Source organism: Colwellia sp. BRX8-4 (assembly GCF_014077345.1).
Lineage (GTDB): Bacteria > Pseudomonadota > Gammaproteobacteria > Enterobacterales > Alteromonadaceae > Colwellia_A.
The window spans coordinates 1-57,671 of the sequence record NZ_JACGVS010000008.1 but is presented as its reverse complement, the minus strand read 5'-3'; the positions used below and the strand labels follow the sequence as shown (position 1 = coordinate 57,671).

At 37.4% G+C, this 57,671-nt stretch carries 44 protein-coding genes (1 of these 44 running past the window's edge); 11 read left to right on the top strand and 33 right to left on the bottom strand.

Going from position 1 to position 57,671, the window contains the following annotated elements:
• The 3 genes in view from dptH to dptF are tightly spaced (at most 1 nt apart) and all read right to left on the bottom strand, a layout consistent with a single transcriptional unit that may run on beyond the window.
• A protein-coding gene (gene dptH, locus H4J56_RS19660) for a DNA phosphorothioation-dependent restriction protein DptH (RefSeq protein WP_259368175.1) crosses the window boundary here: on the bottom strand, nucleotides 1-6,790 show its 5' portion. It extends 95 nt beyond the left edge of the window; only the first 6,790 of its 6,885 coding nucleotides appear in the window; it begins with the start codon at nucleotides 6,788-6,790; the stop codon falls past the left edge of the window.
• Nucleotides 6,771-8,099, bottom strand: a complete 1,329-nt coding sequence (dptG, locus tag H4J56_RS08690) for a DNA phosphorothioation-dependent restriction protein DptG (protein ID WP_182259187.1) — start codon at nucleotides 8,097-8,099, stop codon at nucleotides 6,771-6,773. Before dptG ends, dptH begins: the two co-directional genes overlap by 20 nt.
• A gap of 1 nt (nucleotide 8,100) precedes the next feature.
• The gene (gene dptF / locus H4J56_RS08685) at nucleotides 8,101-9,696 is read right to left on the bottom strand and encodes a DNA phosphorothioation-dependent restriction protein DptF (protein WP_182259186.1); all 1,596 of its coding nucleotides are present in this window, start codon (nucleotides 9,694-9,696) and stop codon (nucleotides 8,101-8,103) included.
• Between the two features lie 696 nt (nucleotides 9,697-10,392).
• Here dptF and H4J56_RS08680 point away from each other — a divergent pair.
• Nucleotides 10,393-11,313 carry a YeeE/YedE thiosulfate transporter family protein gene (locus H4J56_RS08680; RefSeq protein WP_182259185.1) on the top strand — a complete coding sequence of 307 codons (921 nt, stop codon included), beginning with the start codon at nucleotides 10,393-10,395 and terminating at the stop codon, nucleotides 11,311-11,313.
• Nucleotides 11,314-11,423: 110 nt separating this feature from the next.
• Here the strand turns inward: H4J56_RS08680 and H4J56_RS08675 are convergent, their stop codons facing one another.
• Genes H4J56_RS08675 through H4J56_RS08665 form a run of 3 tightly spaced genes read right to left on the bottom strand, consistent with a single transcriptional unit; the run spans nucleotide 11,424 to nucleotide 13,541 of the window.
• Nucleotides 11,424-12,227, bottom strand: coding sequence for a TraI domain-containing protein (locus tag H4J56_RS08675; protein WP_182259184.1), 804 nt, complete (start codon nucleotides 12,225-12,227; stop codon nucleotides 11,424-11,426).
• Between the two features lie 41 nt (nucleotides 12,228-12,268).
• Nucleotides 12,269-12,604, bottom strand: a complete 336-nt coding sequence (locus H4J56_RS08670) for a hypothetical protein (protein ID WP_182259183.1) — start codon at nucleotides 12,602-12,604, stop codon at nucleotides 12,269-12,271.
• Nucleotides 12,605-12,608: 4 nt separating this feature from the next.
• A complete protein-coding gene (locus H4J56_RS08665) occupies nucleotides 12,609-13,541 on the bottom strand; it encodes an integrase domain-containing protein (protein ID WP_182259182.1) in 933 nt (310 codons plus the stop codon).
• A gap of 1,241 nt (nucleotides 13,542-14,782) precedes the next feature.
• Between H4J56_RS08665 and H4J56_RS08660 the strand changes: the two genes are divergently transcribed.
• Together H4J56_RS08660 and H4J56_RS08655 are read left to right on the top strand one after the other, a co-directional pair.
• A complete protein-coding gene (locus tag H4J56_RS08660) occupies nucleotides 14,783-15,745 on the top strand; it encodes a hypothetical protein (protein ID WP_182259181.1) in 963 nt (320 codons plus the stop codon).
• Between the two features lie 269 nt (nucleotides 15,746-16,014).
• Nucleotides 16,015-16,191, top strand: a complete 177-nt coding sequence (locus H4J56_RS08655) for an AlpA family transcriptional regulator (protein WP_182216833.1) — start codon at nucleotides 16,015-16,017, stop codon at nucleotides 16,189-16,191.
• Between the two features lie 84 nt (nucleotides 16,192-16,275).
• Here the strand turns inward: H4J56_RS08655 and H4J56_RS08650 are convergent, their stop codons facing one another.
• Nucleotides 16,276-17,451: a site-specific integrase gene (locus tag H4J56_RS08650; protein WP_182259180.1), complete on the bottom strand. Its 1,176-nt coding sequence runs from the start codon at nucleotides 17,449-17,451 to the stop codon at nucleotides 16,276-16,278.
• Nucleotides 17,452-17,611: 160 nt separating this feature from the next.
• Between H4J56_RS08650 and sbcB the strand changes: the two genes are divergently transcribed.
• A complete protein-coding gene (gene sbcB / locus H4J56_RS08645; protein ID WP_182216837.1) occupies nucleotides 17,612-19,081 on the top strand; it encodes an exodeoxyribonuclease I in 1,470 nt (489 codons plus the stop codon).
• Between the two features lie 56 nt (nucleotides 19,082-19,137).
• Here sbcB and H4J56_RS08640 read toward each other — a convergent pair whose 3' ends face one another.
• A complete protein-coding gene (locus tag H4J56_RS08640; protein ID WP_182216839.1) occupies nucleotides 19,138-19,611 on the bottom strand; it encodes an ArgR family transcriptional regulator in 474 nt (157 codons plus the stop codon).
• A 49-nt stretch (nucleotides 19,612-19,660) separates the two neighbouring features.
• Entirely contained in the window at nucleotides 19,661-21,724 is a 2,064-nt protein-coding gene (locus tag H4J56_RS08635) for a CapA family protein (protein WP_182216841.1), read from the bottom strand.
• 234 nt (nucleotides 21,725-21,958) lie between these two features.
• Between H4J56_RS08635 and H4J56_RS08630 the strand changes: the two genes are divergently transcribed.
• Nucleotides 21,959-22,123, top strand: a complete 165-nt coding sequence (locus H4J56_RS08630; RefSeq protein ID WP_182216843.1) for a hypothetical protein — start codon at nucleotides 21,959-21,961, stop codon at nucleotides 22,121-22,123.
• Nucleotides 22,124-22,355: 232 nt separating this feature from the next.
• On the opposite strand, the gene H4J56_RS08625 is transcribed toward H4J56_RS08630, so the two are convergent.
• From H4J56_RS08625 to H4J56_RS08615, 3 genes are all read right to left on the bottom strand, one after another.
• Nucleotides 22,356-23,915 (bottom strand): amidohydrolase family protein, encoded by a 1,560-nt coding sequence (locus H4J56_RS08625; RefSeq protein ID WP_182216845.1) that lies wholly within the window; start codon nucleotides 23,913-23,915, stop codon nucleotides 22,356-22,358.
• 10 nt (nucleotides 23,916-23,925) lie between these two features.
• Nucleotides 23,926-25,098 carry a M14 family metallopeptidase gene (locus tag H4J56_RS08620; RefSeq protein ID WP_182216847.1) on the bottom strand — a complete coding sequence of 391 codons (1,173 nt, stop codon included), beginning with the start codon at nucleotides 25,096-25,098 and terminating at the stop codon, nucleotides 23,926-23,928.
• Between the two features lie 98 nt (nucleotides 25,099-25,196).
• On the bottom strand, nucleotides 25,197-28,067 hold the full coding sequence (locus H4J56_RS08615; protein WP_182216849.1) for a TonB-dependent receptor domain-containing protein: 2,871 nt from the start codon (nucleotides 28,065-28,067) through the stop codon (nucleotides 25,197-25,199).
• Between the two features lie 335 nt (nucleotides 28,068-28,402).
• On the opposite strand from H4J56_RS08615, the gene gltS reads away from it, so the two are divergent.
• The 4 genes from gltS (at nucleotide 28,403) to dgcA (ending at nucleotide 32,734) form a co-directional block, all read left to right on the top strand.
• Nucleotides 28,403-29,617 carry a sodium/glutamate symporter gene (gene gltS / locus H4J56_RS08610; protein ID WP_182216851.1) on the top strand — a complete coding sequence of 405 codons (1,215 nt, stop codon included), beginning with the start codon at nucleotides 28,403-28,405 and terminating at the stop codon, nucleotides 29,615-29,617.
• A gap of 50 nt (nucleotides 29,618-29,667) precedes the next feature.
• On the top strand, nucleotides 29,668-30,543 hold the full coding sequence (locus tag H4J56_RS08605; RefSeq protein WP_182216853.1) for a LysR family transcriptional regulator: 876 nt from the start codon (nucleotides 29,668-29,670) through the stop codon (nucleotides 30,541-30,543).
• Nucleotides 30,544-30,671: 128 nt separating this feature from the next.
• Nucleotides 30,672-31,667, top strand: coding sequence for an N-acetyltransferase DgcN (dgcN, locus tag H4J56_RS08600; protein WP_182216855.1), 996 nt, complete (start codon nucleotides 30,672-30,674; stop codon nucleotides 31,665-31,667).
• Nucleotides 31,667-32,734 carry an N-acetyl-D-Glu racemase DgcA gene (gene dgcA / locus H4J56_RS08595; RefSeq protein WP_182216857.1) on the top strand — a complete coding sequence of 356 codons (1,068 nt, stop codon included), beginning with the start codon at nucleotides 31,667-31,669 and terminating at the stop codon, nucleotides 32,732-32,734. Before dgcN ends, dgcA begins: the two co-directional genes overlap by 1 nt.
• 93 nt (nucleotides 32,735-32,827) lie before the next feature.
• On the opposite strand, the gene prpF is transcribed toward dgcA, so the two are convergent.
• From prpF to yceD, 19 genes are all read right to left on the bottom strand, one after another.
• Nucleotides 32,828-34,030, bottom strand: coding sequence for a 2-methylaconitate cis-trans isomerase PrpF (prpF, locus tag H4J56_RS08590; RefSeq protein ID WP_182216859.1), 1,203 nt, complete (start codon nucleotides 34,028-34,030; stop codon nucleotides 32,828-32,830).
• A gap of 275 nt (nucleotides 34,031-34,305) precedes the next feature.
• Nucleotides 34,306-36,930 (bottom strand): Fe/S-dependent 2-methylisocitrate dehydratase AcnD, encoded by a 2,625-nt coding sequence (gene acnD, locus H4J56_RS08585; protein WP_070376511.1) that lies wholly within the window; start codon nucleotides 36,928-36,930, stop codon nucleotides 34,306-34,308.
• 5 nt (nucleotides 36,931-36,935) lie between these two features.
• Nucleotides 36,936-38,075, bottom strand: coding sequence for a 2-methylcitrate synthase (prpC, locus tag H4J56_RS08580; protein ID WP_182169913.1), 1,140 nt, complete (start codon nucleotides 38,073-38,075; stop codon nucleotides 36,936-36,938).
• A gap of 78 nt (nucleotides 38,076-38,153) precedes the next feature.
• Entirely contained in the window at nucleotides 38,154-39,044 is an 891-nt protein-coding gene (gene prpB, locus H4J56_RS08575; protein ID WP_070376509.1) for a methylisocitrate lyase, read from the bottom strand.
• A gap of 73 nt (nucleotides 39,045-39,117) precedes the next feature.
• Nucleotides 39,118-39,810, bottom strand: a complete 693-nt coding sequence (locus H4J56_RS08570; RefSeq protein WP_182169907.1) for a GntR family transcriptional regulator — start codon at nucleotides 39,808-39,810, stop codon at nucleotides 39,118-39,120.
• Between the two features lie 153 nt (nucleotides 39,811-39,963).
• On the bottom strand, nucleotides 39,964-41,193 hold the full coding sequence (locus tag H4J56_RS08565) for a nucleoside recognition domain-containing protein (RefSeq protein ID WP_182216861.1): 1,230 nt from the start codon (nucleotides 41,191-41,193) through the stop codon (nucleotides 39,964-39,966).
• Between the two features lie 377 nt (nucleotides 41,194-41,570).
• Nucleotides 41,571-42,341 (bottom strand): TatD family hydrolase, encoded by a 771-nt coding sequence (locus H4J56_RS08560; RefSeq protein ID WP_070376507.1) that lies wholly within the window; start codon nucleotides 42,339-42,341, stop codon nucleotides 41,571-41,573.
• A 38-nt stretch (nucleotides 42,342-42,379) separates the two neighbouring features.
• Entirely contained in the window at nucleotides 42,380-42,706 is a 327-nt protein-coding gene (locus H4J56_RS08555) for a PilZ domain-containing protein (RefSeq protein ID WP_182216863.1), read from the bottom strand.
• Between the two features lie 137 nt (nucleotides 42,707-42,843).
• Entirely contained in the window at nucleotides 42,844-43,755 is a 912-nt protein-coding gene (locus H4J56_RS08550) for a DNA polymerase III subunit delta' (protein WP_182216865.1), read from the bottom strand.
• A 28-nt stretch (nucleotides 43,756-43,783) separates the two neighbouring features.
• Nucleotides 43,784-44,413 carry a dTMP kinase gene (gene tmk / locus H4J56_RS08545; RefSeq protein ID WP_070376504.1) on the bottom strand — a complete coding sequence of 210 codons (630 nt, stop codon included), beginning with the start codon at nucleotides 44,411-44,413 and terminating at the stop codon, nucleotides 43,784-43,786.
• 21 nt (nucleotides 44,414-44,434) lie between these two features.
• Nucleotides 44,435-45,433 carry an endolytic transglycosylase MltG gene (gene mltG / locus H4J56_RS08540; protein WP_182216867.1) on the bottom strand — a complete coding sequence of 333 codons (999 nt, stop codon included), beginning with the start codon at nucleotides 45,431-45,433 and terminating at the stop codon, nucleotides 44,435-44,437.
• A 2-nt stretch (nucleotides 45,434-45,435) separates the two neighbouring features.
• Nucleotides 45,436-46,245: an aminodeoxychorismate lyase gene (gene pabC / locus H4J56_RS08535; protein ID WP_182231325.1), complete on the bottom strand. Its 810-nt coding sequence runs from the start codon at nucleotides 46,243-46,245 to the stop codon at nucleotides 45,436-45,438.
• 105 nt (nucleotides 46,246-46,350) lie between these two features.
• A complete protein-coding gene (fabF, locus tag H4J56_RS08530; RefSeq protein ID WP_182216877.1) occupies nucleotides 46,351-47,589 on the bottom strand; it encodes a beta-ketoacyl-ACP synthase II in 1,239 nt (412 codons plus the stop codon).
• 460 nt (nucleotides 47,590-48,049) lie between these two features.
• The gene (acpP, locus tag H4J56_RS08525; protein ID WP_070376501.1) at nucleotides 48,050-48,283 is read right to left on the bottom strand and encodes an acyl carrier protein; all 234 of its coding nucleotides are present in this window, start codon (nucleotides 48,281-48,283) and stop codon (nucleotides 48,050-48,052) included.
• Nucleotides 48,284-48,443: 160 nt separating this feature from the next.
• The gene (gene fabG / locus H4J56_RS08520; protein WP_070376500.1) at nucleotides 48,444-49,178 is read right to left on the bottom strand and encodes a 3-oxoacyl-ACP reductase FabG; all 735 of its coding nucleotides are present in this window, start codon (nucleotides 49,176-49,178) and stop codon (nucleotides 48,444-48,446) included.
• 8 nt (nucleotides 49,179-49,186) lie between these two features.
• The gene (gene fabD, locus H4J56_RS08515) at nucleotides 49,187-50,122 is read right to left on the bottom strand and encodes an ACP S-malonyltransferase (RefSeq protein ID WP_182216871.1); all 936 of its coding nucleotides are present in this window, start codon (nucleotides 50,120-50,122) and stop codon (nucleotides 49,187-49,189) included.
• 121 nt (nucleotides 50,123-50,243) lie between these two features.
• A complete protein-coding gene (gene plsX, locus H4J56_RS08510; RefSeq protein WP_070377233.1) occupies nucleotides 50,244-51,245 on the bottom strand; it encodes a phosphate acyltransferase PlsX in 1,002 nt (333 codons plus the stop codon).
• 40 nt (nucleotides 51,246-51,285) lie between these two features.
• Entirely contained in the window at nucleotides 51,286-51,456 is a 171-nt protein-coding gene (gene rpmF / locus H4J56_RS08505; RefSeq protein ID WP_070376498.1) for a 50S ribosomal protein L32, read from the bottom strand.
• Between the two features lie 47 nt (nucleotides 51,457-51,503).
• On the bottom strand, nucleotides 51,504-52,016 hold the full coding sequence (yceD, locus tag H4J56_RS08500; RefSeq protein WP_070376497.1) for a 23S rRNA accumulation protein YceD: 513 nt from the start codon (nucleotides 52,014-52,016) through the stop codon (nucleotides 51,504-51,506).
• Nucleotides 52,017-52,135: 119 nt separating this feature from the next.
• Here yceD and H4J56_RS08495 point away from each other — a divergent pair, with 119 nt between their 5' ends.
• Complete coding sequence (locus H4J56_RS08495) at nucleotides 52,136-52,735, top strand: nucleoside triphosphate pyrophosphatase (protein WP_070376496.1); 600 nt, start codon at nucleotides 52,136-52,138, stop codon at nucleotides 52,733-52,735.
• Between the two features lie 121 nt (nucleotides 52,736-52,856).
• Here H4J56_RS08495 and H4J56_RS08490 read toward each other — a convergent pair whose 3' ends face one another.
• A complete protein-coding gene (locus H4J56_RS08490) occupies nucleotides 52,857-53,522 on the bottom strand; it encodes an HAD-IA family hydrolase (RefSeq protein ID WP_182216873.1) in 666 nt (221 codons plus the stop codon).
• Between the two features lie 112 nt (nucleotides 53,523-53,634).
• On the bottom strand, nucleotides 53,635-54,582 hold the full coding sequence (rluC, locus tag H4J56_RS08485) for a 23S rRNA pseudouridine(955/2504/2580) synthase RluC (RefSeq protein WP_070376494.1): 948 nt from the start codon (nucleotides 54,580-54,582) through the stop codon (nucleotides 53,635-53,637).
• Between the two features lie 614 nt (nucleotides 54,583-55,196).
• Here rluC and rne point away from each other — a divergent pair.
• A partial coding sequence (rne, locus tag H4J56_RS08480) for a ribonuclease E (protein WP_182251860.1) occupies nucleotides 55,197-57,671 on the top strand: 2,475 nt, incomplete at its 3' end.

The window sequence follows — 57,671 nt, the reverse complement described above, 5'->3', positions numbered from 1 at the left end:
CACGAATGGTTTTCATTAATTGCTCTTGATCGGCTTTATCATCTTTGTTGAAAATGGACTTAATATCTTGATTTTTTATTTGACCAACACGATGAACGATCCAACTTAATATATAGGCTGAATAGTCATTCTCGCTGGTTTTAAAATGGGTTATATCTTGCGTTGACAGAATAACGCCAACACCATATTCACGGCCTTCTTTCAGCACTTTACGAAGGCTTGGGAAGTTTTGTGACATGAAATTATCGGCTTCATCCACCAGTAGTAGTTTAGTCACTTGTCTGAAGTCACCTTGTACTTCTGGCTTGCCTTGTTTTTGCATTTGTGAATAAAACAAATCGAGTGTTAGTGCTACTACTAGGTTTTGTATTTCACCTGGGTAACCCGCCAGCTCTATCACGGTAATACCTTCAACTAGCTCATAAAGCGAAGTACATTTAGTAATATCAGTTTCAAATATTTCTAACTCATGCAGGCTTTCTAGTGCTGCGTATAGCGAGTCTTCTGTTGGTTCGCTTTCTTCAAATAACGCCCACACATCAGCAATGGTTGGCGCTGGTTTAAGCCATGTACTCGGGTCACCTTTTATAATTCCGGCTAAGTCATACGCTTCACCAATTAACTTACGTAATTTAAGCGTTTGCTTTTGACCTAAACCAAAGGCTCTGCCCATAGTTTCTGAAAAGCCGCGAGCTGTATGCACTGGCAACATTGGTGTGTCACCAAATAAGCTTAATGGGTTGTAAGGCAACTTATGTAAGTTAAATTTCTTACCTTGGGTGGCCTCAATAAATTTATCGTCAACATAATCAGATTTATAATCAAAAATAAGAATACCAATAGGTTTACCATCAACATTATTATGCTGGTTACGATAAAGCTGAGTTACCACTGACTTAGTACATTGTGTTTTACCTGTACCCATAGTGCCAATAATACCTGAGTTGGTATTCATGAACTTGGCAGTATTAGTAGGCTCCCACAATATAGCTTGCTCATTTTGTACGCTATGACCAATTAATACTTTTAAGGTATCTGTAGGTTTAATTACAGGTGTGGTTTGATCTTTAATCTGTTCTAGTTTGAATTTTTCCAATTGTTCATTAATGTAATCAAATTGGCTTTCATAATCTCCAGGGGAGAGTTTATCAGCATTATCTTTGACCTCTTGTAATAGCTCAGGGTGTTCATCAAAAACTATTTCATGAACTTTTAAGTGATAAGCAGCCTGATCATGAACAGCGAGTTTTTGACCAATAAAATCATCTGGACATGTATCTTCAGAGAAACGTTTAATGGCTTTTAAATCACTCCTATTTATTCCATCAATATTTAAATCAAGTAATTCGGCCTTGGCTTGAAGCTGCCCTTTCATTTCTTCGTGAATAGCTTCAAGCTTTTTCCATTCGTTTAGAATAACTTTTAATTGATTGCAATAATCCCCAGGATGCAATTCTCTCGCTTCTTGTTTAGTGTCGTGAAGTTTTTGCCTAGCACCTGGTAAATTCATATTTTCAATATTAATATACGCGCTGATGTGTTTTTTAATTTCGTTTAACTGACCAGAGTAATCATCTATATATATTTGTTCTGTGTGCGATACTAAAGTGTCCCAGGACCAATCAGGCATATCTGCCGGTTTTAAAGTAGCTATTGCTAAAAAGGCTTCTGTTTGCTCTTTAATGAAAATATCAAACATTTCTTTATCATCAAAATAAGCTTCTTTTGCCGCTTTAACTATATTTTCAGCGATATCTTTGGGTATATCAGTAGGGATGGATAACACAGGACTTTCCGTTAACCTGTTATCAAGCTGTACTTTAATAAAGCGATATTGTTTCTCATAATCACTAGGGTAAGTAATTTCTGCTTCTGCAATTATTGATTCAAATTGATTTAATTGTTCGTGTGGCTCTTTCAGCCGAAGTTCTTTAATTTCATTGTAAAAACTAACTTGTTTTTTTACTGTCTCGACTATAGCGATCTGCTTACGTTGTTTTAGCTCTTTAGCAAATAATAATATTTCTTCCCAGTCAGAATCATCTATCTCAGCTGGCTTATGCGTCTCTATTGTTGAAATTTTAGTACTAACCGTTTTTAAGTCCGTTGCGACGGGAATAGCATTAGGACTTTTGATTTTACTAATTTCATCATGAACAAACTGAAGCTGACTTTCATAATCTCCAGGGTACAACCAATCAGCATTCTCTTTGATTTTTACGACTTCTTTATGATAACCATCTAATTTAGTGTCAAGGACAGCATAAAATTTATTCATTTGAAATTTAATTGCTGCTAATTGCGTTACGGCGTCTTTAGGATTGTTTTTATTAGTAAATTCGAGGATATCATCCCAATCACCTTCACAAATATCTGTAGGTTGAAGTTTACTTATTTCCGCTTCTGCAAAATCATTATCACTATCTATGTTAGTTTTATTTACTTGTGGTTGGTTTAACTTATTATGGATTACGTCAGTAGACTCAGAAATAATTTGAGCAGGCGAGTCATTAATACTCTCATTAAAAAAGGTTGTAGATGGACCAAAGCCTGAAACTGCATCATTAAGCATTGCTTTGAATATTTTAAAGCTTGTTACCATTTTAGGCGTAATGTCCAATTGCCATTCAAGTTTATATTCTTCTACACTCATTAATTTTTGAACATTAAAAGGTGATCCCGAATATTTTCTTACGCGTTCAATAATAAGTTTAATGTCATCTGGTATTATTAATTCATCAACCAACGTACGGCGACTCACCTGTTTTTCAGGTAATTCAACTATCCCTTCGTGCGTGTTTTGGATAACAGAAGACGACTTTAAAGATTCATCACTTTTGACTAATATTTCTTTTTTGCAATCCTCTTCATTCAAAACATCTTTGGTATAAGTTTCTTGATTAATACTATTTTGAATTTGGGTATTATTTTTTTTATCACATTGTATTTCTTGATATGAAACGCCAGGATTCAAAATATATTTTTTAGGAATATAACAAAGCTTTTCGGGGCAAACGTCATGCATTAGTTCTTGCAGTGGCGTGCTAACAAAGCCTCGTAAATAACTAATGGGCAACTGAATTTTTAAAATATTTTCTACTTCAGTAAACTCAGCCTCAAAGAACGTATCGTTTTCTACGTGAGATACTAAGAAACCCTCTGGGTAGTTATTAATTTCAGCAAGGCTGTAATCACCTTGTAACCACCATTCTCGTTGGTTAATGAAGTCCGTAAAATAATCTTTTTGATACAAGTTATACAGTTTATATTTATCAACTTGCATGAGAACTTGACGAATAAATAAGCCTCGATATAAGCTGCCAGCAAAGTCTTGTCGGCCAAGTATATCTTCAGTTAAGTAACGTTTAAGCTCTTTCGCTTGTTGTACACCTTTATTGTGGGTTTGTTTAACACCAGTTTTAACTTCAAGTGGGAGCAAATATATTTGCTGATTTTTAAAGCCTACAAACAAGACGTCATCAGAGATAACTCCTGACTTATAACCTTGAACATTACGAGAGAAGTCACTATCGCTCATTTTTAAACCGATATTACCTGCTACTCTGATCATTTCAGCCACTGATAATGGCACCCAGGTAATATCTGATTTAGACAATAAGCAATTTACAAATTTGTAAGCGCCAATAATGCCTTTTTTCTCTTTACGGTCGTTTTCATTTTTACGAGCATCGCCATCAGCTTTGATCATTTTTAATAACCATTCACCGTTAAATGCATTAAATTCTTCGGTGATACCGCCTTCGTCTTGCTCTAGTACTTTTTTATACAATTCAGTTTGCTTACTCACCGTAATGGCATCGTAATTAACTGAGTTGGTATAATTGTCTGAATAATGAATAAGCACTAGGTCGGTAGCATTTTCAAAAAAGTCTAATGTCACCTTAGGATCAATGATTGTTGTCCATATTGAACTTTGATATGAGCGATCTAATAATGTTTTAAAACTGTCACTAACCGCCAACGCCATAGATTTAGACAAACTATGTTGTTCGTTCGATTTTCTCGACGGTTTAATTAAGCTCGCAAGACTTTTAGCTACGCGTAAATGAGGTAATGCTTTTGTATCAACTCCTTTTAAGCCAAAACCAGTAAAGTAGCTATCTTCTTTACTTGCAGCAGCTTCACCAGCCAGTAGACCATGACAAACTACGCCACTTAACTCTTCAGCTACATTAACGTCGGTTGGCTCAACTTTGTTATTGTTTCTAAAGAAACTTAAATGCGCATAAGCTTGTTCGGTAGTTTTTCGGTTTTCAAACTTACTGTAAGTTAATCGCGTTCTTAACAAGTCAATGATGGTGTCAGCTTGTTCACGGATAGCGCCTTTGTCTAACTCATATAACGCCTTAATTTCGTCATAACTAGCCGTCTCTGCAAATTTATCAAATTCGGTGAATGATAGTTTGTCGTCGTATAAGTTCACGTGTATTTGACAAACTTTGTCTTTTTGGTTTTTAACGTAATCGACTAAACCTAAAAACAGTTCGTGGTTTTGTTGATTATTTACCGAGTTAATGATTAAGGTTGAGCGGGCTCCTGCATTAAATAATGCTGAAAAAGCATCTTTAAATTCACCTACTTTTTCTTTAACTAGTTTGCGAACGTAAGCATAACTAGTGTCTTGTTGAGGTACTAACTTAAGCCAAAAACAATTATCTTTTTCAAGCTGATTATATGAAAAACCATGAGCTGGGTCATAAACAAAGGGTAATAACCCTTGTGCATTTAGCCTACTAATAGTGACTTTAGGTAGCCCTTTAAAACTGCCTTCTTCGTCTGCGACTATGTTATTAGCTAAGTTAAGATAGTAAGCTAAATTTAATGGATGAAATGGTGTAAGTAGCTCTTCATCATTGTAGTTTGCAAAACCGATATTAACCAAACGCTTTTGCGCTTTGCTTAACATGATATCAATGCCAATTTCTTCAATCGCTTGTAAGTATGAAGTAACTACGTCACTAACTAACGCTCTAAAGTTACTGCCCCAACCTAAAATGCTTGGTAAGGTTTTATGCTCAACACAAAAGTCAAAAATATTTCTGTAAGCAAGGTAAAGCTCAGGGTAGTCACCTTCAATATTTTGAAGATAAACACACGCCGTTTCATCATCTTTACGGGTAAGTAATTGATTATCTACTAACTCAGCTTCCCATTGTAATAATGTTAATCTTCGTCCTTTGGGCGCAACTTCTTTATTATCTAAAATAATTTTTGATAATTTACCCTCAGTGCGTTTAAATGTCCCAAAATAGTCATTTTGATATAAGCGTACAAAGCGGTCTTGATCTAACAATAGCGGCAGTGTTAATGAGTCAGTTGCAATAGCCCCTTCCACATTAAAGGTTAAGCTTGAGTTGTTACTTTTGACAATGAAATGTAAACGATCAGATTCGTTAGCAACTTGTTCAAAATCTATTTCGCTGATAGTTTCCGTTTCAAATACGTCACCAACCTCTTCAAGTTTTGCCTGATTTCCCTGTTCGGCAATACAAAAACTATTATCTTCGGTTTGTAGCGTAATGCGGCTTTTATTGGGTTCAATTAAGTAACAGTGTCTAAATGAGTCAATGTAAAACTCATTAGCGGGTAACACTAAAACTCGAAATTTAAAACGCTCTGCTGTTTTTTCACGCTTTAATATTAATGAAAAGTAAAGTGGCTGCTGGTTGAATTGTCCTAATACTTTAACTTTACTTCTTTTATCACCATCTCGAGTAGTAACACTGATATCATCTAATTTATTGTGTTGAATAACGCATTGTTTTTTATCGACGCTTCCGCCTAAAAAGCTTAATTCTAGGTTAAATTCTGTTTGCTCTGGCTCTAATACTAAAATTAACTGTCTGTCGCGCATGCCTGTTTTGCTTTCAGACTTATTGCGGGAAATTAATTCACCTTGTTTTAAGGTTTCTGTTTCAAGCTCTAAAGAATTATTAAGGTTTTTAGCTTGCTCTTGAAAACAATCCCCTAACTCTAGCTCGGTTCTCCAACGCTCTGGTTTATCACCACCAAAATTTTTGCTGATAAATTTTTCACTAAAATTTATTTCAGCTAACTTTTCATCAAGTTCGTTTGGAAAATGATGGGTGATGAAGTCTAGCTTCTCATAGAGCTTTTTATTTTTGTCTAAACGCTCGTTAATTTGTTCTTGTTTTCCACTCCAATTCAGAATAGCGGGATCTTCAAGTAGCCCTAATTCACCAAACTTCAGGTCACCATCGAGTAATGCTTTGTATAACTCAACAAAGCCGAACATAGTTGCGCCATCGTCTAATATTTGTTTGAAGCGGTGTTCAAGCAAGCATTCTGAAACTTGATGGGAGTCATCATGATCATTGATCAGTGACTTCATCGATTCTTTAATAATTTCTACATGCCAAACACAGCCCGGTTGTGCGACATCTTCAGCTGAATTAATTAAGGTATCGAGCATACTGTTATGTATAACAAGCAACGCCGTACCTTTTAATTCCCCCTGCTGCCCTGCAACTTCATCGCGTAAATGGGATATAAAATTTTCTGAGAAACCTTCACCGTTTTCATTATGCAATACCGGAATTAAGTTTACTTGACCACAAGTCAGCACATTAATTGCAATGCCTTTAACGTTAATAGTAGATTGCGATAGCGCAATAAAAGCTTGATGAAGCTTTTTACTATTTTTATTGTCTGGTGACTGGAACTGATAACGGTACCCTGCTTGTATTCTATCAGCACTTTCTTTAAGGAAATGTTCAGTTAGAAAGGTCTCAAATTGTTTTGTTGACATAAACTGCATCTCCACTATCACTCATACGTTCAACATTACCAATACGTTCATAAAACTCGATTAGCGCTTGTTGGCTTTGTTTATCAAAATATACACCTCTGGATTCAAAGGCTTTGATCAATTCATTAAATCTTAAGCGGTCTAATTCACCAATAGCTAAATTAGTCAGTAGTACTAAATAATCTTGATTAAATACTAGTACTCTACCGGCTCTGCCACGGCTCTGAATAAAGTGACCACACAATTCGGTTTCAATGGTGCGAACATATTTCACATTAATATCGTGACGTGATTCACCACGAGAGAATTGATTAACTGACAAGTTAAGTAATGATTGCAGGCCAGATAAAGGATCATCTGAGCTTTCTAATGCAAGCTTTAATCCACGCTCTTCTTTAAACACTTGGGCATAGCTATTTAACCATTCAGCCGTTTCAGGAAATTCAGTTACTGACTCAGCTACTGCCCAAAGAGGCTGCATCTTAGTTTTAGGTATTTGCAGTCCTTCATTCATGGAAAGATATGGGAATATATTGCATAAGGCTGATTGCATTGGTTTATAGCCAAACTCATGCACCATAGTACGTTCATCACTGGCTTTTTCATTATCTAGAATAAAGTACGTTGGTTTGGCTTTAGGCTCACCAGATCGCCAGTCTTTAATATTCATTGCTAACTGCGAGGTATAAAGGAAAGTATAAAGGCGCAAAAAATCTTTAAATACACTAAGTAAGTATTTTGGTCTTTTGCCTAAAAACGATAGGTCTTGTTGAAAGTGTTTTGCTAAAAAAGGCAAATAAGGCGCTTCATTAGCTGTTTTAACTATTGTGTCTTTTGATTTGCCTACAGTAAGATAGTTATTAAATTCTTTATAAAGCTCTTCTTCTATAAAATTTAATTTTATAGAAGGTTTGTCGCTAAAGAAGAAGTTTTGCAGCAAGCTAGAAAACATACTACCAAGTCTTGCATTTGGTGTACTACCTGAGGTTTTTTGTGCTTTAAATAGTAAAAACTCAGGGGCGATTTTAAAGAGATCATCTGCTTCAAAATACATTTTTTCAACAATAGGCCAAAACTCATCATCATCAAGTTTTGCAAAAAAGGCATTTTGACAACGCTGTTTGAACTCATCAATACCTCCCATAGCTAAATCTTTACGGTAAGAAGTTTTAACAACATGACCTAATACGCTGTCCCAGTTGAATGCACCAGTTCCGTCTTTTGTACGTACGGGAAAGAAGCTATTTAAGGCATTTCTATTGCTAACATCTGCCACAGTTTTAGGTAAATCTGGTCTTAGTAGCGTCATTTTATAATCCACTCACTTCAAAGTCTTCGCCATCATTTGATATCTTAATTCGCTGGTCATTACGCAGGATATACAAGGTATTAGCGCTGTTAGCTACTTCTGCAATGCTATCTACTATTTCATCAAGGATCACTACAGTGTTTTTGTCATGTTTGTTAGGACGATAACCATCAACTATGCGTTGCATTAAGTGCAATAAGTTTATATTGGCGTCAATAAAAATAGTCTCATCAGCTATTTTAAAGTACATGCGAAATTGCGAAACCTGCTCTTCCATATAACCAATAATAAAATTCAAATCTGCTTTTAAATCTATATGTGCTGCTAGCTGGTAACCATTTCGCTCACATATAAAAAACTCACCCTTATTTAAATTTGGGGCATTTCGATTGTTATATTTGTGAATTGCAGTAATAGCGATATCTTTATAAAAAGCTTTTATAGCTGAACGCTGTTCAGGAAAACCTTCATAGGCGGTATGCAAATGCCAAATAGACGAATATTTATCAATAAGCTGCTCATGGAAATCTGCTTTAAATTCACTGTGATAATTATTGGAAAACTCAGCATTTCTTAATATATAAAATAGTCGTAAATAGCTTTCTGATTTCTGGCCTTTACGAACGCCTTTTGCAGTTAAGTCTGTTAGGAATTGATCGAATCTTTCATCTGGTAACTTTAAGCTATGTGACAAGATAAATTTATCAACTACTCTAGATCGTGTATTTGCTGGATCAAACTCTGCAATTTTACTTACCAGTTCATTATCACAATCAACAAATAAGTTATCAGCTAAGTAACCTGGTCCAGCAAGTAAATGAAAGATGAAATCTAGAAGTGATCTTGCTGTTAAAAATTGATCTTTGATTAACCTAGCTTTAAATAACAAATCAACAATGACGTCTTGTACTTCGTTAACGCAGAGCAACTCATAGTTAGCACAAAGCCTTCTATCTATTTTCGATGACGCTAATTCTTTATCAAAATACTGACGAATAATATTGTTTTCTACAGCACAGATTCTCTGCAACAATTGTTTGGCAAACTTTGATGAATGGCCACTTTGCTGTAATTCAAATTTGGGGTATTTTTCGAAATTTAGATAAACATAATCATCTTGTGAAATGTCGCCATCTAAAAAGCCTTTTATAGATTGCTTAATTTTATCGTGATTACCTTCTTCTGCATAATTGCCTAACATACCGATGTTAATACCGACAACTAACGGTTTATTCCCTTCACTAAAATCTTGGAATACTTTATCTAGGGTTTCTATTGCCGAATCATTTGGTTTAAAACTATGCGTTGCATCAAGGTGAAAATCAGCCCTGTTACTAAATTTGTGGCAATATTTAGTTAATATTTCTGATTTTCCATCGCCACTACTGCCACATAAGAAAATAATTTTCTGTTTATTAGAAGAGAGGCTCGATAGTTCTTTGAGAAAGTCTTGTTCGATATCAGTTTGGATATAGAGGTATTTTTTAACATCATCTAAGGAAGCTGATACAGTTTCAGCCCTATCTGTTGAAACCGCATATGGCGAAGATTTTGAAAGTACTGAGAGTACTTTTCTTAAATTTAATGACTCTTGCATTAATTTTTCATCCTAAAAAATGAGCTACAAAAACTTGAAATGTTTATGTGTAATGAAAGATGAAAGAATTAAGAGATCAAAATGGTAAATTAAATAGTAATATTTTGTTTTCCATAACACTTCTAAAACTAACACAATACATTAAGATACATTATGCGAAATCAAGAATGCTTTACTTGCAACAAATTGTCAATTGCAACTTGCATAACTTAATGAAATTATTAATTAAAAAATGACTTAGAGTATATTTTAGTGAAAAAAGAGATTGATTATTATAAATGTGGATTGTTCAAGCGTATCGAAATCTATCAAGCTAGTGCTATTATTTTTGGTTTAACATGTCTTTCAAACGAAAGCATATAACCACAACACTAAAAAATTAACATTAAATCTATTTGTGTTTCAGTACTAATGAGCTAGATAAATAAAGGGATAATTGATGCTAAAAAAATTAACTGTCTTTACCTAGTACGAAAGTAAAAACATTATAAACGGTTAGAATTTTTTATCTTAGTTCCACTGATAACATGATTTCATTGTCACCCTATTCCTTAGCTAATCTATTTGTATTTTTATATTGCGACTCGTTTAAGTAGTGAAAACATATTAACGCCTTAAAATATATGATGTATTTTATGAATTAGAAGTAACTGTGGTCCATACTCTATTTAAATAATAAATTACTGGAAATATGTAATGTTACTACCGATTGCGTTAATACTAGTTTGCACTATTGGCTATCTCGCTCAATCTATTGGTTTGTGTATGGTTAGAGGTGTTAACGAATGCAAAAATGGCAAGCCAGAGTTTCTGTTAGCCATATTATTCAGTGGTGTTTTGGCTTGGGTTGCTATGCTTTATGCTAATTATTTCGGTATCCATACTAACTTTAAAACCTATGAAGTAAATAGTTGGTTTGTAATTGGTGGAATTATTTTTGGCTTAGGTACTGCATTCAATCAGGGCTGTGGTGTTTCGACATTAAGTAAATTATCTCGAGGTGATTCTAAAATGATTTTCACTATTACCGGTTGGATAATAGGTTGGTCTATTTTAGCTCAATGGAGTCCAACTACAACTCACATAAAATTATTATTATCTAAAAATATCACGTTAGGAATACTTGTTTCAATATCAATTGCATTATTAATTTGGGCTTTTAACGGTGATAAAAAGCGAACAAAACTTTGGCTAACAATGATGACAATAGGCCTCATTGGTGGTTTTGTGTTTCTCTTTGACGATAAGTGGACTCCATCTGGACTTTTACAAAAAATTAGCCATGCTTTAACAAGCGCTGATAAAACTTTATGGCCTCCAATGGAGAGTTACTTTGTATTTTTATCTTTGATAGCTGGTATGTTAACCGCCGCTTGGCGTTCGAAAAGGTTTAAAATAGTAAAGTCTGACTGGAAGCAATGGCTTCTACATTTAATGGCTGGTGCCTGCATGGGGATAGGTGCATCACTAGCGTTAGGTGGGAATGACTCTCAATTATTACTAGCTTTACCCACGCTATCTCCTGGGGGTATAACTGCTATTTTGGGGATGCTAATAGGTATCTGGAGTGGGTTATACATTCGTGAAATATATGCAATTAAGAGTTTAAAACAGTGATTAAAAGAGGCTATGACAAAATCTCTGTTGGTTCTGATTTCGTTACAGCCTCAGTTTAACTATATCTTATTCTATCATTGCCATAAATTTTACTCCTGTATGGTTAAAAATTAATGTGAGTCCATGTAAAACTTTATAGATAGCATCCTCCCTACCTCAACAAATTTCAACATTTCTTGAGTTAACCCATCACCAAAATTCTTATGCATCATGTAAAGCTGATCTTTTAATAACTTTGGATGACTAAAGGTGTCTAAAATATGATCTAATTTAGATAATGAAGTTAGGGTATGTATTTTATATTTATTAGCTATACATTTTGGGCTATTCTGCACCCTATAATATTGGACTTTATTTATTTTTAGCCAATCATGGATCGTTTCTTTAGTAGGGTCCCAAGACTTTATATTTTGGTCAATAGTTCCCTTTTTGTCACATACATAAACTTCATGGTCAGTGATGTATTTGCCCGTATCATGTAATAAAGCAAATATAAACACAGCTAAAGGACTAGTACTTTCGTACATACGACGATATTCTCCATCTATATCTCTGTAAATCTCTGAGCTACGTTCAATTAAAGATGCAGTATATAAAGCAGAATGAATTGAATGCAAAAATGCACCACCAGCATGTCTATGATGATCATTGCATGAAGGTAAATAAAGATAATATTTTGCAATATATTCAATAATAGGTAAAACGAACCGATTAAATTCATTATTATTGAAAGGTAAATATTGTCTCGCCTTAGTTATGTAAATTTTATTTTCTAAAATAATATCCTTTATATCGTTTTTAGCTCCTAAACTTAGTGATATAGACCAGGGTAAAGATTTATTACGTATGTCTCGTTTAATATCTCTTCTTTTATTTAATAAACTAGCAATTGTATTACAAACATTTTTCATCATACGTTCCTTTTGTGTTAATAAAGTGTATTTAGAACTCAAAATTAATGTTGAGTTAGATATTTATTTTCTGAAATTTTAAAATTTTTGACCAATACAGTCTCCCAGCAAGCTGTTCTTTTATTTAAACGAATAATTTTCACCAGCGTTAATAGATAGTTATAACGAGTACCTTTTGTGAACTTACTAATATGCTCTATTAGAAACCACAGCAAATGCTTTTGTTGATATTGGTAGACATGGCATGAAAAACGCCCAGATATAGCTGCTGCAATTAGAAATGATCTTTCATGATGCTTTGCTTTAGAAATTGCCGCGCCAGTAAAATTATCACCAATAAATATTTTCATTTTTATCTGAGCAAAGGTTAATTTTTTCAAAGTGTTATCTCCCACAATAACTGTCTATTATGTATTCACGGTTGTGACCTAACTTATTACTTATTTTTTTTAGTTTTTCTTTTATTTCAGGTGTCTTCGTTACCGATTTTCCACTTATAACCGGAGCTTCAATACCAAGTTCATTTTTATAGTCATCACAAGCAAAGGCTGCCCGTAAATCATGAATTTTTTCGATTCCAAACTCTTTCAAAATAGGTAAAGCAATGTTATGAATTCGGCGGTAGAACGTGATTAGCTTTTCACTTTTAGGAATAAAAGAAACTCTATTACTTTGAGCTACTACAGCCATCTCAAGAGCAAAAACCACCCTTTTATTTGACTTAACTAAACGTTCGACTTTTTTACCCCGTCCTCCTTTTGTGCCTTTTCGTATATCAACATGTCCTTTGCTTTTAGTTTCTTTGAGACTTTTTTTTGCATCAAGCAATATTGCTTCTCGTAATCTCAAACCCAAAACCCGTGCAAGCCATATCAACAATGCAATGTCAAAACCAGCTTTAATGCTGATTTTTCTACAAGCCTGTTTGAGCACAAATAAAGACATATTGGGTGCGATTTTTCTTACATGGCAACGTGGACCAAATAATATTTTAGGACTCAACCAAATACATTTATCACGACGAAATGCATGCATTACAACATTGATGCTACTTATTAGGTTATGAGCGTAATGCGTACTTATATCGCCAACCAATACACGATCTAATATCCGTAATGCATATAGTTCAAATAGATCTTGAGTGATATAAACTGCATTATTGGTGTTATTTTTTTTACAAAAATCAGCAAACAAATTAAATCGATGACAATGGGTACTTATGGTTGCAAATCGGTTACCTTTAATTTCTCTTAAAGCTTCTTTAGCCGAAAATTTTAGACCTTTTCCTTTGCCAAAATTACGTTTTGGATTTTTCATAAGAAAACCCTCCTATAAAATTATTGAAGTAGATAAATTAATAAATATGTTTTGGTTCATTCATGTGCCAAAAAATGTTTAGTGTTAAGTAGGATTAAGGCCTACCGCCCATTGAATGAAATTTTTTGATGGTTTTTTATCGTTGAATATATGGCTGCTCTATTGGGTTGGCTAGCAGCTGATTTTCTAAAAAATCATATTCTTTTATTCAGTTTGATTTATCAATAATTAACAAAAACCCTTTAAGAGTGATGTTTTCCAAGGCAAATAGGTTCCCGTCTCTATTTGAAAAATCAAAATAAACAAATGTAAAAAACTTTTAGTTAATAGAAAAATAATGAGAAGGTTTTTCTAAAGCCGAAACAATTCTATGGATTTTTCAGCGTGTGTAAGCAAGAACAAATCATTTTTTAACTTGTTATTACAGTCGATAAATCGCTTTTGGTAGCGAACTGAATAACTTAAACTATATGGCTTCTCTTAATAGTTTAAGTACATTTTTCTACACTGATTGACAATATAATTCAGTAATTTGATAATTATCATTTCCTGATACCAGTGACTGTTATTTAGGCAGCGTGTAGTTCATAGGTAGCTACACGATGTTGTATCCTTTATCGATTATTTTAAGACTCATTAGTCTTAGTAAATACCATTTTATAATGGTGTTTTTTTGTACAAACCATTGAAACTTTATATAAAGTGGTTTGAGAAGTTTATTAAATTTCTTTAATACTTCTATATTGAAAGGCTCAAAAGAGCAAAATCGCTTTCGCGAAAACATCTTCTAATATACTCTTAAATATTTGTAAAGCCATAGCCGCACCGTAAATTGTAGTAGTGCAACAAAACCAAAGTAAAATACAATAAATTCAACAATATAGAACAAATAAACCAAGAAAAACTCAATTTATTGTGTGTTTTTTTGTTAAATCCCCTCTTCAATTTTTCTTTGTTACACATATAGAAAATATTGAAAACAACTGAATGTAGATAATTAATCATTTGAGTTTTGATCATTTATCTCCCACTTAATGGGTCAAAAAACAAATAAATTTATTACGAACACAGGTCAGTAATTAACTAGTTTTGACGAAAATTTAATTGCAATAAAAATGGATTTATCAGAAGGTATATAAAACAAGGATGTATAACAAAAAATGGAGATGAAAAACCTTCATTTGTCGCTATATATTCACACGGTAGAATGTAACCATTAATGACAATGACGAGTAATAGACATGAACATACTTAAACCCTTATTTTTATCTTCGCTGTTAACACTGACCGCTTGTTCATTAACGGCTTATCAAGAAGCTGAGAATCAACCTGACAACAATTATAAAGAAGCCGAGTCGTCGTTGCAGTTCAGATTTGCTCTTCGTCATTTGATGCCTCAAAAAGAAGTCCTATATCTAGAGCGTACATTGGCGAATGCTGAATATGACCCTGAACGTTGGAGCCAAAGTATGGCTGATGAGGGTTTTATCACTTCAGGTCTTTTGTCTGGTGGCTTGGATAACTCAAGTGCTGGTGCCGTAGGGTTAATTGCTAAGTATGCCATGAAGAGTTATGAAAACCGCCCAACTTTGCCACATACTTCATTCTTAGTTGTTCCAAAAAGTGAACTTCCTAATGCCGCTATGAGTGTTGAAGAAGCAACCGATTTTTATAGACAAAAAACCATAGATAACATTAAAGAAACAGCGACTGAATTTGGTTACTCTGTTAAATGTATTGATAACTGCACTGAAATGCGACCCGTGTTTGAATTGAATTTGCTGAATAACGTAACTAACCACATTTATTCACCCTCTGTTATTGTTGTTAGTACCAGTTTAAATGAATTACGTAAACCTGATGATTCACTATTGAGTGTTTTTGGTGATGACACCGCATTCACCAGTGATTATAGTGGATGGGTTGTTAGTTTTTATTCATTGACTTTGGTTGATGGAGATAAAGTATCTTATACAACACTTAATTTACCAGATGGGTTAACGGCTAAGTTCCCGAAAAATGCTGACCCAATAATCAGCACACCCATCGGCAGAGATATTTACCGCAACTTCAGCGCTAAAATGAAATCTTGGTACAAAGGTACATCAACAAAAGACGGTTATGCTGTATATAACGGCACCGTTTACCGCCTAGCTAACATATCTAGTTTTTCAAAATTCACAGGTTACCCAACCAGCAATTAATCGTTTTTAGTTATTATTGGATGGAATCGATGAGGTCAGAGTGTTTTAAAATACATTTTGACTTTAATTTCAAAAAATCATGACTTGTCGCCCATTTCCTTTAGTTTATTATTTATAACAATACAAGTTTTAATTAGCGCAAAACATCACTTTGTTCCATTAAAACAATCGTAAGTAAAACATTATATTTTTTTATTGAAACAGTTTTTCCATGCTAGATTTAAAAAGTATTATTATTTTAATCCAGGAACTGTAGAGAGGGTACGCTTATGAAATTTTTAAAATTACAAGATTTACTAAACCGTTATAATATTCAGCGAGCAGCGTTTTGGCGTTGGCGGAAAGATTTAGGTTTTCCGGCATCTATCACACCGGAAAATACACGACCTATATGGCGGTTAACTGACGTAGAAAGCTGGGAGGAGAATAACTTTATAAAAAAATAATATACATTAATCAAGTGAAGCACATAGTAGAGAACTCTTTTAAGGAGTTTACCTCGTTTTCTGCTGCTTCTCTAAATGAATTATTTAGTTCATAGCTTGAAAAAATATCGTTTCCCATAGTTCATAGGCCTCACGCTGTTCTTCTAGCCATTCATGTTTATTATACACGGCTAATATGCCTCCTAATGAGTGTCCTAGCATTTTTTCAGTCACGTGCAGCTCAACCTTTTTTGATGATAATATTGTCGAAAGTGATCTTCTGAAGTCATGGCAACTCCATCGTTCCATTTCCATATTTTTAACAATTGAACGACTTAGCTTGTTAATGGTTTGTGGACTAATATGCCTATTGTAACTTCCTGAAGGAAAGACAAAGTGAGTTAAATCACCAAATGTCTCTATTTGCCATTTAATAATTTTTAATGCTTCGGGAGCTAGTGGTCGAACAAATTTTTTATTCGTTTTACTTTTAGCTTTTGGAATCGTCCATAGCTTCGTATTTAAATCTATGTCACAAGCTTCCATGTGCCTAATTTCACCGAGCCTTGCGCCAGTGAGAATAGCTAATTTTATGGCATTTTTGGTTGTTGGGTAGCATTTTGATTGATTAAGTGCTTTCCAAATAACTAAAACCTCTTTGGGTGAAACAACCCTATCCCCTATTTCAGATGCTTTACCTACATCTTTTGGCGCAATCATTAAAATAGTAGAAGAAGAAATGATGTTACGTTTTATACAAAAACGCATACAGGTTTTTAGCCTAACAAGAATATCTTGTGCGGTTATTTCGGTATATTCATCTTCAATTTTATCAAAATAATTATACCATTCTCGAATTGTCACATCCTCGACAGGAAAATCAAACGCACCAATAGCATGACGTTTTAACGTGTAACAGTATAAGTTCTGAGTATTCTTACGAAGTTTTGAAACATGCCTATCTATAAATGCATAGATGCAATCATCAATACTAGCTCCACTTGGTGTTGTTAGCCTTTTTAATTCGACGATTGGGTCTTTACCATTATTCAACAACTGACGTAATTCAGGGATTTTGTCTCGGGCTTGTGCTAAAGTCAGATCAGGAAAGCGACCAAGGGTTAAACGTTTTGCAATAGTTTGAAACCGATACCTGTACTGAAAAGAAATTGAGCCTGTTTGAGTGACACGAACACTTAATCCATCACGGTCAGCTAACTCAAACCTTTTTGCATGTGGTTTATTTAACAAAGATTTTAATTTTGAATAACTTATCGTCATATTGTGTACACAAAAAACCGCTCTAATGGCGTACACAATAAAATAGCTTTTGTGTACACACAAGGGTACACAAACAAGAAAAAACATCGATATTTAATAAAATACAGCAAGATACATTAACAATAATAAAAACTTCAACAGATTGTTTTACCTGGATAAAATGAAACAAGAATCTTCTCTAAACAACACAACTAACCAGCCAACGATTCTCTGGCACGATTATGAAACTTTCGGTATATCGCCGAAGTTTGATAAACCGTCTCAGTTCGCCGGTATACGAACCGATCATGATTTAAACATTATTGGCAAACCAGAAATGTTTTATTGTCGGCCGCCACAAGATTATCTTCCGCAGCCGGAAGCTTGTTTAGTTACGGGTATTACTCCGCAGAAAGCTCAGCAAGAGGGTTTATCTGAGGTTGAGTTCGCTGAACGTATTCATACGTTATTTACCCAACCTGATACCTGCGTTGCTGGCTATAACAGTATTCGTTTTGATGATGAATTTACCCGTTACCTTCTTTATCGTAATTTTTACGACCCTTATGCACGGGAATGGCAAAATGGTAATTCTCGTTGGGATATTATTGATATGGTACGAGCTTGTTATGCCCTTCGCCCTGAAGGTATAAACTGGCCAACCGTTGAGCGAGATGGCGAACAAGTGGTTAGTTTTCGTCTTGAGTTATTAACTAAAGCCAATGATATTGCTCATGAAGCCGCGCATGATGCGATGAGTGATGTTTATGCCACTATTGCGATGGCAAAGTTGATTAAAGAAAAACAGCCTAAGCTTTATGACTTTATTTTTAATCTGAGAAATAAAAAGCAGGTTGCTGAATTAATTGACGTTTATAATATGACGCCGATTGTTCATACCTCAAGTAAAATTTCATCGGAGCACGGTTGTACCAGTTGGTTCGCCCCTTTTGCTTATCATCCGGTTAATAAAAATGCCATTATCGCTGTAGACTTAGCGTTAGATCCACAGCCATTATTTGATTTAAGTAGCGATGAAATCAAAGCGCGATTGTATACTCGACACGATGAATTAGCCGATGACGAATTACCCATTCCCATAAAACTTATTCATCTCAACAAGTGCCCTATTGTTGCGCCAGCAAAAACATTATTGCCTGAAAATGCCGAACGTTTGAAGATCCCTCGCGAGCTTTGTTTAGCAAATTTGGCTAAGTTAAAACAGCATTTAGAAGTAAGAGATAAATTAGCAGAAGTATTTGCTGCCGAAGACTATAGCGACCAAGCAAAGCCAGACGCTGAGCACTCTCTGTATGGAGGTAATTTCTTTTCGCACGGTGATAAAGCACAAATGGATATTCTACGTGAGCTTTCACCTGAACAATTAGCGACTCACCCGTTTATTTTTCAAGATGAACGATTAATGCCTTTATTATTTTTATATCGAGCCAGAAATTATCCATTAACTTTAAGCAGTGCTGAACAACAAAAGTGGCAGCAGCGTTGCCAAGACAAAATTCAGTTTGGTGGCAAAGGCTTATTAAGTGCTGATGAGTTTATGATCACGTTAGAGAATTTAGCGCATGAACATGAGAGCGATGCAGGAAAAATGAAGGTGCTTAAAGCGCTTTATCAATACTTACAGTCTTAAGGCTAATAATATGAATGCCTTAGATAGTTAAACGTTAACTATCTAAGGCATGAAACTTAACTATCGCAATTCATATCTAGATAATTTATAAGGTTATTTGTTGTTTCTTCAATATTACTCACGTCACATGGAATGACTAATATTGTATTATCACTCGCCATACAGGCTAGAACTCCTAAGCGCTCGCCCATATCCTCAACAATCTTTGAAATCAATGTCGCTGCACCAATAACCGTTTTGATAATTATTTGTATATGATTGTGTTTGATTTCTAGAATCACAGAGTCAATAGACTGTTTAGCTCGAGGAATGTGTTGTTTTAATGGCAACCGATAAACAGCGTCATTATTGTTATTACGAAACTTTATTGCGCCCACCTTTTTCAATAAGCGTGAAATTCGTGTTTGTGTAATATTATCAAAACCACGTAATGACAACGCACGCGTTAATTGTAACTGAGAGCCGAAACGCTGGTCATTTAACAACGATTTTACCGCATCAAGTAGCTCAGGTTCTGAAATATTAATCATAAATATTGTCTACTATTTCCGTTATATAAAACAAAGGTTTCTTCCTAATCTAATGCTTTAGCGTTATAGGTTGTTCAATAAAACGGTCAATCCCTAAATACGATGCTTGAGCGCTTTGACTGTTATAATTACTCGGTTCAACCTGTTTGCTATAAGCTGTTTGCCATTCTATCAATGCAAAATCATCAATATTAAGCGTTAACTCCTCTCCATTTTCAAGAATAGCTTGAGCAATGACTCGATAACTTTTATAGCCAATTCGTGGTGAATCAAACTCTATTTCAACATTTTTCCATTCTGTATTTTCACTTAAATCTATTGAGCCAATTAAATGTTTTTCACCATTTTCAAAGGCATCAAACAGTTTTTGACGGGTTTTTCGCCCTTGCCAATAGAAATTGATTTTCACCGAAGCTTGTACATTGAATTTTGCTTTTAATGTCATCGGACTACTTGGTTTATATACTCTTTTAAAACTCTGCATACCAAAAGTATTGCTCTGTAATGGTTTTAATTGTATCGATAAGCTATGTTGTCCACTTGCACCAAAATCATTAATCGACGTACTTTCTCGGTCAAATAACCAACCGCGTTCAGGGCTATCAAAAAGCATAAAGGTTTCAAAGTCACTGCCATTAATAAGGTTTGTCCCTAAACGATAACTCACCTTGTTATTAGGTAAAACGATTTGTGTGATAGGTGCTTGCCATGGCAATTGATATAAACTGGTAACACGTTCATTAGCGCTAAACGTTAGTTGTGTTTTTGATGTGTCTTGAGGTTGAACTGTATCTAAAACTTTATTAGCGGTAATAACACCGTGACCTCCTGATTGGGTTATTTCCGTATTACGAATTTTAGACAATGTTTTAAGGCGTTTCATTACCGTATAGCGATTAGTACCTGTTGCAGGTGTTGGTTTATAACCTTTAACATAAATAGGCACTATTTCTGCGCGATGAAATTTTTCACCATCAAGCCATACATACAAAATAAAGCTATGTTGAGTCGCACTAAAGTTTTGATCGAATATAAAATTCCCCATTGAATAGGCAATTAACTTATTATCATAAAGCTCTAAACCTTGAGTAACATGAGGATGATGGGCTATCGCTAGCGCTGCACCTGCATCTAAAGAAGATTTCAATCGTTGTTCAGTAACCCCTGTAGGGCTATTGGCGTACTCTTGGCTACCATGGTATTGAACAATGGTGATATTACCTTTTTCGACTTGCTTGGTCACAGAACTCAACATATTTTCCATTGAGCCATATGCTGCACCACCATGATCGTTATTTGCCGTTTGTGTGGGATTTGCGCTACCTTCCCAACCTACGTAACCAAGCATAGAAAAGTTATTGTTCTTTATTTTTTGTTCATGGGCTTTCAAGGCAGACTTTTCATTAATACCTGCACCAGAATAAGCCAACTGACTTTGAGATAAAAACTTTAACGTAGAATGTAATCCTGAATCCATATAATCATAAGTATGGTTATTACCGAGGGATACATAATCAATACCTGCCCAACTTAACGCATCTAATATTTCAGGTTGAGAATAAAAAGTGACTGACTTTGGTGCTCGTTCAGTCGGTTTTTCATCGGCAATTTGTGTTTCTAAATTAACGGCAGCGTAATCTGCGATACTCATGTAAGGTTTAATATGCGAGACAATAGCGCGACTATCTGCTGCTTTATTATCTGGATGTATCAATATTTCATCACCAAAATAAGGTTTATAAAACCGTCGTCCCATCATAACGTCGCCACCAAAGGCCAACATAACCCGATTTTTCGCTTTTTTAACTAAAGTTATATCACTAATGTTTTTCTCTTTATCTAGAGATTGCGATAATTCAAAATGGCTGAATGTTTGAACATTAGAGAAATAATTAGGATGGGATAAAACAATTTGGTAACTATCAGAAATATTAGCATGAATAACAAATGTGCCTTTCTGGTTTGTGGTAACTTTTTTATCTCCCACCTGCACATCAACACCAGCAAGTGATTTTCCTTGTTCGGTATTTACCTTGCCATTAATAACAAAAGTATCGTTAGCGAAACTGTTTACCGTTACCATGAATAATAAAACTGACCAGAACTTGTTCATTAAAACTCCTAATTTAAAACAATCAACATGTACTACTATATAGATTTTTCATTGAAACTTTTATTCATAAAACAAACATCCCTATAACCTAAGGGTATGGACTTAAACCTGATTAAACTCATTAGCATTACCTATAGCCTTCATTTATGAATCACCAAAATTTTATAAATATTAATGTTGAGAGAATTGAGTGAGGATAAGTCATACCCTATTAATGATGAAACAGAGGCAATAATGAAAAATTCAACAACTAATAATGATGGAGAAACAACTGAAGATAAGAAAATAGCCAATTCATTTTTTACGCGTAGTACATTAAGTGATGCACATGTTAAACCCTCACTGTCTACTTATGAAAGCGACGATATAACGCCCTTTTATATATTAGGGTATAATTAAGAAATTGAATGATTGCTTTTGGGTGGATTTGGTTGTAAATGTCAAAACAACTTTTTTAAAGATTTTTAAACTTTAGTGTTAATACGATTTAACAGCTTTATTATTGTCTAGATCCCGTCCTGTGATAACAGGAGATGTAATTAATTCATCATGAGAAAAAACGTTATTGAACTAAGGTTTAATAACGTTATGGTTTCCACTTACGTATTACTGTTATTAACTAATGAGCAAGTTAATTAACAAATTTACCGGCAAGCTTTTTCAAATACTTTCCTTGATGAATGACTAATTCACCATTTAGCATCACATGCTCTATCCCTGTTGAATATTGGTTCCAAGTAGAAAAGTCAGCCTTCGCACTAAAGGTTTTTGGATTGAATACAATAATATCAGCTTTATAGCCTTTAACTAATTTCCCTCTATTGTCTAAACCAAGAATTTCAGCCGTTTTACTTGAACTTTTTTTAATAAAGTCAGCTAAAGTAAGTAGTTTCTTTTCAACAACATACTTTTGATATTTTTTAGGGAAGCTCGCATACTTCCTTGGATGACCATTAGTTCCATCTGACGATGTAACCACCCAAGGTTGTATCATGAATTTTTCAACATCTTGTGGCGACATATTAAAAGAGGCAACACGAACATCACCTTCTTGTACTAATTGAATCGCTGTAGTAATGGCGTCTGATGATCTTTTGTTTGCCACTTCAGCTAGAGTTAATCCAACAAGCTCTTGGTTTTTAAAAGCAGTGATCAATAATGATTTTGGTCCACCGCGCCGGCGAATGTTTTCAGTAATTTCGCTACGTAGTTTTTCGGCTAACTTAGGATCATTTAATCGTTTATAAAAGGCTTCTTTTGAATCAGCCATGACCCATTTGGGCATTACTGCACTGTGTAATTTAGTGCCTGAAGCTAACCAAGGGTATTGATCAGCTGAAATACTTAAACCGCTCGCTTGAGCTTGCTCTACTTTTTCAATGACATTTTTACTTTGCCCCCAAACATCAACACCCAACGCCTTAATATGAGCAAGGTGAAGATGTATATCCGCTGCACTTGCAATATGAATAGCTTCGTCGATTGCTGCACTTAAACCGATATTAAAAGTACTTTCGTCGCGTAAATGCGTATCATAAACCCCGCCATATTTACTCGCAATTTTAGCCAGCGTTACGACTTCTTCGGTATTGGCAAAACTTCCCGGTACATAATAAAGCCCGCTTGATAAACCTAGCCCGCCAGCCTCCATTGCTTTCGTCAATAATAGCGACATTTCGTCAAGATCTTCTTTTGTTGCAAAACGTTGAGCTCGGCCCATTACTTCTTCACGCAGACTGCCGTGACCAACGAGTAAACCAACATTAGTACCAATACCATTAGCTTCGAGGTCTTCAGCTGCTTTTGCAATATCGACGGGACCTTCACCATCATTTCCATTAATAACCGTCGTTACGCCTTGGGTCAGGTAATTTAAATTATGATTTTTATCCTGACTATAAAGCTCTGCTAAGCTATGTGTATGTGGATCAATAAAACCTGGGCTAACTACTTTGCCTTTAGCATCAATGACTATTTTAGCAATTACGTTATGATCACCTTGTGGATAAACACCACAAATAATATCACCGCATAGTACGATATCTAATGCTTGTGCTTCACCATGGATACCTGTGTAAACTTGGCCATTTTTAATTAAGGTATCAACCTGCTCTTTCGGTTCAAAAGAACAAGAAAATAAACTAAGCAAACAGCCCGTTATTAATACTTGTTTAATCATTTTCTGACTCATTAACCCTGACCTATTCTTTATTATGATTAGTGTTCGACAGCATTGTTCTCATTAATAGTGTTGATGCATTTTTCGCAATAATTTTAATGTTTTCACGATTTGATTCATCACCCATCTCATAAGTAATAGCATGAACATTATAATGATCCGCAAAATATTGTTTCGACACGCCATTATTCGGTGTATTTCCTGGCTGCAGTAATACTCTAAAGTTAGGCATGGCTTTGTCTAATTGACCTAACCAATGCTTAACAAAATAAGGTTCTTCTACGCCGTAATTTACTGGCATGGTGTAAAAAACATCTTTCTGTGTTGAATGAAAATCTACGGCAAATTTGATTTTTTCACCTTTTGCTACGAGTGACCTCAGATAGTTATTTATATGCTGGGTTTCGGGTTGGCTGAAGTTAATCCAATCTCTATTCAGATCTAAACCATTGGCATTATGTCGCCAATTCCCCATAGACACACCGTCTGGATTAATATTGGGAATAACTAATACGTTATATTTATCACGAAACTGCTTAGCTAAATCGTTATCTGCAAGTAATGTTTCAACAAAAGGAAATAACGCTAAAGCGCCGGTAACTTCTGGGGGATGCTGACGCCCCAAGATCACTAGCCATTCATTACCAGAGCCTATTGATTCAATTTTGTAAATAGGACGTTTTTGTACCGATTGTCCCAATACATCAAGACCGATGTTATCGTTGCTAATCAGTTTATTCGCCCAATCTATATAGTATTGGTTATCGATAATTTCTTGACCCGCAATATAAATCGCATTTGGTGATGCTTCAATATTCATGATCAGTCGTTTACCATTAATTTTATGGGGTTGTAGCTTCCAATTTTGTCCGTCTTGGCTAACTTTAGGAAGGTATCTGTGTTTGTCCCCCTTCACTATCATCGTTATTTTAATCATTGCTGATTGCTTGGCTTGTATTTTAAATGCATACCATGGGCTTGAGTTAATAGGAGTATTTTCAGGTTTTAGTTGGATTAAATACTCGTTATTTCCAAGCGACTTACACTCATCCATACGTCCTGCAGAAAAATCAGCGGTTAAAATAACATTGCCCGAATTACATGTTTGCGTATTAATACTTTCATCATTTGAAGCACAAGCGGCAAGTAATAAGACTGAAAATGACAATGCGCAAATAAATAATAATTTTTTCATAATTAATCTTTAAAGTTGAATGGTTAATATAAAGATGGCTCGGCTAAAGTGATTTGCCAAGCCATCTTTGTTATTTTACAGTAAGAAAATATTAATATTTAAAATGATTTACTTAGATTTAAATAAACGTAACGACCACGGTTTGAGTGGTAATCTCCTGAGTAACCGTGCCAGAAGTTATCTGCTAATGGCGGCTCTTCGTCAGCAATATTTCGAACACCTAAACGTGCGTATGTACCTTCAAGAGGGCTACCTTTACCAAATTTATATGACGCATATACATTTACAGTTGTCATACTAGCAATCGGTAAAAACACTTTTACTTCATCATCATTGGTATAATCTGCACTGGTATCAATAAATTCACTGACGTAATTAACACTTATACCAGCTCCCCATTGATTAAGTTTCCAGTTTAACGACGATTTAGCACGCCATTCAGGATTACCATCTTTTAAGATTAAATCGCCGACACCTGCAACTTCTACCTCTGCAAGGTTAGGATATTTATCTAAATTTTTCTGTGCTTCAAGTACGATTGCAGAAAGACTATCAACAGATGTTTCATATTTAGTTAAATGTGCTGCATTAATGTTAAATTCAAAATCACCAAATGATGTTTCAAAATCATATACTATGCCAAAATCAATACCTGTCAATTCTTGGCTTGCTGCATTTATATATCGGTTATTTACTTGGCTAGCAACTAGTTCACCATCACGAATAACATTAGAATTACCAGTGCCTCCGTCTTGACGTATCACATAATCGTGCGCTAGCACCGTTTCATAAGGAGCAAGAAAAACGAGATTCTCTTGGTCAATATTCCAATAATCGATAGTGAACGTTAAGTTATCAGTCGGTTCAAGAACGAATCCAAAAGAGGTATTCACACTGTCTTCTGGCTCAAGGTCTGAATTACCTTGACGGTTATCAATAACCGCATAGGTTTCATCAGTTACAGGGTCATACTTAGAAGAACGACGTGGCATGCTTGCTTCTTCAGAGCTTTGTTGTAAGCCAGGTACTTTAAAGCCACCAGCATACGATGCTCTCACACTTAACCAATCTGTCGGTTTGTAAAATAAAGCAACTTTAGGTTTGAGTGCATCACCGCCATCAGAAAAATTTTCATAGCGTGCTGCTAATTGAACTTCAGCATACTGATCACCGCTATCAATTAATGGCACGATAAGCTCTGCATAAGCTGAACCTACATTACGGCTAGCACTAGAATCAGTTGTTGCGCTACTTCCATACAATGAGCTTTCATTCACAACACCTGAAGCATCAATAAAAGGCAAGCTTCCGTCTACATATTTTGAACGGTCACTGTCGTAAGTTTCACGACGAAACTCAATACCTACAGCAAGCCCAGCGTCACCGGCTGGCATAGAGAAAATTTCTGGGTTACTTGCTTTGAAATCAATCGACGCAAGGCTAGTTTGCGATAAAGTATGCGCTTCAATTAAAAACTGGTCGCTGATTGATGGAGACACTAAAGTTCTATTACCAATAGTATTTGGATTGTTAACATCACCACCACCAAAAACGTTATATGCGGTGGCTGAATCTGTACTGTTCACTGCTTTTTCAAAGGCATTTACATCAATACGTGTGCTTCGGTCATTCGTTTCGGCTTCACTATAAAATGCAGCACTTTCCCAATCCCATGCACCCATATAACCTTTAAAGCCGGCAAGTACACGAAAACTACTGTCATCAACCGTAACTGTTCTTGGCCCTATATCAGTAGGACGATATCTGCGTAAAGTTACTTCTTCGCCAAATGGATTGTAAAAGGCATCTGCAGATATATTAAAGCGATGCTTACTGCCGTTATGATTTTGCTCTGATTGATTCGTCAATTCCGCTTGGTAATAAATACCTTCCGCAAAAAACTCAACATCATCATTAACTTCATGCGTAAAGTGAGTATAAAAGTTAACTCTTTTTGCATCTGAAGATAAAGGACGAGTGGTTCCTCGATCAAAACGGATATCTCTACCGGAACTGCCCTGGTCAACACAAACATTTTCAACTGTCAGTGCTGAATCTACACAACCGGATAAAGTGTCAGGTTGTAAATGAAATCTTCCTAAGCTATCACTGTCAAACTCGCCCCAAGGCGTATCTGAACTTCGATTATCTAATTGTGTATCACCAATAAATTCTTCAGGTAACCCTGCGTATTCGCGTCTATCGTGACTTGCCGAATATGGACGCTCTGTTGCCATCATGCCGTTACGGTTATAGATACTTAAAGATCCAACAAGGTTAGAAAGACCGTTATTAAGCTCGACACCACCTAAATAAGTAAAAGTTGTTTCATTTAATGGTGTACCTTGAGAACCACCATGTCTAAGGCTCACTTTGTTACCAACATATTCACTATCAAGCGCATAGTTAACTACGCCAGCAATAGCATCCGAGCCGTAAACAGCAGCAGCACCATCACGCAACACTTCTAATGAACGTAAGCCTGAAACAGGTAAAGTGTTTGAGTTAACGGTATTTACAGGTACTTTGTTAGCGCCTGATTTAGATTGTGTACCAGGATGATTTACCATTCGGCGACCATTAAGTAATACTAAGGTATTACCAGCACCTAAACCACGCAGGTTGAATGAGCCAACATCACCACGGGCATCATTGACGTTTGAAGAACCGGTAGTTTCACCAAAATTAACAGAGCCCATTTGTGGAATGGAGCGAAGTAGTTCATCTCCTGACATGGCAGCTGAGTTTTCAATATCCGCAGCCGTCATTGTTGTTACGGGCAATGGACTAATATCAGTAGCACGTTTAACGTTAGAGCCAATAACACTAATTCGCTCTACTTTCTTTTCTTCTGCTTCAGTTGATGTTTCTTCGGCATGAACTTGAAAAGTAACTTGGGCTGTTAATGCCGTGATAACGCATAAGGTTAAGTGCTTTAATTTATGTGATTTTTTCGCTTGTTGTTTCATTTCTTCCACCTTGTATAATTTAATTGTGGTCATTTTTGTCGAATATTTATATCCGATCATTTTTTTATTAAACTCACCTTGCCCAAAGTCATTCAACAATACCATTACTAGAATATCCGAACCCTATAACCTAAAGTTATGTACAATCAAGATTATCATAAAGTAAGCGTTTATATATGCGATAGTTGATTGATTAGAACCTTTGGTTATGCTTTTGTTAACTTTTTGAACTGCTTATTGGTTGATTACCCTTTACAATCAGATTTCTGTTTTTGAACATACAGTTCATTCATTATAAAAATAAAAGTGTCATAAAAATAAAGGCAACGAATAACATGCAACTAGAAATATCAATAATAGAAACATTTATAATCGCTTTATTAATTCTTTTCACGGGATACTTTTTAAATAGTAAAGTGATGTTTTTAAGAAATAATAATATTCCTGAACCTGTGGTAGGAGGCATTGTGTTCTCAATACTTTCAGCCATTTTATATATATATTTTGAGGTAAACTTTCTATTCGACATGTCTTTTAAAACACCATTAATGACCATTTTTTTTACAACGGTCGGATTAGGTGCAAGTTTTGCGTTACTTATTAAAGGTGGTCCTAAAGTTTTGTTGTTCCTGGGTGTCGCCACCTTATATTTAATTGTGCAAAATGCGGTGGGTGTTTCGATAGCAATGGCTACAGGACTAGATCCTTTAATGGGACTCATTGGTGGTTCAGTTACCCTTTCTGGCGGCCATGGTAATGGTGCAACATACTCTGATTTATTCATTAATGAATATGGTTTACCTAGTAGTGTCTTTGAATTAGCGATGGCGGCCGCAACTTTAGGTCTAATTTTAGGTGGGCTTGTTGGTGGCCCCGTCAGCAAAAGATTGATCACAAAATACAATTTGAAACCCGATAACTCGTACCACGAAGAACTTGACGATACCATCACCTTTGATCCTGATGATCATGATCTTGTTACGCCAAGAAAGATGATGGAAACTTTATTTGTTATTTTAAGCTGTATGTATTTAGGTAATATCGGTTATTTAGCCCTAAAATCTGTGGATGTTGTGTTACCTGCTTTTTTAATTCCATTATTAGTAGGCGTTGTTATTACCAATTTTACCGAGTTCACTAAAACCTATAAAATTAGCCGAGCGTGTATTGATTTATGGGGTACGATGGCACTTTCAATGTTTTTAGCAATGGCATTAATGTCACTTAAAATTTGGGAGTTAGTTAGCCTAGCTGGCCCAATGATATTTATGATTCTCGTACAAGCTGTCATGCTCATGTTATTTGCTTATTTTATCACTTTTAGAATAATGGGAAAAAATTATCACGCTGCAATTATGGCTGGTGGACACTGTGGGTTCGGCTTAGGCGCTACACCAACGGCGGTTGCTAATATGGAATCTTTGGTTTCTCGTCATGGCCCTTCCCCTCAAGCATTTTTGGTTGTGCCACTAGTTGGTGCATTTTTTATTGATATTACCAATGCGTTGGTTATACAGTTATATTTAAGTTTTCCATTTATGAATGGTTAAAGTCGGACAGTATAAAACACTCATTAATATTTTGATTTTTAGGAAACACAATGCGCTTAAGACATATTGAAATTTTTCATGCTATTTATACCACTGGTTCAATCACCAATGCCGCTAAAATATTGCATGTGTCGCAACCGTCTGTCAGTAAAGTGTTATCTCATGCTGAGCTTCAATTAGGTTTTAACTTATTTGACAGGGTTAAGGGCCGACTTATCCCAACGGATGAAGCTGAAATGCTCTTTGATGAAGTTGACAAAATTTATCAACAAATGCGTTCAATCAAAAATACCGCGCAAAATATTAAAAAGTCAGAATTTGGAAGCATAAGTTTAGGGGTTTCTCCTGCACTTGGTTTTGATGTTATCCCAAATGTCATTGCCAACTTCCATAAAGACTTTCCTAATGTCACTTTCGATATTCAAACTATTCATAACGACGAAATGATGCAAACGCTATTAGAGCATAAATGTGACTTAGCGGTTTTGTTTTCTCCTAAAACACTGCCGGGGTTGACCTCTGTTTCATTAGCACAATCTGAGCTGGTTATTGTCTATCCTAAAGACAAATTCCCGCATTGTCCGACAAAGTTAACCCTTAATGAAGTCTGTGATCTTGAATTTATTGACATAAGCGACAGCGGCCCCTTAGCTGAAATGCTATGGGCAAGAATTATGGAGGAAGACATTAATTTCAAATCAACAATCAAAGTTCAAACCTACTTTATTGCCGCTAGATTAGTCGCTAGAGGCGTAGGTGTATGTGTTGTCGACCGTTTTACTGCAGAAGGTAACTTAAGCGATAATGTCGCTATAGCATCTTTCGAACCCACTTTAGCTTTTAATATAAATGCTGTTCATCTTGAAAACCGTAAGTATTCAAAGGTTATTGATGAGTTTATGCCATACCTAACCCTAGGATTTTAAAGGAATAAAACAAAAACATAACCCTAGGTTATGATCAATTAAAACCTTGTCACTTTTAATGCATGCTCACTAAGTTAAGCTCTGGATACAAATAAAAATTATCCACGTTTAACTTTAGGAATACAGCTATGCATATTGCTTCTCCATACTTATTATTTATCGGCGACGCCACCGACCAACTGTCAATAAAAATGGCGCGTGGTGTTTCAGATTGGCGCCCAGAACTATGCATTGGTGAATATGCGGTTACTGGTTGTAAAGTTTCAACGGGAATTAAAAAATTAAATATCAAGCAAGCCGCGGAGAAAGGCGCAAAATCTTTCATTCTTGGCTTTGCCAACAGTGGCGGTGTACTAGATAAAAAATGGCTACCCTATATTATTGAAGCTTTAGACAACGGCATGGACATAGTTAGTGGCTTGCACAATAAACTTACCGATTTCCCAGCAATTGTCGCTAAAGCTAAAGAAACAAACCGAAAATTACTTGATATTCGTCATCCTAAAGCCGAATTTATTACGGGAACTGGCGTTAAGCGCACCGGTAAAAGGCTCCTTACGGTAGGAACTGACTGCTCGGTTGGAAAAATGTATACCTCTCTAAGCTTAGAGAAATCAATGAAAAAACATAAAATGAATGTTGATTTTCGTGCAACAGGACAATGCGGAATTTTAATAGCAGGTACTGGTGTAGCTATTGACTGTGTTATTTCAGACTTTTTATCAGGGGCCGCTGAGTCTTTATCTCCGAATAATGATAGCGAACATTGGGATATTATTGAAGGTCAAGGGTCGCTCTCTCACCCAGCTTTTGCAGGGGTTAGTTTAGGTTTACTGCATGGTTCTCAACCTGATGCTTTGGTTATTTGTCATGACTTAAATCGTAGTTATATGCGCGGCTTACCTCATAGTAAATTTCCGAGCATTGAGGCAACCATCAACTTAAATTTACAAGCCGCAAAATTAACCAATCCAAACACTAAAGTTGTCGGTATTACGGTGAATACTTCAAGTGTTAGCGTCGAAGAAGGGCAACGTATTTGTGCTAAACTAAGTGAGGAATTTTCGCTTCCTTGTGTTGACCCATTAAGAGATGGTACAGATAGCATTGTGGCTACTTTGTAATGGTGACAGAAAATAAAGCAAGTGAAAAACAGCATTCAGTTAACAAACTGACAATCAACGTTTTCAATGAACAACTGCGATTAAAAAGTGTTTTTCGTATTGCTCGAGGCGCAAAAACTCAAGCAAATGTGGTTGTAGTAACAATAGATGATGGAACACATTGTGGTTGGGCGGAAGCAGTACCATACGCTCGTTATAATGAATCTGTGGATATTGTTATGGAACAAATTAGCGCGCTAGCTTTAACCGAGATAACCAATAAAAACATTGGTGAAACGCTTGCTTCCTTACCTGCAGGAGCAACACGAAATGCTTTAGATTGTGCTTGGTGGGATCTACAAGCTAAAAAACTAAACACAACGGTCGAAGAATTATTACACCTTGATCCTGCTAAAGCTTGTATTACAGCTCAAACACTCAGTATAGATACGCCTGAAGCTATGGCTGAAGCCGTTACTAAACTTAATAACCCGCCATTAGTTAAAGTTAAGCTTGATAATCAAGATATTATCAAAAAAATGACAGCTATCGCGCAGGCAGCGCCTAACAGCGAATTCATTGTTGATGCTAACGAAGGCTGGTCAATTGATGATTTGGCGAACAACTGTGCACAGCTTAAAGCGTTAAACGTTATTTTAATTGAACAACCCCTTCAAGCTGGACATGATCAAGCCTTAATTAATTTTGACTCACCCATTCCTCTTTGCGCTGACGAATCCTGTCATACTCGTGCAGAGCTTGATTATTTAAAAGGTCGTTATCAAGTTATTAATATAAAACTCGATAAAACAGGCGGCTTAACCGAAGCAGTTTTGCTGGCTCAGCAAGCAAAACGTCAAGGCTTCGAAATTATGCTCGGGTGTATGGTTGGAAGTTCTTTAGCCATGGCCCCAGCTGCATTACTTGTTAACAAAGCACGTTATGTTGACTTAGACGGCCCATTACTTATACGCGATGACCGAGAGTTTGGTTTCAGTTTTGACAAAGGGGTGATGCAACCTCTTCCACCGATTTTATGGGGCGGTCCGCATACATTGCAAGCAGCGAGTAATTTACTTATTGATTAATTTTTATGTTTCTCTTTATTCCCTTAAAGACTTCAATTTTTTGAAATGTCTAAGCCCTGCTTGCAGGGCTTTTTTTTAAGTTTTAATTAGAAATTAAAATGAATCGCCAGGAATACGTACCCAACCTTCCATTAATACCCGAGCACTTCGGCTCATTACGGCTTTATCAACAATCCAAGCGCCATTAACTTCACTGGCTTGTGCTCCTACTTTAAGCGTGCCTGATGGATGACCAAAAGTCACAGATTCTGATCCTTCACCTGCAGCATTACCAGTAGCAAGAGCAACTAAGGTACCAGGAATAGCGGCTGCTGCGCCAATAGCCACTGCAGCTGTGCCCATCATCGCATGGTGTAATTTACCCATAGACAATGCGCGAACGTGTAAGTCAATATCGCTTGCTAAAACAGCTTTACCACTTGAGGTAACATAATCTTTTGCTGGTGCAACAAAAGCAACTTTGGGCGTATGTTGGCGAGCCTCGGCTTCTGAAAGTTCAGTAATTAAGCCCATTTTAATCGCGCCATAAGCACGAATCGTTTCAAAGCGTTCTAGTGCTGCAGGGTCGCCATTAATGGCTTCTTGTAACTCGGTGCCGGTATAACCAATTTCATCTGCATTTAAAAAGATGGTTGGGATACCTGCGGTGATCATGGTTGCTTTAAAAACGCCAACACCGGGTACCTCTAGGTCATCAACAATATTCCCCGTTGGAAACATCGCCTCTGATGGATCAACGGGCGCGATAAATTCAACCGGTACTTCTGCCGCAGGGAAAGTAACCCCGTCGAGCTCGAAATCTCCTGTTTCTTGTACTTCACCGTTGGTGATAGGTACTTGAGCAATAATCGTTTTCGAGATGTTTTTTTGCCAAATACGTACGGTACAAATACCGTTTTCAGGAATACGCGTTGCATCAACAAGGCCAGAATTAATCGCAAATGAGCCAACTGCAGCGGTTAAGTTACCGCAGTTACCACTCCAATCAACAAACGCTTTATCGATAGCCACTTGGCCAAATAAATAATCTACATCGTGATCGGCTTGGTTTGATTTTGCTAAGATAACGGTTTTGCTGGTGCTTGAGGTTGCGCCGCCCATACCATCGGTTTGTTTGCCGTAAGGATCTGGACTACCAATAACGCGTAGCAGCATATTATCGCGTGCTTCGCCGGCAACCTGACAACGTTCAGGTAAATCAGTTAAATTAAAAAACACACCTTTTGAAGTGCCGCCACGCATATAAGTAGCAGGAATCTTTACTTGAGGTATGTGTACTTGGGGAGTATGAATCATCAGTTTTCCTTCAATATTTTTCGCTTCTCAAAAGACGCTTTAGCTAGGTTGAATGATGTCACATAGCGGTCTATGCTGCTGCCATTATCTTTACTAAAAAGCTTTTTGCTTTACGATTTTGTCACTAATAAAAAGCAGCAAATTAGTTACCTAAATTGCTGCTTTAATTAAAATTACACCGAGTTGATTTTTATAAGAAGTGTTTTATCAATGCCAATGCGCAGTTGACTAAGGTCAATGAGCACTTTAAACCTAGATAAAACATTAAAAATCAATTATCTATTAGACTCCAAGAAGTCATTCGCAAACTTTTGCAATACGCCACCCGCATTGTAAACTGACACTTCTTCGGCGGTATCTAAACGACACTTAACTGGTATCGTTAATAATTCGCCGTTGGTACGGGTCATTAACACGTTCATTTCAGCGCCCGGTGACATTTCACCGTTACCTGCAACATCAAATGTTTCGGTACCATCAATATTGTAGGTATGGCGTGTTTCGTTATTAACAAACTGCAAAGGTAAAACACCCATGCCCACTAAGTTAGTACGATGAATACGCTCAAAACCTTCGGCAACGATCACTTCAACGCCGGCTAAACGAACACCTTTAGCCGCCCAATCACGTGATGAACCTTGACCATAGTCAGCGCCAGCAACGATAATTAACGGTTGCTTACGCTCCATGTAGGTTTCAATCGCTTCCCACATACGTGACTCTGTGCCCTCTGGCTCTATACGCGCCAGTGAACCTTGTTTAATGTCACCCTTGTCATCACGACACATTTCATTTAACAATTTAGGGTTAGCAAAAGTTGCTCGTTGCGCGGTTAAATGATCGCCGCGATGCGTTGCATAAGAGTTAAAGTCTACTTCAGGTAAGCCCATTTTATCTAAATAAGCCCCTGCAGCACTATCGAGTTGAATAGCATTTGAGGGTGATAAATGATCTGTGGTGATGTTGTCACCTAAAACTGCTAACGGACGCATACCTTTCATGGTACGTTCACCCGCTAAGGCGCCTTCCCAATAAGGTGGACGACGAATGTAGGTGCTCATTTCTCGCCAATCGTAAAGCGGAGATTCAGCCGGTTCAAAAGCGCCTAAATCAAACATCGGCGTATAAATTTTCTTGAACTGCTCTGGCTTAACACAGCTTGCAACTATCGCATCTATGGCTTCGTCAGTTGGCCAAATATCTTTTAAGGTAATATCATTACCTTGTTGATCTTGTCCGAGTACATCTTTTTCAATATCGAAACGCATCGTACCGGCAATAGCATAAGCAACTACTAACGGTGGTGAGGCTAAAAAGGCTTGTTTAGCATACGGATGAATACGTCCGTCAAAGTTACGATTACCCGATAAAACCGCCGTTGAATAAAGATCACGGTCGATAATTTCTTGTTGAATTTTTGGATCTAACGCGCCCGACATGCCGTTACAAGTTGTACAAGCGTAACCGACAATACCAAAACCCATTTTTTCCATTTCAGATAATAAACCGGCTTCTTCTAAATAAAGTTTCGCGACTTTTGAACCTGGTGCAAAAGATGATTTAACCCAAGGCTTGCGCAATAAGCCAAGCTCGTTAGCGCGTTTAGCCACTAAGCCTGCCGCCACAACGTTGCGAGGGTTCGAGGTATTAGTACAACTGGTTATAGCGGCAATAATAACCGCGCCGTCTGGCATTTCTCCGGCTTTTTCTTGTGCTTTACAGGCATCAAGGTCCTTCGCTATGCCTTTTGACGACAATTCGCTGGTCGGTAAACGACTGTGCGGATTAGACGGGCCAGCCATATTACGACCAACTGATGATAAATCAAACTCGATAACGCGGTCATATTCAACGTCAGCTAAGTCATCAGCCCATAAACCGGTATGTTTAGCATAGGTTTCTACCAGTTCAACTTGCTCTGGCTCACGGCCGGTCAGTTTTAAATAATCAATGGTTTGTTGATCAATATAAAACATTCCTGCTGAAGCGCCATATTCTGGTGTCATGTTCGAAATAGTAGCGCGGTCACCTATAGTTAAACCTTTGGTACCTTCACCAAAGAATTCTAAGTAACTTGATACCACTTTTTGATTACGCAAAAATTCAGTAATAGCTAAAACCAAATCAGTAGCTGTAATACCCGGTTGGCGTTTACCTACCAGTTTTACGCCAATAATATCAGGTAAGCGCATCATCGACGGGCGACCTAACATGACAGTTTCAGCTTCTAAACCACCGACACCAATAGCTATAACACCTAAGCAATCGATATGTGGGGTATGGCTGTCGGTGCCAACACAAGTATCAGGAAAAGCAACACCGTCACGGAGTTGAATAACCGGTGACATTTTTTCCAAATTGATTTGATGCATAATGCCATTACCCGCAGGAATAACATCAACATTTTTAAACGCTGTTTTGGTCCATTCAATAAAATGGAAACGGTCTTCGTTGCGGCGGTCTTCAATGGCACGGTTTTTTTCAAACGCATCACTTTCAAAACCAGCATGTTCAACAGCAACAGAATGATCAACAATTAATTGCGTCGGTACAACCGGGTTTACTTTTGAAGGATCACCACCTTGCTCGGCAATGGCATCACGCAGACCCGCTAAATCAACCAAAGCCGTTTGACCTAAAATATCATGACAAACAACACGTGCCGGATACCATGGAAAATCAAGATCTTGCTTACGCTCAATTAATTGCTTAAGTGAATCTGTTAAGGTTTCAGGTGAACAACGGCGTACCAATTGTTCAGCTAATACGCGTGAGGTATAAGGTAGTTTTGCGTAACTACCGGCGCTTATTGCTTCAACCGCCCCTCGAGTATCAAAATAATCTATATTGATGCCGCCAATTTTATAACCGGGCAGCGGTTTGCGATGTTCATAATTCATAGTCATTACCTTTCGCTGATAGGTGGAACCGTTCTCGGCTTAGCGCCTTTGTAGTCAGCACTTGGACGAATAATACGGTTATTTGAACGTTGCTCCATAATGTGAGCAGACCAACCTGTTACGCGTGAACAGACAAAAATAGGGGTAAACAATTTAGTGGGAATACCCATGTAGCTGTACGTTGAAGCATGGAAAAAATCAGCGTTACAGAATAACTTTTTGGTATCCCACATGAATTCTTCACAGGCTACTGAAATATCGTAAAGTGACGTATCCCCATTTTCAGCCGCTAACTTTTCAGACCATGCTTTAATAATGACATTACGTGGGTCTGAAGTACGGTAAATTGCGTGACCAAAGCCCATAATTTTTTCTTTACGTTCAAGCATACCCGCCATTTTTTCTTTAGCGTCGCTTGGCGATGAGAATGATTCAATCATATCCATTGCGGCTTCGTTAGCACCACCATGAAGTGGACCACGTAATGTGCCAATAGCACCGGTGACACATGAAAACATATCAGACAAGGTTGAAGCACATACACGCGCCGTGAAGGTTGAAGCATTAAACTCATGTTCTGCATATAAAATTAATGATACGTCCATAACACGTTGATGCTGTGCTGATGGGCTTTCACCATTGAGTAAGCGCAAGAAATGTCCGCCTAAAGAGTCTTCGGTTGAAGTACAGTCAATTTCTACACCGTCATGGGAGAATTTATACCAGTAACACATAATGGCAGGAAATGCGGCTAATAAGCGATTGGCGGCTTGATTTTGCTCGCTAAAATCATTTTCTGGCTCTAAATTACCTAAGAATGAACAACCGGTGCGCATAACATCCATTGGATGAGTTTCTTTTGGGATCAGTTTTAATACCGCTTTTAATGCTTGCGGTAAGTCGCGCATGGCAAACAACTCAGCTTTATAAGTGGCGAGTTCTTTTTCATTAGGGAGTTCACCATGAAAGAGTAAATAAGCAACTTCTTCAAAGGTACTGTTTTCAGCTAAATCAGCAATATCATAACCACAATAGGTTAAACCTGAGCCTGACTCACCAACGGTACAAAGCGAAGTTTCACCCGCACTTTGACCACGTAAGCCTGCGCCACCAATTTTTTTATCTGCTACTTTTACATCTGACATACTATTTTCCTCATATTCTTTTGTTGGGTTAGTCGCTTGTATCGCTGCTAACTTAGTTTTATTTTATTATAATATCTGTTACTTATTTTTGCCTTCGGTGAACAAAGCATCAAGCTTTTGCTCGTAGTCGTGGTAACCCAAGTAATCGTATAAATCCATCCGCGTTTGCATATTGTCGATTTCAGCTTTTTGGTCACCATCATCAAGTAAGGTTTTGTAAACCGACTCAGCCGCTTTATTCATCGCACGAAATGCTGATAATGGGTAAAGTACCATCGCACAACCCCACTCACCTAGTTGCGCTTTGTTCCACAATTCGGTTTGACCAAATTCGGTAATATTAGCGAGCACTGGTACATCTAACGCTTCGGTAAAAGCGCGATAATGTTCTTCTGTTTTAACTGCTTCGGCGAAAATACCATCGGCTCCCGCTGCCACATAAGCTTTAGCTCTTTCAAGTGCCGCTTCTAAGCCTTCTTGAGCAAAAGCATCAGTACGAGCCATGATAAAGAAGTCTTTATCAATACGTGCATCTACAGCGGCTTTAATACGGTCAACCATTTCTTGGGTTGAAACAATTTCTTTATTTGGACGATGTCCACAACGTTTCTGTGCCACCTGGTCTTCAAGGTGAACCGCGGCTGCCCCTGCTTTTTCCATATCGCGAATAGTTTTAGCGATATTAAACGCGCCACCCCAACCGGTATCTATATCAACCAGCAAAGGCAAACTTGAAGCAGCAGTAATACGTTGTACGTCAGCAATAACATCATTTAATGACGTCATACCTAAATCTGGTAAACCATATGAAGCATTGGCAACACCACCACCTGAAAGGTAAATAGCTTGGTGACCTAATTGCTCAGCCATCATCGCGCAATAAGCGTTGATAGTACCCACTACTTGTAAAGGTTTATTGTTTACTAGTGCTTGACGGAATTTAGCGCCAGGTGAAAGTTGCGTAGACATAGGGTTTCCTCTTAGTTTTTGTTAAATAATTGTTGTGCTATTTGTTAAAGCCACTGGTCAGCTTTACTTTTATTTATTGTGTCGCGCTATTTTGTAGCGCTATTTTCTTTTCGATATTTTTTCTTGATGCGGCAATATGACGTCTCATCAAAATTTCAGCAAGTTCGCCATCTCGGTCACAAATCGCTTGGATAATATGTGAATGTTCTTCAAAGGCACGGGTTGCGCGTGGGCTATGCATGCCAAATTGAATACGGTACATACGCACTAAGTGGTAGAGCTGCCCGCAAAGAATATTGATTAATTGTTGATTATGGCTACCTAATATCACTTTATAGTGAAAGTCTAAGTCGCCCTCTTCTTGATAATAAGCAACACCATCAATAAGGTCTTGTGAGTTGGCGTGTTGAGCGAGCATATCTTGCATTTCGGCTATTTCATCATCGCTCATGTTAATTGCCGCTTCTCGACAAGCCATGCCTTCAAGCGCTTCACGAACCACGTATATTTCTAATAAGCCTTCGATGGTGCAATCAACAACTCTTGAGCCAACATTGGCTTTACGCTCAATTAAATGACATTTTTCTAAACGATTGAGGGCTTCTCGCAAAGTAGAACGACTGATTTCATATTGCTTAGCTAACCCGGGCTCACTAATTTTACTGCCTGCGGCTATTTTTCCATCAACAATCGCATGAAGTATGGCATAGAAAACTTTGTCTGCAGTAGTCACTGGTTCTTGTAAGGTTGGATTGTCTAATGCCATAAGTATGCTAGCGCCATAATTGTCTTAATGAGGTAATTGTCGACATTTACCGATTTTAAAAATCATACTAAAGCACACAGCTTAAAAGTCAAGTAGACCAAAGTATAATTGTCGACAATTCACTCGTTAAATTAGGTGTAGGCGCTGAGGGGGTTAACCAAAAAACCAATAGCAAACCGCTATTGCAGCAGTAATCCCAGCTAAATCAGCAAGTAAGCCACAGGCAATGGCATGTCGACTATATCGAATACCCACAGAGCCAAAATAAACGGCTAGTACATAAAAAGTTGTTTCTGTTGATCCTTGAAAAATTGATGCTAATCGACCGGCAAAAGAATCGGCACCATGGGTTTTCATCGTTTCAATCATCATAGCTCTGGCACCAGAGCCACTTAACGGTTGCATTAACGCCGTAGGCATCGCATCAACAAAGCGGGTGTCAAATCCTAAAAACATCACTAACTCTCTAAAACTGTCGACAATTAGTGTTAATGCGCCACTTGCACGAAAGACGCCAATAGCGACCAACATCGCCAGTAAATAAGGAATAAGTTTAATACTGGTGTCGAAACCTTCTTTAGCCCCTTCTATAAAGCTGTCGTATACATCGACCTTTTTTCTAACCGCTGCCAAAATAAAAATAATTAAGGTCGAAAAAATTAAAAAATTGCCTAAAAATGACGACTGTTCGGCAAGTGCTTGTGAGGTCAGCATCGAGAAATACACCACTAAACCTCCTACTAAAGCAATCGCTGCAGATAAATAGAGTAAAATAATGGAGTTATACAGCTTAATTTTTTGCACTGTGGCTACCGCTAATAAGCCAGCGAAAGTTGAAGCAAATGTTGCCAATATAATAGGGACAAAAACATCGGTAGGGCTAGCAGCTCCCTGCTGAGCACGATAAACAAACACAGCAACGGGAAAAAGTGTAACGCTTGAGGTATTTAAAACCAGGAATAATATTTGCGCATTGGTTGCGGTATCTTTTTGCGGATTTAATTGCTGAAGATCTTGCATGGCTTTTAAGCCAAGCGGCGTTGCTGCATTATCTAAACCTAAAAAGTTAGCCGATAAATTCATCGTCATGGAAGCAATAGCCGGATGACCTTTAGGGACACCTGGCATTAAACGGGTGAATAACGGCGAAATAGCGCGCGCAAGCTTATCCATTAAACCGGCGTTTTCAGCAATTTTCATCATGCCTAACCAAAAACTTAAAATACCAATTAAGCCAATCGCAATATCAACGGTCACTTTTGACATTGAAAAAAGCGCTTGCACGAGTTCTTCAAAGATTAAAAGATTATCAAGAAAAAACCATTGATAAAGCGCCGAGCCAAAAGCAATAAAAAAGAAACTGATCCACAAACGATTTAACACAAAGATAATCTTATTAGTCATAGATAATGAAATTATCATGACATATTAGCCGCAGTAATTACAGTCAAATACGCTTGTAGACAAGTGGAGAGAAATAACGGCACACTAGCGGTGTGGGTGTTAGCCGTAAAATACAAGATAACAAAACAAATACTATTTATCAGTAACTTATAATAAATAAAATTTAAATTAGCTTTTAAAAAAGTTTACACTACAATTAATCACACAGTGTAAATATTAATCAATTGCTCGCGATTTTTCATTTTTATTTTACTGATTTTTATCGATGTAAATAGTGTTTATTAGCGCACGGCTCATGCTTTACGAGCCATTCCCTTGGGCCCGAGCTAGCAATAGTTTCGGGCACTTTTTTGCCTTTATTTTAGCTTAAAAAGTCGTTTGAAATTTGCCGTTGAAAGCTCGGCTATCGTTTCAACTGACTGTCCACGAACGCTTGCTAAAAATTTAGCGACATCGACTACATAAGCGGGTTGATTTTGCTTTCCTCGATGAGGAACTGGCGCTAAGTAAGGTGCATCTGTTTCAATTAAAAATCGATCATCGGGGACAAGTTTAGCAACTTCACGTAATTCACTGGCATTTTTAAAGGTAACGATACCAGAAAATGAAATATAAAAACCAAGGTCAATCGCTTGCTCTGCCATATCCCAAGTTTCGGTAAAGCAATGTAAAATACCACCAACATTTGCGGCATTTTCTTCACGAAGAATATCTAAGGTATCTTGCTGAGCATCACGAGTATGAATAATTAGCGGTTTATTTAATTGATTCGCAACACGGACATGCTTGCGAAAAGAATCGAGTTGCACCGCTTTAGTTTCAGGGGCATAAAAATAGTCTAAGCCAGTTTCACCAATCGCAATCACTTTGTCGGTTTGTGATAAACGGGCAAGCTCTTCTTGGTCAATTAAATCATCTTGATTTAGTGGGTGAGCGCCACACGACAGCCAGACATTATCATATTTAGCCGTTTTTTCTACCATGCTAGGAAATTCCGCTAAGGTTACGCTAACACACAAAATCTCGTCTACTTGAGCGGCGGCGGCGGCTTTTAAAACATTGTCTAACTCGCCATCAAACTCGGTTAAATCCAGTCTATCTAAGTGGCAATGTGAATCTATAAACAAACAACTTTCTCCAATAATTTTTTAATTAAAACAAAACCCTACATTGATAATGTTGGCTCTGAAGAGCTCAGTAAGCGCCCTATCAACTTTTCAATTTGATTACGTACATTGTCATTATCTTCTTCAAAACTAACACCAATACCCGCTGGTGTACCATTTTGAGCACCTGTTGGCGTTAACCAGCATACTTTGCCTACAACACTTGATGGCTCTAGGGCGTCAGGCAAGGTGACTTCAAGTGTTACCTCATCGCCCAAATTAAATTGCTCTGTACTGCGAACAAATAGCCCACCATTTTTAACAAAGGGCATATAGTATTGATATAATTCTCTGTCAGATAAAAATTCTAAGCTAAATTGTTTCATCATTATTCCTCAAAATTTATCTTATGAGCTAGTTATTATAATCTTATTTTTCTTCGATAACTGCTGTTATGTCAACCAGTAGCTTTTCAAAGATGAATTGAGCTAATATTGCTTGCTATTCGCGCGTACTTATTTTTCTATTTTTCTTCTATAACTGCTGTTATGTCAACCAGTAGCTTTTCAAAGATGAATTGTTTGTTTGCTTGCATTAACAATTTAAGTTGTTTAATAGCAGACAAAACTAATTGATATATTGACCATATTACCTGCTCATTCAAGATAATGTCGCCTTTTAGCCAATTATATTGTTGGCGCATCAACTTAACCATGACTTTTTCTAACCAGCGAACGCTATTGGTGTTATCAACCAGTAAGCTTAATATTTCACTACGTTTAATGGTTTTATTTTGCAAAAAAGTAAAGAAACAGCTCTCAAAATGTTGGTATTGGTCATTAACAAAACTGTCAGAGAGTTCTTTTAAGTGACTCAAATTAACAAAAGGGTCGCTACCAGATTGCTTAAGCTCAGCTAATAATTTTTCACCAACCGGCGGCCGAATATCAATCACATAACAACGACTAATAATGGTCGGCAATAACGTTTCAACTTCAGAGGTTAATAAAACAATATAGTTATTAGCATTAGGTTCTTCGAGGGTTTTTAATAAGGCATTGGCCGCAGAGATAGTCATATGATGTGCTGCGGTTATTAATGTCGTTTTACAATGACCTATTTGCGCTGTTTTTTCGAAAAAACGACTCGCTTGTCTCACTTGATCAACACCAATACTTTTTCCGCCACTTTCAATAAGCAAATGGTCTGGGTAAGTATGACTTTTATGCAGTAAGCACGCCTTACAGACGTTACACGGTAAGATAATACCCTGCGAGTTTTGGGGTTTAGTACAAGACAAAGCATGAATAAGCCACAGCGAAAGATCACTTTTACCCGCGCCTTCGACACCATTGATCAAGATGGCATGCGGTAATTTTATTTGCGTTATTTGCTTTGATAACAAAAGTTGCTGTTGCTCTAACCAACTGTGCATTAGTGTTTCCTGCTAACGGTGATAGTCATTAATGACTTTTTAAAAATTCGTTTACCGCTAAGCGAATATTATTATGTACAACAGGCATAGGCGCACTGGCATCAATAATTTTAATCGTTTCATCGGCTAACGCAATTTCAAGATACTTATTACGGACACGATGAAAGAATTCTATTTTTTCTAATTCGATACGATCCAATGCCCCTCGAGCTTGCGCTCTTGCTAAACCTAGCTCAGGAGATATATCTAAATAGAGTGTTAACTGCGGCTTAAAGCCTTTTAAGGTCACTTGAGCAATCGTGTCCATAAGTTCATCGTTAAATTGTCTGCCACCCCCTTGATAAGCCCTTGAGCTTAAATCATGGCGGTCACCGATGACCCATTGACCTTTTTCTAATGCCGGAAGAATTCGATTCGCCATTAGCTGACTGCGGCTAGCGTACATCAATAATAATTCAGTTTCTTGTGTCAATATTTCTTGGTGATCGGCAGATTTCACGATATCGCGCAATGACTCCGCTAAAGGAGTGCCTCCCGGCTCTCGAGTATTAATAAAATCAATACCATGCTCGGTGAGTATTTTTTTAACCACTGAAATAGCTGAAGATTTTCCTGCCCCTTCAATACCTTCAATGACGATAAATTGACCTTTATTCATTTTTTACTTCTTATGCAATTTTTAGTTCAACTGATATTTTTTTACTGCCGCATTATGATCTTTTAAATTAGTTGAAAAGATATGCTGACCTTTGCCATTACTGACAAAATATAAATAATCTGTTGTTAATGGGTTTAACGCGGCATGTATGGCACTTTTACCAGGCATAGCGATAGGTGTAGGTGGCAAACCATTAATTCGGTAAGTATTATACGGTGTTTTCTCGCGCAAGTGACGATATTTGATGTCTCCTTGGTAACGTTCACCTAAACCGTAAATAACGGTTGGGTCAGTTTGCAGGCGCATCTTTTTGTTTAAACGGTTAAAAAATACCGATGAAATAATGCCATGCTCGGCATTTTTGCCACTTTCTTTCTCAATTATCGATGCCATGATCAACGCTTGATACTTATTTTTATAAGGTAAAGGTTCGGCGCGATTTTGCCACGCTAGATTTAATTCAACGGACATTTGTTGTTGAGCACGTTTTAACAATTCTATATCGGTAGTACCGGCAGTAAACGCGTAAGTTTCTGGGTAGAACAGCCCTTCGGGATTAACGTGTTCAATATTGAGTTTACTCGCGATATCAGCCACCGAAGTTTGCTGAAGCGTATGCACTAGGTTATCCGTTTCACTCAACTGCACTAACCATTCCTTAAAGGTTGTTCCTTCAATAAAAGTCACGGTAAATTGATGCTCTTTACCGGCAACTAATTGCGCCAACAAAACCTCGACAGAAACGTCTTTATTAATTTGATAAGTGCCCGCTTTTATATTCGCATACTCGGGCTTAAGTCGAACATAATTACGCATCCAAAAGCGCGTATTGAGCCAGCCATTTTTGATCAGTTGTTCTGAAAATCGACTAAACGAGGTACCGTCTTTAATGGTTAATAGTTGGGTGGATGAAATATTGAGCGGCTGTTTCATTTGATAAAAGGTATAGGCAACTAAAGAGGCGCTTAACATCACCACGGTGAAAAACGACACAGCAAATATTATCTTAATTTTTTTCATTTTTAGCAAATATCCTCAATAAACTTAGCCATATCACGACAAGGCATTAATGCTAATTTTTGATGTTGAAATTGTCTAACCGGCATAATACCCATAACACTGTTGCAAATAAACATCGCTTGGATATTAACAAGCGCAGCAAGTTTTACGTTAACGATCTCAATTTTACAATAATTACCCGTAGTCTGTAAGATATGATTACGCATTAACCCTTCGACACCTGACTCTTTTAGTTCTGGTGTGTACCAAACATTATTTTTCAGCCAAAAGACATTCGCCGCACTTGCTTCAACAATATTATCAAAATAATTTAGTACTAATAAATCATCTTCTGCTCGGTTATCGACTTCCTGGCGAACAAGCACCTGCTCAAGACGATTAAGGTGTTTTATCCCTGAGAGTAAAGAGCTAATACCTAACTTCAATGAAGATACGCCCAAATGAAGACCTTGTTGTTGCATGTTTGCATAATGTTCAGGAAAAGGGTGAAAAGTAATAATAACGTTACTTGTTTGGCAGCCTTGTCGAGAATATCCTCGCCCGCCATCACCTGCCGTTATAATCACTTTTGCTACAGACAAAGTATAACGCTCTGCTACAGCCATTAATTCAATAATGACTTTATTCATATCTGGCAAGGGAATATTGAGCGTTTTACAGCTCATGGTTAATCGTTCAATGTGAGCCGCTAATTGTTCAACTTTACCATCGAGCACTTTCGCAGTAGTAAAAACGCCGTCACCATAAGCTAAGCCGCGATTATTGATTGAAAGGTGTTGCTCTACTTGACCATTAACACTTTGATAATACATATTGGGTTTCATTAGAAATAGAAAAGCCTGAATACTGATGACTAGTATTCAGGCTTAAACAATTAACTGCAAGGTTTAGTTGATGATATTTCTCGGTTATTGCGCTTAAACTTTTTTAAAGATTAATGAACCGTTCGTACCACCAAAGCCAAAAGAATTACATAAAGCATATTCTAAATTGGCGTCACGTGCCGTATGAGCAATATAATCTAAATCACAACCTTCGCTGGGATTATCTAAATTTATTGTCGGTGGTACCACATTATTCATTAAGGCTTGCACAGTAAAAATAGTTTCAACTGCACCTGCTGCGCCCAACAAATGACCCGTCATTGACTTTGTAGAACCCATCATAAGTTTATAAGCATTGTCGCCAAATACCGACTTTACTGCGTTGGTTTCGGCAATATCACCTGCGGGTGTTGATGTACCATGAGCATTAATATAACCAATTTTACTTTGGTCAACTTTTGCATCATTAATTGCATTAATCATCGCGCGCGCGCCACCTTCGCCATTGGCAGGTGGCGAGGTCATATGGTAAGCATCTGCACTCATACCAAAGCCAACCAGCTCAGCATAAATTTTTGCACCACGCGCTTTTGCATGTTCAAATTCTTCAAGCACTAGAACACCTGCGCCATCGCCCAGTACAAAGCCGTCGCGGTCTTTGTCCCAAGGACGTGAAGCTTGCTCTGGTGCATCATTACGCGTTGATAACGCTCGTGCAGCACCAAAACCGCCAATACCCGTCCGTGTTGAAGCTTTCTCAGCTCCACCGGCTAACATAGCGTCAGCATCGCCATAAGATATCATACGAGCCGCATGACCAATATTATGCACACCACTTGTACAAGCAGTTGCAATAGAAATATTAGGGCCTCTTAAGCCGTGCATCATCGACAAGTGACCAGAAATCATATTTATAATGGTGGAAGGCACAAAAAATGGTGATAACTTGCGAGGACCTGCATTAAGCATTTTCTCAACGTTTTCTTCAATTAATCCTAGGCCGCCAATACCAGCACCAACAGCAACACCAACTCTGTGGGTGTTTACATCATCAATTTCAAGACCTGAGTCTTTAAAAGCCTGTATACCTGCGGCAACACCATATTGAATAAAAAGATCCATTTTCTTGGCTTCTTTTCGTGCAATATAATCTTCTGCATTAAAGTTTTTAATTAAACCTGCAAACTTAGTGGTGTATACAGAGGTATCAAAATGTTCAATATTACTAATGCCACTTTTACCCAGCAGTAAATTTTGCCAAGTAGATTCAGGACAGTTGCCCAAAGGGCTTAACATACCAAGACCGGTAACAACAACGCGTCTCATGACTATGTGCCTCCGCTAAGAGTTTATAAGGAAAAGAAATCGTTATATTCTCATGTTGAGAAAATAACAATATATACCCGATCCACTTCAAGATGCAGTTTCAGAATTAAGCTAGGAAGTCAGAAAAGGCGCGATACGAGGACAGTAGTTATTCCCTTACCAAGTATTGTAACGATGAGCTCGTTTTATAGCTTATCTGCAACGTTATTGATTTCAACAATAGAATAACTATTCTCTTCAATCAATGTTTTGGCCATACGGATATAAGTACTTAAGTTATGTGTGGAACGATAACCTGTGTCGCTTACTCTTTATCGACTGCTGAAACCTGCATCTTGAAGTGGTACGAGTATGAATCGTAGATAAAAAAACAGGCGGTAAAAACCGCCTGAATGTGTACTTTAAATTCTCATTTAAAAGCCTGGCTTGAAAACCAGTAACTAAAAACTAATAATTAACGTTGTAATTATTGGTTAGCAGTAACGTAATCAACAGCTGCTTGTACAGTTGTGATTTTTTCAGCTTCTTCATCTGGAATTTCAGTATCAAATTCTTCTTCTAACGCCATGACTAATTCAACAGTGTCTAAAGAGTCAGCACCTAGGTCGTCAACAAAAGAAGAGCTAATTTTAACTTCTTCTTCACTTACACCTAATTGTTCAACTGTAATTTTTCTTACGCGTTCTTCAATAGTACTCATTTTTTTTCCTTTCTAGAAAATATAATTTTTCGTAATTGTGTGTAGTTTATTCGTCAACAGCCTAGCTTGCAAGCTTCTAATTTTAATTTTCGTCTGGTCTAACCTGTTGACTGCTCTAAATTTGTTCAATTTGTTGGTTCAATAATATTAAGCCAACTAATTAAACCATATACATACCGCCGTTTACATGCAATGTTTCGCCAGTAATATATGCTGCACCATCGGAAGCTAGAAAAACAACTGCGTTAGCAATTTCTTCTGGCTTACCTAAGCGATTTGCCGGTACTTGAGAAAAAATACCTTCTTTTTGCTCATCTGTTAAGGTTTGTGTCATATCGGTATCGATAAATCCCGGCGACACAGTATTAACAGTTATGCCACGAGATGCAACCTCACGCGCTAATGATTTTGTAAAACCAATCAATCCAGCTTTTGCGGTTGCATAGTTTACTTGCCCAGCATTGCCCATAGTGCCAACTACTGAGCCAATATTAATAATGCGACCATTGCGTTTTTTCATCATAGCGCGAATAACCGCTTTACTGATTTTAAACACAGATGAAAGATTAGTATCAATAATATCTTGCCATTCATCATCTTTCATTCGCATAAATAAATTGTCACGCGTAATACCCGCATTATTGACTAAGATATCAATGCCACCATGATTCTCTTTGATCGCTACAAACATAGCGGCAATAGAATCATTGTCAGTAACGTTAAGCACTAAACCATGACCTTCGCCTAGATATTCACTAATGTTATCAGCGCCATGTGCAGATGTTGCCGTACCTAATACCGTTGCACCTAAAGCTTTAAATTGGCTTGCAATGGCTTTGCCGATACCGCGACTTGCGCCAGTAACTAAGACGACTTTTCCTTCAAAAGAAAACATAATTTACCCTATTTAATTGTTTCTAATGCTTTAGTTAATGATACTTGATCATTAACTGAAACACTGGTGATTGTTTTGTCGATGCGTTTAATTAACCCTAGTAACACTTTACCTGGACCAGCTTCTACGACGAGTGAAACACCGCTTTTTGCGAGTAGCTCTATCGTTTCTGTCCAACGTACTGGACTGTACAATTGCTTTATCAAGGCTAATTTTATTGCTTCAACATCTGTTTCTGCAACAACATCAACATTATTTACTACGGGAATTTCTGGTGTATTAAAAGTGATATTATTAAATGCTTCAGCGAGCTTGTCTGCGGCATCTTTCATCAATGCGCAATGCGATGGCACGCTTACCGGTAAAGGTAGCACGCGTTTTGCGCCCGCTTCTTTACATAAGACACCGGCACGTTCTACCGCAGCTTTATGACCGGCAATAACGACTTGTCCTGGCGAGTTAAAATTAACAGCCGCAACTACTTCGTTATCTTGTGCTTTTTCACAGGCATCAATAATCGCTTGGTCATCAAGACCAATAATAGCAGCCATAGCGCCGACGCCCTCAGGTACAGAGGCTTGCATAAATTCGCCACGTTTCTCTACTAACTTAACACCTTCTGTTAAAGAGATTACACCCGCACAAACTAATGCTGAATATTCCCCTAAACTGTGACCCGCTAACATTGCCGGTTTACAATCAGACTGTGATGACCATAAACGCCATAATGCAACACTGGCCGTTAATAGTGCCGGTTGAGTAAAGTTTGTTTGATTGAGCTTTTCAACAGGACCCTGCGCAACTAATTGCCAAAGGTTATAACCTAAAGCAGCAGACGCTTCTGAAAAAGTATTTTGTACGACTTCATTGTCAGCAAAATCAGCTAACATACCAACAGTTTGTGAACCTTGGCCGGGAAAAACAAACGCTAAATTATTTTGCATTTTATTACCTAATGTTTATTTGTGTTTTAATTAAAGGTGTATTGATGATACTTAATGGATTATTTTCTTGATAAAAAGATAATGCTTTAAATACGCTTTACGTTAACTCAATACTAATAATTTATTTGCGACCACAAGCAAAACCATTTTCAAGTTTGTCTTTTATTTTTTCTGGCACTTGACGTTCAATTTCTTTTATCGCCTCTAATATCGCCATATAAAAAGCTTTTGAACTGGCATCACCGTGACTCTTGACCACAATACCGCGTAATCCTATCAGACTTGCGCCGTTATACTGGTCGGGGTTCAGGGGTTTAAAGAGTTTTTTTAACGTTGAGGACAATAAACGTCCAACAATTCGGGTAAAAAGGTTGCGAGACAGCACAGTATTCATTTTTTGGTAGACTAAACGAGCAACACCTTCACAGGTTTTCAGTGCAACATTACCGACAAAGCCATCACAAACAATCACATCTGCTTTGTTGGTGAAAATATCATTACCTTCGACAAAGCCGATATAATTAATGTCACTGTTTTGCGCTAATTTTGCTGCGGTTTGTTTTATATGGTCACTGCCCTTCATTTCTTCTTCACCCATATTCAACAAAGCTATACGTGGCGATTTAATGCCATCGACCTGCTCAGCCATAACAGAGCCCATAACAGCAAACTGATACAAAACATTAGAGTCACAAAAAACATTTGCACCTAAATCGAGCATAAAAACATGTTTGTTTTCATCATGAGTAGGAAGAGAAGAAATTAATGCTGGACGTTCAACACCAACAAGTGTTTTCAAAACGAAATGGGCCATTGAAAAAAGTGCACCGGTATTGCCAGCACTTACACAGGCTTGTGCTTTGTTTTCATGAACAAGGTCAAGTGACTTTCGCATTGAAGAATTTTTTTTGTTACGCAAGGCAACAATAGGTTTATCGTCCATAGCCACTATTTGAGTGGTTGGAAAGATGGTTAGTTGGGGGTGGTTAGCACACTGACGTTTGGATAATTCAGCGTTAATAATATCGACATCACCGCAAAGAATGAGATGAAGTTCTGGAATGTTTTTCACTGCTAAGATGGCAGCAGGAATTGTTATAAGGGGGCCTTTATCGCCCCCCATAACATCTAACGCTATGGTTAGACTTTTCAAAGCAATCAGCTTACTTGTTGATTACTTGAACACCTTTGTAAAAGCCATCAGCTGTTACATGATGACGACGGTGTGTTTCACCAGATACTGGATCTACTGATAAGTTTTCTGTTGTTACTGCGTCATGTGAACGGCGCATGCCACGTCTTGAACGAGACTTTTTGCTCTTTTGAACTGCCATTAGCTACTCCTAAAAATCGGTTAATCGTTATTAATTAAATAAGTTGTTTATTTAAATTTCTGTAATATATCAAATGGGTTTGGTTTTTCAAGCTCTTCAGGCAATTCGCCCCATACACTGTCAACTGATGCCTGACATTGACTGGGCTCATGCATTGCAATTAACGGAATTGCGAGTAATAACTCTTCTTCCACTAATTCTAGCAGGTTAACTTCACCATTTTCATCTAATTCTATTGCGTCATAATATGACGGCAATGCTTCAGCGGCTTCATCATCTTTAGCAGGACTTAGAGTAAACTCTACATCCAAATCTATTATCAATGGTTCAGTACAACGCTGACAAGTTAATGCTACTGATACGGATCCTGTTCCTGATATGACATTCAAGCCGAGATCGTCCACATCAAAATTAACATTAACCTGCATCTGCTCATTGCATGGAGTACACACTTCAAGCAATCTATTCATCCCCGACACTTCAAAGAAGCCGTCACACACCAACCTGCGTTGGGCGCTCTTTCGGGGGTTTATCATTATCGGGAGTTTAAGATTTTGCATAAGGCGCGCATATTAATGTGCTTGCCCCCTGCTGTCAAAAGAAAAATAACAATTTTTGTTTAAAAATTAAAGAAAGCCCACATATTATTGTATAACTGTTTATATTTTGAGTAATTCCTGTGAAAACTTTAGTTTTAGCTTCTACATCGCCTTTTCGAAAAATTATTTTAGAAAAGTTAAATTTAGCTTTTGATTGTGCAAAACCTAATGTCGATGAAACACCATTAATTAACGAAACAGCCATTGAACTTGTCGAACGTTTAGCCGTAGAAAAAGCAAAGGCTGTTGCCAGTCAATTTCCGAATGCGCTGATTATTGGTTCAGATCAAGTGGCTTTGTCTGCAGGAAAGATATTAGGTAAACCGCATAATTTTGAAAATGGCTTTAAACAACTGAGCAGCTTTAGCGGCAAAGCGGTAGAGTTTCATACGGGTTTATGTGTGTTCGACAGTTCAACAGGAAAAAGTCTCTCGTTGGTTGATTTATTCACCGTACACTTTAAAGAACTTTCTGCACAAGAAATTACTGCCTATTTGCATGCCGAAGAGCCTTATAACTGCGCAGGGAGTTTTAAAAGTGAAGGACTAGGTATTTGCTTATTTGAAAAGCTTGAGGGGGATGATCCTAATACCCTAATAGGTTTACCGTTAATTAGACTGATTAGTTTACTTAAAGCGCAGGGGTTAGATGTGTTACAAGAGCAACGAAAACAGCAATAGTACCCGTCGTTTAATCGGTGTGTATAATAGCCGAGTTAACTGAGCTTAGTTGCTGGCAGCAACGTTTGCTATTTGACTAAGCAATCAAATAGTAAACAGTTAATGACAATAGCGACAGGTGTTACCCCTTAACCGCCCTATTTAACAATAATTGATGTAGTTCAGCCAATGAGCCAACAATCGCTTTTGGTTGATACTTTGACAGCACGTCTTCATCGTGGACACCATAAGTTACCCCAATACTATCAACCCCTGCTCTTTGCGCCATTTCAAGGTCAAAAGAAGTATCACCTATCATCACCGCTTGATGCTTTTCAATCTTTAATTCTTTTAACAAACTATTGATCATATCTGGATCAGGTTTAGAAATACTTTCATCGGCACATCGAGAGGCATGGAAAAAGTGTTCGGTATCACTCGTTAACCAAACACGTTGTAAACCTGCTCGCGCTTTTCCTGTCGCAACCGCTAAAAACTTATCTTCATTTTTTAAATTAACTAATAATTCAAGCGCATGATCAAATAATGGGGTTGGCGTAGTATTTACTTCAACATATTGGTGCTTATATTGTGCCGTTAATAATTGTACCTGCTCTTCATTAGCCTGAGGAAATAACGTTGCAATTGCTTTAGGTAGACTTAAGCCGATAATTTGTTTCGCTTGATGATAACCCGGTGGTGCAAGTGATAATGCAACAGCTGTGGCTTGCATTGAGAAAACAATACGATCGACAGAGTCCATTAATGTGCCGTCCCAGTCAAAAATCACTAATTTATAGTTGTGCATATTTTCTCTTTTAGTCATTTAATAATTAAGGTCTATTTGCTAAGAAGTGTTTAGGTTTATAAGGAAGATAATGGCGTGAAGCTAAATTTACTTTAGTATCACGCCAGAGGAATTACTTTAGTTTTGTTAGTAAATTTTGTAAGGAATGCTCTAACGGTGCTTCTATTTTAATTCTTTCATCGGTACTTGGATGAGTAAATTCGATACTAGCCGCATGTAAAAATAAGCGCTTAAGTCCTAGTTTTCTCATGTCTTCGTCAAAGTTTTCATAGCCATATTTTGAATCACAAGCGATAGGGTGACCTTTAATTTGACAATGCACACGAATTTGATGAGTACGACCCGTAACCGGAAAGGCGCGAATGAGTGTGGCATTTTCAAAGTTTTTTAACACTTTAAAACGCGTTTCTGATTCTTTACCATTAATGTTATCGACAACAACGACACGTTCACCCGATTTTAAATCATTCTTTTTCAAGCCTTCCGTTACACGGGTTAATTTAGTCGACCATTGTCCCTTAACTAAGGCATGATAAAATTTCTGCACCGTTTTATTACGCAACTGTTCATGTAAGTGACGTAAAGCTGAACGTTTTTTAGCAATAACTAAACAGCCTGAAGTATCTCTATCGAGTCGATGAACAAGTTCAAGCATTCTTGCGTCGGGGCGTAAAGCTCGCATGGCTTCAATTAAACCAAAACTTAAACCACTACCACCATGAACTGCCATGCCGGAAGGTTTGTTAATAACAATTAAACGGTCATCTTCGAACAATATTTGTTTTTCTAAATTAGCGACAATATTTAACTTAGTAGACACTTCATTAGTATTTTCAGAAATACGAATGGGCGCAACACGAATCAGATCCTCATCTTGTATTTTGTATTCTGGTTTAGTCCGTTTTTTATTAGCCCTTATCTCGCCTTTTCTTAATAGGCGATAAATCATGCTTTTCGGCACACCTTTTAAGGTTTTTAATAAAAAGTTATCTATTCTTTGACCAGCGTCTTCGCTATCGATTGTATAAAATCGAACTTGGGGTTTTGTATTTTCATTCATAAAAGCGAGTTTAACATATATATTTTCATTTTAGCGTAATTAACTCAGCGATTTAATTGCCTTTTGCCTCAATTAAGTGGGATAATCTTGGCGTTATTGTTTATTTAAGACAATAAGGTAAAAAATAGAAGCTTTTAGCGAAACGTAAGAGGCAAAATGCGGCCACATTAATGTGCGTTATCACGATAAATTATTATCGACGACACATTAACCGAACGGCCTATTGCAAGAATTGACCTGAATAACAAGTCAAAAAACGGCATAAACATTTTAGTCCCGCGCAACGAAAGCTATTTTGTAATGATATAAACCAAATTAGATAAATTTCCATCGAGCAACAAACCGAATAGTAAGCCAAAACGCCGAATTTCAAACTGCTCAACAAATATCAATTTGATAATATCGAGCACAGCACAATTTGCTGCGCGCATGAAGAAACAATTTTTCTTGGGTGAATATCACCTGAGAGTACAATCAGATTAAATAACAGCTTACAGCGCACTATGGCGCTGTAATATGACACCCGAGAGGCTGACAAATTGCTGTTACCATAGCGATAAATTGCTTTGTGTTCGAAGCTTATAGTGTTGTGACTAAAATGAGTCACTAAAACTATGAAACGTATGTTAATTAACGCTACACAATCGGAAGAGTTACGTGTAGCACTTGTCGATGGTCAACAACTTTATGATTTAGATATCGAAAGTCCTGGTCATCAACAAAAGAAATCAAATATTTATAAAGCAAAAATCACGCGTATAGAGCCGTCTCTAGAAGCTGCATTTGTTGACTATGGCGCCGAACGTCATGGTTTCCTACCGATGAAAGAAATCGCACGCGAATATTTCCCTAAAGGTTATACCTTTCAGGGTCGTCCAAATATCAAAGAAGTCTTGCGCGAAGGCCAAGAAGTTATAGTTCAAATTGATAAAGAAGAACGCGGCCAGAAAGGCGCAGCGTTAACGACTTTCATCAGTTTAGCCGGTAGTTACTTGGTATTAATGCCAAATAATCCTCGTGCTGGTGGTATTTCTCGTCGCATTGAAGGCGATGAACGCACAGATTTAAAAACCTCTTTAAACAAATTAGAATTACCTAAAGGCATGGGCTTAATTGTTCGCACTGCTGGTGTTGGTAAAGACTATGAAGAATTAGACTGGGATTTAAACGTTCTTTTACACCATTGGAAAGCCATTTCAGAAGCGGCAGAAACTAAACCTGCTCCCTTCCTAATTCACCAAGAAACTAACGTTATCCTTCGTGCTATTCGTGACTATTTACGCCGCGATATCGGTGAAGTATTAATTGATCGCCCGAAAACATTCGAAAGTGTTAAAAAACATATAGAAGTGGTTCGTCCTGATTTCTTAAGTAAAATAAAACTCTACACGAACGATGTTCCCCTATTTACCCATTACCAAATTGAAACACAAATCGAATCTGCGTTTCAGCGTGAAGTAAGACTTCCTTCTGGTGGCTCAATTGTTATTGACCCAACTGAAGCAATGACATCAATAGATGTTAACTCTGCCCGCGCAACTAAAGGTAGTGATATAGAAGAGACCGCATTTAACACTAACTTAGAAGCTGCTGAAGAAGTTGCTCGTCAATTACGTTTACGTGATTTGGGTGGTTTAGTGGTTATTGATTTTATTGACATGACACCTGTGCGTCATCAACGTGAAGTTGAAAATCGCATGCGTGATGCTGTAAAACAAGATAGAGCTCGTATTCAATTAGGTCGAATTTCTCGTTTTGGTTTATTAGAAATGTCGCGTCAACGTTTACGCCCTTCTATCGGTGAAACTAGCCAAGGCGTTTGTCCTCGTTGTAATGGTACTGGACACGTACGTAGTGTTGAATCATTAGCCTTGTCTATTTTGCGTTTAATGGAAGAAGAAGCCATTAAAGAAAATACGCAACATGTACAAGCTCAAGTACCTGTACCTGTAGCGACTTATCTTTTGAATGAAAAGCGTCGTTCAGTATTTCATATCGAAAAACATCACGGCGTTAATATTCTTATTATTCCTAATCCTCATATGGACACACCACAATATGAAGTCATTAGAGTAAGAACCGACGAGAGTGTTGAAGAAGCAAGCTACGAAAGAACCATTACTGAAGCTTCAGTTGAAGAAGCTGTAATGCCTAAATTCGATAAGCAAGCCGCTAAACGTGACGAGCCAGCCTTGCAAGGCATGTCTTCACCTAAGCAATCAGCACCGTTAACCGCCGTAAAACCTGTAGCGCCTGTAGCTCCAGTAAAAGCATCTGCGGGCTTATTTGATGGTTTAATTAAGTGGGGTAAATCACTCTTCGCTGCTGAAGAGGAAGTTGCACCTAAAGTTGTTGAACCTGCAAAGAAACCTGAAAGCAACAACAGTGAACGTCGTCCGCAACGTGGTCGTCAAGGTCAACGTCGTAACAATAATAATCGTAACGAAAACCGCAACGATAACAGAAATGTTAATCGTAACGACAAACGTAATGATACTCAAAATGAAGATCGTGCTGATATCAAGCCAGTCATTAATGACAATAAAGACAACATTAATGAAAATAAAGATAACAAGCCGAATAAACAGCCTCGTAAAGCGCCAGTAGAGCGTAATACTAAGCCTAAAGAAGAAAAAACTACAGTACGTCGTCAACGTCGTAACAACAGTAAAAAAGTACGTATTGTTGATGAAAACTCAACGGTTGTTAATAACGCTGCGTTAAGCAAAATAGCCGCAGAAGAAAAGGCTCAAGTAGTCGCGACTATCGACGAAGCGGTAACCGTTGAAACAGTAACTACACAAGCCGATGCTACCCAGCCAGAGCTTAGTGAGACTAAAACTAGTGATGAACAGCGTCCTAGAAACCGTCGTTCACCTAGGCACTTACGCTCTAATGGACAACGTCGTCGTCAACCTGCTGAAAATCAGGCAGTTGATGTTAACGCAGCATTAGTAACAACTGAAGTTAGTGAAGACCCTGTTGAAGCAAGATATCCTGAAACACCTGTAGTTGAAACGCCAGTTGTTGAAGCACCAGTTGTTGAAACACCTGTAGTTGAAACGCCTGTAGTTGAAACGCCTGTTGTT

Excerpts from the sequence above, each read along its gene's own strand:
- plsX (WP_070377233.1), bottom strand. The coding sequence starts at position 51,245 with ATGGGGGGCGATAAAGGCCCCCTTATAACAATTCCTGCTGCCATCTTA.
- H4J56_RS08490 (WP_182216873.1), bottom strand. The coding sequence starts at position 53,522 with ATGCACAACTATAAATTAGTGATTTTTGACTGGGACGGCACATTAATG.
- prpF (WP_182216859.1), bottom strand. The coding sequence starts at position 34,030 with ATGATTCATACTCCCCAAGTACACATACCTCAAGTAAAGATTCCTGCT.
- gltS (WP_182216851.1), top strand. The coding sequence starts at position 28,403 with ATGCAACTAGAAATATCAATAATAGAAACATTTATAATCGCTTTATTA.
- acnD (WP_070376511.1), bottom strand. The coding sequence starts at position 36,930 with ATGAATTATGAACATCGCAAACCGCTGCCCGGTTATAAAATTGGCGGC.
- prpB (WP_070376509.1), bottom strand. The coding sequence starts at position 39,044 with ATGTCTACGCAACTTTCACCTGGCGCTAAATTCCGTCAAGCACTAGTA.
- H4J56_RS08640 (WP_182216839.1), bottom strand. The coding sequence starts at position 19,611 with ATGATTAATATTTCAGAACCTGAGCTACTTGATGCGGTAAAATCGTTG.
- yceD (WP_070376497.1), bottom strand. The coding sequence starts at position 52,016 with ATGCAAAATCTTAAACTCCCGATAATGATAAACCCCCGAAAGAGCGCC.
- mltG (WP_182216867.1), bottom strand. The coding sequence starts at position 45,433 with ATGAAAAAAATTAAGATAATATTTGCTGTGTCGTTTTTCACCGTGGTG.
- dptF (WP_182259186.1), bottom strand. The coding sequence starts at position 9,696 with ATGCAAGAGTCATTAAATTTAAGAAAAGTACTCTCAGTACTTTCAAAA.
- prpC (WP_182169913.1), bottom strand. The coding sequence starts at position 38,075 with ATGTCAGATGTAAAAGTAGCAGATAAAAAAATTGGTGGCGCAGGCTTA.
- H4J56_RS08555 (WP_182216863.1), bottom strand. The coding sequence starts at position 42,706 with ATGAAACAATTTAGCTTAGAATTTTTATCTGACAGAGAATTATATCAA.
- H4J56_RS08615 (WP_182216849.1), bottom strand. The coding sequence starts at position 28,067 with ATGAAACAACAAGCGAAAAAATCACATAAATTAAAGCACTTAACCTTA.
- H4J56_RS08625 (WP_182216845.1), bottom strand. The coding sequence starts at position 23,915 with ATGAGTCAGAAAATGATTAAACAAGTATTAATAACGGGCTGTTTGCTT.
- H4J56_RS08665 (WP_182259182.1), bottom strand. The coding sequence starts at position 13,541 with ATGAAAAATCCAAAACGTAATTTTGGCAAAGGAAAAGGTCTAAAATTT.
- dgcA (WP_182216857.1), top strand. The coding sequence starts at position 31,667 with ATGGTGACAGAAAATAAAGCAAGTGAAAAACAGCATTCAGTTAACAAA.
- H4J56_RS08550 (WP_182216865.1), bottom strand. The coding sequence starts at position 43,755 with ATGCACAGTTGGTTAGAGCAACAGCAACTTTTGTTATCAAAGCAAATA.
- tmk (WP_070376504.1), bottom strand. The coding sequence starts at position 44,413 with ATGAATAAAGGTCAATTTATCGTCATTGAAGGTATTGAAGGGGCAGGA.
- dgcN (WP_182216855.1), top strand. The coding sequence starts at position 30,672 with ATGCATATTGCTTCTCCATACTTATTATTTATCGGCGACGCCACCGAC.
- acpP (WP_070376501.1), bottom strand. The coding sequence starts at position 48,283 with ATGAGTACTATTGAAGAACGCGTAAGAAAAATTACAGTTGAACAATTA.
- H4J56_RS08675 (WP_182259184.1), bottom strand. The coding sequence starts at position 12,227 with ATGATGAAAAATGTTTGTAATACAATTGCTAGTTTATTAAATAAAAGA.
- rluC (WP_070376494.1), bottom strand. The coding sequence starts at position 54,582 with ATGAATGAAAATACAAAACCCCAAGTTCGATTTTATACAATCGATAGC.
- H4J56_RS08680 (WP_182259185.1), top strand. The coding sequence starts at position 10,393 with ATGTTACTACCGATTGCGTTAATACTAGTTTGCACTATTGGCTATCTC.
- H4J56_RS08660 (WP_182259181.1), top strand. The coding sequence starts at position 14,783 with ATGAACATACTTAAACCCTTATTTTTATCTTCGCTGTTAACACTGACC.
- pabC (WP_182231325.1), bottom strand. The coding sequence starts at position 46,245 with ATGTATTATCAAAGTGTTAATGGTCAAGTAGAGCAACACCTTTCAATC.
- fabD (WP_182216871.1), bottom strand. The coding sequence starts at position 50,122 with ATGCAAAATAATTTAGCGTTTGTTTTTCCCGGCCAAGGTTCACAAACT.
- H4J56_RS08650 (WP_182259180.1), bottom strand. The coding sequence starts at position 17,451 with ATGACGATAAGTTATTCAAAATTAAAATCTTTGTTAAATAAACCACAT.
- H4J56_RS08570 (WP_182169907.1), bottom strand. The coding sequence starts at position 39,810 with ATGGCATTAGACAATCCAACCTTACAAGAACCAGTGACTACTGCAGAC.
- H4J56_RS08605 (WP_182216853.1), top strand. The coding sequence starts at position 29,668 with ATGCGCTTAAGACATATTGAAATTTTTCATGCTATTTATACCACTGGT.
- fabG (WP_070376500.1), bottom strand. The coding sequence starts at position 49,178 with ATGTTTTCTTTTGAAGGAAAAGTCGTCTTAGTTACTGGCGCAAGTCGC.
- sbcB (WP_182216837.1), top strand. The coding sequence starts at position 17,612 with ATGAAACAAGAATCTTCTCTAAACAACACAACTAACCAGCCAACGATT.
- H4J56_RS08630 (WP_182216843.1), top strand. The coding sequence starts at position 21,959 with ATGAAAAATTCAACAACTAATAATGATGGAGAAACAACTGAAGATAAG.
- H4J56_RS08655 (WP_182216833.1), top strand. The coding sequence starts at position 16,015 with ATGAAATTTTTAAAATTACAAGATTTACTAAACCGTTATAATATTCAG.
- dptG (WP_182259187.1), bottom strand. The coding sequence starts at position 8,099 with ATGACGCTACTAAGACCAGATTTACCTAAAACTGTGGCAGATGTTAGC.
- H4J56_RS08620 (WP_182216847.1), bottom strand. The coding sequence starts at position 25,098 with ATGAAAAAATTATTATTTATTTGCGCATTGTCATTTTCAGTCTTATTA.
- rpmF (WP_070376498.1), bottom strand. The coding sequence starts at position 51,456 with ATGGCAGTTCAAAAGAGCAAAAAGTCTCGTTCAAGACGTGGCATGCGC.
- H4J56_RS08635 (WP_182216841.1), bottom strand. The coding sequence starts at position 21,724 with ATGAACAAGTTCTGGTCAGTTTTATTATTCATGGTAACGGTAAACAGT.